This is a genomic window from Xanthomonas sp. NCPPB 2250 (assembly GCF_056725265.1).
Window position 1 is genome coordinate 2,573,667 of sequence record NZ_CM161520.1, and the last position, 57,671, is coordinate 2,631,337.

The 57,671-nt window shown below is 70.0% G+C and carries 5 protein-coding genes (2 of these 5 cut by a window edge); all 5 read right to left on the reverse strand.

The window, feature by feature from the left end:
- Positions 1 to 16,471, reverse strand: partial view of an SDR family NAD(P)-dependent oxidoreductase gene (locus AC1PMG_RS10525; protein WP_481111582.1) — the 5' portion only. The gene continues 125 nt to the left of window position 1, outside the view; the window shows 16,471 of its 16,596 coding nt (coding positions 1-16,471); it begins with the start codon at positions 16,469 to 16,471; the stop codon falls past the left edge of the window.
- Complete coding sequence (locus tag AC1PMG_RS10530) at positions 16,468 to 21,711, reverse strand: SDR family NAD(P)-dependent oxidoreductase (protein WP_481111583.1); 5,244 nt, start codon at positions 21,709 to 21,711, stop codon at positions 16,468 to 16,470. Before AC1PMG_RS10530 ends, AC1PMG_RS10525 begins: the two co-directional genes overlap by 4 nt.
- The gene (locus AC1PMG_RS10535; protein WP_481111584.1) at positions 21,712 to 50,250 is read right to left on the reverse strand and encodes an amino acid adenylation domain-containing protein; all 28,539 of its coding nucleotides are present in this window, start codon (positions 50,248 to 50,250) and stop codon (positions 21,712 to 21,714) included. It lies immediately after the preceding gene.
- Complete coding sequence (locus AC1PMG_RS10540) at positions 50,247 to 53,579, reverse strand: beta-ketoacyl synthase N-terminal-like domain-containing protein (protein WP_481108844.1); 3,333 nt, start codon at positions 53,577 to 53,579, stop codon at positions 50,247 to 50,249. The genes AC1PMG_RS10535 and AC1PMG_RS10540 overlap by 4 nt, the downstream gene beginning before the upstream one ends.
- A 135-nt stretch (positions 53,580 to 53,714) precedes the next feature.
- Positions 53,715 to 57,671, reverse strand: the 3' portion of a protein-coding gene (locus AC1PMG_RS10545) for an amino acid adenylation domain-containing protein (RefSeq protein WP_481108845.1). Its footprint extends 12,333 nt past the window's final position; only the last 3,957 of its 16,290 coding nucleotides appear in the window; its start codon lies off the right edge, out of view; the stop codon is at positions 53,715 to 53,717.

Below are 57,671 nucleotides of genomic sequence, written 5' to 3' on the forward strand. Positions count from 1 at the left end.
GCATGCGCGCGGCATCCGCACCGGTGCCTTGTCGACTGTCTTGCAGGTTCACCCAGTATCTCTCCTTCGCGAACGGATAGGTCGGCAGGCTGACACGGCGTGGTAAAAGTCGCGCATGTGCAGCCGAGCCGGCGTAGAGCCGATGCCAATCGAATGTGAGCCCCCTGGTCCACCCCTCCAGCATTCTGGAGTATTCCGCTTTTTGCAAGCAGCCCTCGAGCGTGTCGTCGTTCTGCGCCCCTGCCGGCGAGCCTGGCCGATGGGTCACGACGTTCGCGACTCCGCCGTGCGCGTGCCCGGCGACGAAGCCGGCGAGGCCATCGGCCAGTTGCTCCATCGAATCGACGACGAAGCCGAGCCGGTGATCCATCGCCTCCCGTCCGACTTGCAGGGTAAAGGCCAGGTCGTGCAGGTCGGGCGCGCCCGACCCGGTTACGGCATTGTGCAGGCGTTGCGCGTACTCGCGGAGGCTGGCCTCGGTCTTCGCCGACAACACCACCAGCGCGGGTAGCCGCACGGGCGCCGGCCGCGGCTCGGCCGCCTCGAAGGATTCGAGTACCACGTGCGCGTTGGAGCCGCCGATGCCGAAGCCGCTGACGCCGGCCCGCCGTGGCAGCGTGTGTCCCGCCGCGTCGACCGGCGGCTCCCACGCGCTGGTTTCGCGGGCCAGGTAGAACGGGCTGTCGTCCAGTTCCAGATAAGGATTGGGCGACTTCAACTGTCCATTGCCCGGTATGCACCCATGGGCGAACATCATCAGCACTTTGACGACGCCGGCAACGCCCGCCGCGGCCTCCAGATGGCCGACATTCGTCTTCACCGACCCCAGTGCGCAATGGCGCCGCACCGTCTCACCGGGGTGGTGCTGGCGATGCAGTTCGTCGAAGGCTGCCTTGAGCGCGTTGACCTCCACCGGGTCGCCGAGGGCCGTGCCGGTGCCGTGCGCCTCGACATATCCCACCGTGCCGGGATCGATACCGCCCTGCCGATAGGCATCCACCAGCAACTGGCGCTGGGCGAGCGGGTTGGGGGCTGTCGGTGACGATGCCCGGCCGCCGTGGTTCTCCGCGCTGGCGACGATCACGCCATAGACGTGGTCGCGGTCGGCCCGGGCTTTCGCCAGCGGCTTGAGCATGAGCACCGCGACCCCTTCGCCACGGCCATAGCCGTTGGCGGACTCGTCGAATGTCTTGCATCGTCCATCGTCGCTGAGCATTCCTGCTTGGTGGGCACGCATCCCGTTGACCGGGTTCACGATGACGTTGACGCCGCCGACGAGGGCGGCCTCGCATTCCGCCGACTGGATCGCCCGAACCGCCCGATGCAGCGCCACCAGCGAGCTCGAGCAGGCGGTATCCACCGGCTCGCTAGGCCCGCGCAGGTCAAGCAGGTAGGACAACCGGTTCGCGATCATGAAGTGGAACGCGGAGTCGCCGCCGAACGGCGAAGACATGCCGGCGAGCTGGCAGAGGTCCTTGTAATCGGAAGTGGATACGCCGACGAAGACGCCGGTCCTGCTGCCGGCCAGGCTCGTCGCGCGATATCCGGCGTCTTCGATGCACGCCCAGGCGTGTTCGATGAACAGCCTCTGCTGGGGATCCATCGCGACCGCCTCGATCGGCGTGATGCCGAAGAACATCGGATCGAAACAGTCGACGGCATCGATGTAACCGGCCAGGCGCACCGCGGCAGGAAGCGCCGACCGGTCTGCGACGAGGCCACCGGTCAGGGCCACGCGTTCCAGCGGCATGTCGTCGATCAGGTCGTCGTTGCGTGACAGGTGGGTCCAGAACTCACCGATGTCGGCCGAGCCGGGAAAACGCCCGCTCATGCCGACGACCGCCACGGCTGTCGACGACGCACCATCGACCTGTGCGGACACCGAAGTCGGTGGCGCGGGAGGCGAGGCCGCGAAGGTGGCCGTCCGCCGCGGCGGACGTGCAGGCGAGAGCGGCGGCGCGCCTTGCGCGTTCGGGAGCGCCGTATGCGCGAACGCCGCGCCGTGGCGCGACAGCAGGTACCGGGCCAGCGCGGCCAGGTCGGGGCATTCGAAGAACACCGTCGGCATCAGCTTGAGGCTGTAGCGGCGATTGAGGTGGTTCGCGTACTCGGTGAGGTAGATCGAGTCGAAGCCATAGTGCGACAGCCCGGTCGAGCCGTCGATGGCGTGGGCGTCCATCTTCAGGACGGCGGCCGCCACTTCGGCCAGTTCGCGCACGAGCGATGCAAGGCGGGAATCGTCCGTCGGCGTGACGGATGCGGTGATTTGTTCTGCATCCGCCGGCGTCGCCGTCGACCCGTCCGCGAACAGCACGGCGCGAAGGGTATCCGCTCGCCCCTGTGCCACCAGGAGGCGTGGGGTGCCCGTAGCTATCGCCCAGGCGAGGCTGGACAGTGCCTCGGCGGTGTCGAGAGGCTCCAGCCCCACCATGTGCCTGGCGTGTTCCTCCGTCTGTGCGTCGACGCGCATGCCGCCTTCGCGCCACAGGGGCCAGTTGATCGAGCAGGTGCGTCCGTGCCGGACACCCGCATCCACCTGCGCGTCGCGATGCAGCGCGAAAGCATCGAGGAACGCGTTGGCGGCCGCGTAGTCGGCTTGGCCTGGATTACCCATGACGGCGGCGAGCGACGAGAACATGACGAAGAACGCCAGCGGCGCGGCGCGCGTGGCCTCGTCGAGCACGAGCGTGCCAGCGATCTTCGGAGCCAGTACCTCCATGGCCTCGGCGGCGGTCTTGCGTGCGAGCCACCCGTCGCGCAGGACCCCGGCGGCATGCAACACGCCACGCAGGCGCCTGTCGCGGAACGGTTCGTCGGCGAGGGCGACCTCGACCTCGTCGGCTCGCGTGACGTCGCAGCGGACGTACCACGCATCGATGCCGTCGGCACGCAGCGCCGACAGCCATGCGTCGTCGACAAGTGTCGTCCTGCCGCTCAACACCACGCGTACGCCCGGTTCCCGTCCGAACCGGGTGGCGAGCAGTCGGCCAATACCCCCCGCGCCTCCGGTGATCCAGACGACGTCGCCGGGTTCGAGCAGCGTCGAAAGCGCGGCATGCGGCGCGGACCGCCCGGCCGCCTCCTCCCAGCGGAGGGCCTGGCGCGCGCTCTCCTGGTAACGGATGGTACTCGCGTCGTCGCCAGCGGCCGCTTCGGCGACAAGCCAGCGACCGAAGCTTTCCGGCTCGTCGTGGAAGGATGCGGGATAGCGCAGCAACCTGCCGCGGACGCGCGGATGTTCGTTGCGCGCCGTGTTGAGGAGACCTTCGATCGCCGAGTGGATATGCCAGGGCTCGTCATCGGGAAGCGGCAGCAGCACCCGCGCATCGCGCCCCTCGCGGACGAGGTCCTGCACCAGCGCCATCGCGCGGAGGACGTTTTCCGCGATGGCCGTCGCCGAGGTCGGCGGATCGAGCCAGACGACGCGCGCCCGAGGAAAGGTGTCGAGGATGCGCCGATGCAGCGACGCCTGGCCATGCGGAACCAGGAAGGCAAGCTCGTGCGCCGCGACGTGCTGCTTGCCGGAGGGCAGCGGCGCGGCGCGCCACGCGGGAACGGCGTGGATCACGTCGGGTCGGCGAGCCGCCACGGGCGGTCGTGCGGTGAATCCCTCCAGGCGCACCAGGCACTCGCCCTCCGCGTCGAGCAGGTCGATGTCGTAACGCCGGATGGCGCCGTCCGCCGTCGAAACCTGTCGTACGTGCGCGTGGCATGTAGAGGGCATGATGCTCGCGTGGATCCACAACGCTTCGAGCGTGAACGGCAGGCGCAGCTGGCGTTCGCCATCCTGGACGAGCGAGAAGCAGACGGCGGAAAGTATCGATCCGTGCATCAGGGACGGGTGCAACACGCCGGCATGCCCTGGGGCGCCGGATACCGGCAGTTCGAGGTGGGCGATCGCCTCGTGCTCGGCGTGCCGGATCGACCGGATGGGGAACATCCGCGGTCCGTGGACCACGCCGAGCACCTCGTGGCATGCGGTGCCGTCGATCGACGTCGTGCAACGCCGGACCACAGCGTCTAGGTCGGCGCGCGGCGGTCGCGGTGGGGCGTCGCCGGCGTCCATCCGCAGGACGCCCTGAGCGCAGGTCGAGCCCGGCAGCGGAGTGGCGGTGGACGATATCGTGAAGTCCAGTCCGGCCGCGCTTCGTGCGATGTGGGTATAGAGGGTGGTTTCGCCGGGTGGCACCGCCATCGGGCTGCGCCAGACGACGTGCGTCATGCCGGTGACCGCGCATCCTTCGCGTTGCTCGGCGGCGGCGCGTGCGACTTCCAGGAAGACCACGCCGGGCACGATGTGCCGATGGTCCTCCAGGAAGAATTCGTCACCGCGAAAGACCGTGGTCACCGGCTCGTCCGCCGGGGTCCCGCCTGCCCCCGGCGATATCAGCGAAAGGCCGCGTATCGCCACGAGAACCTGTCCTTCCGCGTCGCACACGTCGACGTCGATCGTGACCGTCTGCGCCGCGGAGTCGCCCTCGATGTGCTGCGCGGGATGCATGCGCAGGCGAGCCCATGCTTCGGGAGGCATCACGCCCCACACGTCCACGGCGTCGGCCGCGAAGGGAACCGTTCCGGGCGTGGGCGCGCTGGTGTTGCCCTCGCTTCTAGTCGCGTACGACATGCCGATCACGGCCTGCAGCGCACCATCGAGCATGCTGGGGTGCACGATGTAGCGATCGTGAGTATCGGCGACGCAGGATGGCAAGCGCAGATGGGCCAGCACGTAGCGTCCCTCGACGTCGTTGCCTGCGTGGATGGCGGCGATCGTGCGGAAGGCGTCACCGTAGCGAAGCGTACCGTCGCCCTGCCCGGCCGCGTCGGCGTTTCCGTCCCATGCCAGGGCGGCGTTCGCGCGCAGCCCGTCGAGATCGAGGTTGCCTGGGCAGCAAGCGGAGGCGTCCAGTACGATGACGTTGCCCTGTGCCAGCACGGCTTCGTCGCGGGTCGTCCCATCGCATGTGTGAATGTCGAAGGCGATGTCGCCCGACGGTGAGGTGGAGAGCCGCGTGTGCACGTCGGTGGCGACGGTCACCGTTAGCGGACGGATCCATGCGATGTCGCGCAGGCCTATCCCCTGATTCGCGCCGGACTCTTCGGACGAGAGCGTGGCGGCACGGCAGGCCATCTCGATGTGGCAGACGGCGGGCAGCGTGGGCCGGCCGTTCACGACATGGTCGCGGAGGTAGAACTCCCGCCCGTCGAACGTCGAGGTGAATCGCTGCGCCGCCAACGTCGACGTGTTCCGGTGCAGCAGCGGGTGGAGCATCGATGGCGCCGGCTGGCCCATGGATATTGGCGCGTGTCTGTCCACCCAGTGCCGCTCGCGCTCGAAGGGATAACCCGGCAAGGGGATGCGACGCGGGGCGGGCGAACCGAACAGGCGCGACCAGGGCAGCGTGTAGCCCTGGCAATGCAGGTCGGCCAGGGCGTGCAGGATCTCGCGCTCGTCGGCGGCCGGCAGGGGCGCATCGAGGCGGTCGAACAGTGCCTGGGCGTGGCGTTGCTGGGCCGGCTGGCCGACGAACTCGCGCGGCGCCTCGCCCCGGAACACGTCCGCCAGCCGCTCGCCGCCGGCCAGGCGGTCCAGCCGATCCAGGGCGTGCTCGTGGTCGTCCACCACCACCGCGCAGCGGTGCTCGAAGTGATGCCGGCCGCAGGCCAGCGTGTGGCTCATCGCGGTCAGCGCCGCCGCGGTCCAGTCGCCCGCAGCCAGCGTGTCCCGCAGCGCCGTGCAACGCCGCCGCAGCGCCGCGGCGCTGCGCGCGGACAGCAGCAGCGGCACGCTGCGCCGCGCCCGCACCGGCGGATCGGCCAGCAGGGCGTCCTCCAGCAGCACGTGCGCGTTGGTGCCACTCATCCCGAACGCGCTCACCCCGACCCGCCGCGGCCGTCCCGGCACCGCCGGCCATGGCCGCGGCGCCGTGTTCACCGCCAGCCCGCTGTCCTGCCAGGCCACGTAGTCGCTGGGCTGCTCGCCGTTCACGCTGGCCGGGATCTGCTCATGGCGCAGCGCCATCACCGCGCCCACCAGACTCACCAGTCCCGACGCGGCGAAGCTGTGCCCGAAGTTGCCCTTGGTCGAGGTCAGCGCGCAGGGCGCCCGGTCCGCCGGCCGCCCGACGAACACCGTGCGCAGCGCTTCGATCTCCACCGGGTCGCCCAGCCGCGTGCCGGTGCCGTGGGTCACCACGTAGTCGATGTCCGCCGCCGCCACCCCGGCCTGCCGGTACACCTGCGCGATCAGCTGCGCCTGCCGCGCCCCGTTGGGCGCGGTGATTCCGTTGGTCTTGCCGTCGTAGTTGGTCCCGCTGGCCCGGATCACCGCGTACACCGGGTCGCCCTCGGCCTGCGCCCGCTCCAACCGCCGCAGCACCACCGCCACCACCGCTTCCCCCGGCACCATCCCGTTGGCCCGCTGGTCGAACGCGTAGCAGCGCCCGTCCGGCGAGAGCATCCCCGCCTGGCTCATCCCCACGTAGGCCTGCGCGGTCAGCGACAGGCTTGCCGCCGCCGCGATCGCCGTGTCGCATTCCCCCGCGCGCAGGCTCAGGCACGCCTGGTGCAACGCCACCAGACCCGACGAGCACGAAGTGTTCAGCGCCATCGACGGGCCCTGCAGGTTCAGCACGTAGGCCAGCCGCGCCGCCAGGATCGCGTCGTGCGTGCCGGTCAGCGTGCCCTGCGCGCCGACCAGCGACTGGTACTCGCCCTGCTCCACTCCCACGAACGTCCCCACCGACCGCGCGCCCAGTTGCAGCGGACCGTGGCCGGCGTCCTCCAGCGCATTCCACGCCTCCTGCAGCAGCAACCGCTGGCGTGGGTCCATGCCCTGCGCCTCGCGCGGGGAAATCTCGAAGAACGCCGGGTCGAACTCCTCCACCCCCGGCATCGCCCCCAGCCACTTACTCGCTAGCAGCCCCTGGGCGAACCCTTCCCGCCAGTCGAAGCGCTCCAGCGCGATCTCTTCCACCACCTCGCGGCCCTCGGCCAGCACCCGCCACATCGCCGCCACGTCGCGCGCCTGCGGGAAGCGCCCGCTCAGGCCCACGATCGCGATCGCCGCCGGCGCCACCTCGGCCAGCGCGGACGCCGGCGGCGGGGCCGACGCAGTCGCCGGGGAGGTCGCCCCCGTGGCCGCGGGGGCGACCTCCGCCGGTACGGCCACCTCCGCCTCCCCCTCGACGGCCGCGTAGCGTGCTTCCACCGCCGCGCGATGCTCGCGCCACAGATAACCGCCCACCTGTTCCAGCGTGGCGTGGCTGAAGAACAGCGCCGGCGTCAGCGTCACCCCGTAGTGCGACGAGAGTTGCCTTGCCCATTGCGCCAGGCTGATCGAATCGAAACCGAAATCGGCCAGGTTGTCCTGCACCCGGATCTGCTCGCGCGGCAGCTTCAGCAACTCGCTGACCTGCTGCTTGAGCTCCCAGTGCAGGCACCCTTCCACCGTCAGCCCGCGCAGCTCCGGCCGCCGGGCCGACGCCGCACTCCCCGTCGGCGGAGCCGCGGCCCTGCGGCCGGCCCCGCGCCCGCGCAGGATCGCCTCGATCCGCGCCCGCTGGCCGTGCATCAGCAGGTACGCCCCCGATGGCTGGCCCAGCGCCTGCTCGAAGAACGCCAGCCCCGCCGCCACCGGCAACGCCACCTGGCCGCTGCTGCGCAGGTACAACCGCGTGTGCTCGGCCGACCCCGCCTGCATCCCGCCCTCGGCCCACAACGGCCAGTTGATCGCCACCCGCCGCGCCGTCCCCGGGCCCGCCACCTGCTGCGCCCAGGCCATCTGGAAGCGGTTGCCCATCGCGTAATCGCCACCGCCAAAATCCCCCAGCACCGCCGCGCTGGAACTGAAGTAGCACACGAACGCCAGCGGCTGCGCCGCCATCACCGCGTCCAGCACCTCGCTGCCGCGCACCTTCGGGGCCAGCGCCCCGGACAGCGCCGATGCCGACTTCGCCGTCAACGGCGCCGGATCGAGCACCCCCGCCGCGTGCACCACCCCCTCGATCGCCCCCCACCGCGCCACCGCCTCGGCCACCCCGGCGCCCATCGCCGCCGCGTCGGTCACGTCCGCGGCCACGTAGAGCCAGTCGGTCTCGCCCAGCGCCGCCACCAGCGCCGACCGCGTCGCCTCCGCCAGCCCGCGCCGGCCGCTGAGCACCACCTTCGCCGCGTAGCGCTCACGCAGGTAACGCGCCACGTGCAGGCCCAGTCCGCCCGCGCCGCCGGTGATCCAGTACACCCCGCCCTGACGCAACGTCGGTACCGGGGACGCCAGCGCATGGGCCACCACCCGCAAACGCTCGCGCACCGCGCCGGCGCGATGCACCGCCCCGCCGACCGCGCCGTCCAGTTCGGTCCACACCCGTGCCGCCCAGTCGGACCCCGGCTCCGACGCCACGCCCTCACCGACCAGCACCGTCACCGTCCAGCCGGGCACGAGCACGCCCAGCGACCGTTCCAGCCCGATCCACGACTCCGCGTGCGCCCGCGAGGGACCGTCCGCATAGGCCGCGCACAGCACCAGGTGACCCGGCGCGACACCGCCGGCCGCCAACGCCTGCACCGCCGCGTACATCGCCGTCCCCTGCGCCGCATCGGCCACCCCCGTCCAGACCCCGGCGTAGACGATGCCCTCCCATCCCGCCTCGGACCCGATCGCCTCGGCCACGGCATCGCCGCCCACCGACTCGATCCGCGCGTCCGCCCGCGCCGCACCCAGCGCCGCGGCCGCCGCCCTGGCGACCGCCGCGTCCGCCCCGATCACCAGCAGCCGTCGCGGCGTCGCCGCGGCCGGCGGTGCCGCCGCCGGCTCCCAGCGTTCCTGGAAGCTCAGCGCTTCCGGCGCCTCGTCGGCGTCCCCGTCCGATGGCGCCGCGCCCGGCGCTTCCACCCAGTACGGCGTCGGCGCAAACGGGTACGTCGGCAGCGACACGCGTGCATGGGGCTGGGAGGCGAACAGCGGGGCGAAGTCGAGGTCGTAGCCCTGCACGTGCAACTCGGCGATCGCGGCCAGGCGGTCGAGGTAATCGTCCTCCGGCAATGTCGGTTTCAGGTCGTGCAACCACTGCGCGGCGTAGCGATGCAAGGCGGCCGCACCGCCGCGATCGCGTCCCGTGCCCAGCGACACTTCCACGTGTGGGGCCTTGCCCCGTTCCAGCCACTTGCGCAGGGACTGGACGAATTCGTCGCGATGGCGTGCGATGCAGGTGAGGCGATGGTCGAAGTGCTTTCGCCCCATCAGCAAGGTGTAACTGACGTTGCCGCAGTCGATGGCGGGTTCGGCATCGAGGTGGGCGAGCAGGCGTTCGACCTGCTGGCGGAGTTGCGCCTCGCTGCGTGCGGAGAGCGCCCACAGGTAGCCGGGGCGCGGAGCGGTGGTGCGGGCATGCGCGGGGGCTTCCTCGATCACCATGTGCGCGTTGGTGCCGCTGAGCCCGAACGAGCTGACCGCCGCGCGGCGGGTCTGCCCGGGGGCGACCGTCCACGGAGCCAGGGCGGTGGGCAGGTAGAAGGGGCTGTCGGTGAAGTCGATGTGGCGGTTGGCCTGGCCGTAGTGCAGCGACGGGGCGATCTGTGCGTGGCGCAGGCACAGCAGCACCTTGAGCACGCCGGCCACGCCGGAGGCGGCGGTGGTGTGGCCGAGGTTGGTCTTGATCGAGCCGATCGCGCAGTAGCCCTGGCGGGCGCTGTCCTGGCGGAAGGCGCGGGTCAGGGCGTGGAACTCGATCGGGTCGCCGAGCTTGGTGCCGGTGCCGTGCGCCTCGACCAGTTGGATGCCGTCGGCGTCGATGCCGAAGCGGTCGTAGACCTCGCGCTCCAGGCGCTCCTGGGAGACCGCGCTGGGCGCGGTGATGCCGTTGGTCGCGCCGTCCTGGTTGATGCCGCTGCCGCGGATCACCCCATGCAGGTGGTCGCCGTCGGCGAGGGCGTCGTCCAGGCGCTTGAGCACCACCACGCCCACGCCCTCGCCGGGCACGAAGCCGTCGGCGCGGTCGTCGAAGGTGTAGCAGCGGCCGCTGGCCGAGAGCATGCCGGCGCGTTCGCCGCCCAGGTACAGGCCGGGGGTGGACTGGACGAAGACGCCGCCGGCCAGGGCCAGGTCGACCTCGCCGGCGCGCAGCGCCTGGCAGGCCAGGTGCATGGCCACCAGCGAGCTGGAACAGGCGGTGTCGACGGTGATCGCCGGGCCCTGCAGGTCCAGGTGGTAGGCGATGCGCGCGGAGACCAGCGAGGTGGCCTTGCCCCACATCGCCTGGGCGGGCAGCGGGCCGGCCGGCAGGAGGTGGTAGTCGCCGCCGTTGTAGCCGGCGTAGACGCCGCAGCGCTGGCCGGCGATCGAGGCGCCGACGTGGCCGGCCTCCTCCAGCGCCTTCCAGGCCTCCTCCAAGAACAGCCGCTGCTGCGGGTCCATGTGGGTGGCTTCCAGGCCGGAGATGTTGAAGAACAGCGCATCGAAGTGGGCGATGCCGTCGAGGAAGCCGCCGCGCGGGCAGTACGGGGTGTCGCCCAGGATCGCCGGCATGTCCCAGCGGGTGACCGGCTCGGTGAGGTCCTCGCCGGCGGCCAGGTGGGTCCACAGGGTCGCCACGTCGGGCGAGCGCGGGTAGCGCCCGCTCAGGCCGACGATCGCGATCGGGGCGAGCGTGGCGGGCAGCGCGGTCGGCGCGCGCGGCGTTGCCGCTGCCGCTGCCGGTGCCGATATTGGTGCCGTTGTCGTGGCCGGTGCCGCCGCGCCGCTGGCCGCCGGGGCGCCGTCGAGCGCGGCGGCCAGGGTATCGCGGTAGCGCTGGACCAGGTGGGCGGTGAGCTTGTTGACCGTGCTGAAGTCGAACACGCTGGTGCTGGTCAGGGTGGTGCCCAGGGTGGCGTTGATCGCCTCCACCGTGCGTACGCCCAGCAGCGAGTCCAGGCCATACTCGGCGAACGATTCGTCCGGATGGATCGCTGCCATCTCCACCATCAGCGCCTCGGACAGCGTCTCCAGCACCACCTGGCGCACGTGCGCCTGCAGGCGCGCGGTGTTTGCCGGCGCCGTCGTGGTGACCGGCGCCGGGTCCGGGGCGAGGTTCGTGGCGGGCGCCGCGACCGGTATCGCCATCGGCTCGCTCGATGCCGCCGCGTCGGCACGCCGGACCACGCCGTCGCTGACCGCGGCGATCACCTGCGTGCCAGCGTGCAGCTCGGGGGTGAGGAAGCGCACCGGCGCGTAGCCTTCCGCGTGCAGCGCCCGCGCCCAGCGCGCCGGGGCCAGTAGCGGCGAGCCCGGCTCGCGCAGCGCCGCGTCCTCGAACCGCCACCAGCCTTCCAGCAGGCCGAAGGTCAGGTGGCCCAGCACGCTATTGCCGCTGAGTTCGTTGAGCAGCAGGATCCCCTGCCCCTTCAGCACCGCCTTGACGTGGCCCAGCGCCTGGCGGATATCCCGCGTGGCGTGGATCACGTTGGTTGCGATCACCACGTCGTAGCCGTGCTCGTCCACGCCCTGGACCCCGGGCGCCTTCTCCAGGTCGAACACCTGGCCGCGCAGGTACGGCACGTGCGGCGCGTATTGCGCCTGGGCGTGATGCAGGAACGCCTTGGACAGGTCGGTGTAGGCGTACTCCGCCACGTGCGCGGCGTACGCGCCCAGCGCGTCGAAGACCACCGCGCTGGTCCCGCCGGTGCCCGCACCCACCTCCAGCACGCGCAGCCGCGTGGCCGGGTCCTGCGCCAGGCGCGCGCGCAGGTAATGGACCAGCGCCTGCGCCACCACCGCGTTGCAGTGGTCGGTCAACGGGTTGCCCCGGTACATCCCCTCCACCCGCTGCAGCGTCGCCTGCGGGAACACCACCGCCGTCGCCGCCTGCTCGCCGCGCAGGATCGCCGGCAACGCCGCCTGCGTGGCGTCGACCAGCGCCAGGGACGCCGCGTCCTCCCCGCCGGCGGCCACCCATGCCGCCCAGCGCGGCCCCACCGTGGCATCGCCCTCGCCCTGCAACACCGCCAGCACCGCCGCCTCGTCGCCCCAGCGTGCGCGCAGCAGCCGCTCGGTCTGCGCCCACCAGCGCGCATACGCCGGGGCGATCGCCGCGCCCGCCGCCCACGCCGCCAGCGACGCGCACGGCGCCGCCGGGCCCACCTCGCGCAGGCGCTGCACCAGCACCTCCAGCAGCAGGTCGTGCAGGGCCTGCGCCCGCGCCTGCGTGGCCGCCGTCGGCACCGGGCCGGCATACGCCGGCGGCACGAAGTCCGCCAGTACCGAGGCCAGCGGCGGCGCCGAGGCATCCACCGTGACCTGTCCCGCGCCCAGCCACACCCCCTGCAACGCCCCGACGCGTGTCGTGCGCAGGTACGCCACCCGTTCCAGCGGGCTGGCCAGCACTCGCTCCAGCACCGCCAGGCCCTCGGCCGGCGCGATCGTGTCCATCCCCGCCTCGGCCAGCCAGTGGCGGAAGCTGTCCAGCGCCCCGGCCGTGGCCGTGCTCGCCCAGTAGCCCCAGTCGATCACCCTCGCCGCGCAGCCCAGCGTCGCCACCCGCGACGCCACGTAGGCGTCCAGGAACGTGCTGCCGGCCGCGTAGTTGCTCTGCCGGCGCGTCTTCTCCAGCGCCTGGATCGAGGAGAAGAACACCATCACGTCCGTCACGTGCCCGGCGAACGCCTCGACCACGCCCACCGTCGCGGCCACCTTCGCTGACAGCCCGGCCTCGAAGCGCTCCACCCCCATGTGCGCCAGGTCGCTGCCGCCCATCGCCAGCGTCGCGTGAATCACCCCGTGGATCACCCCGTGCCGGGCCAGGATCGCCTCGCGCGCCCGGCCCATCGCCGCCGCGTCGCGCGCGTCCACCGACCGATAGGCCGGCGCCTCGCCCCACCTCGCCAGGCGCTCACGGCGCGCCTGGATCGTCGCGTCCTCGGCCCGCCGGCCCAGCCAGACCACCTGCGCGCCGTAGTGGCGGACCAGGTGCTCGCTGAGCACCTGGCCCAACTCGCCCGCGCCACCGACGATCACGTACACCCCGCCGGTACGGAACGCCGGCGTGGCCGCCGCGGGCAACGCGCACGGCACGCAGACCGGCCGGTACCAGCGCCCGTCCCGCTGCGCCCGGCCGTTGCCGTCGGCATCCGCCGGCCAGGCCAGGCAGGCCTCCAGCGATGTCGGAGCCGCGTCCGCTTCGTCCGCTTCGTCCTCCAGGTCGAACAGGCGCAACCGCCATGCCGGATGCTCCTTCGCCGCGCTGCCCACCAGACCCCACACGCTCGCGTGCGTGGGATCGATCGCCTCGCCGGCCACCACCGGCTGGCTGCGCCGGGTCAGCACCGTCAGCGCCAGCGGCCAGGACGCCGCCGCGAAGGCCTGTAACAGCGCCAGGCCAGTCATCACCCCCGCCGCCTGGCCGGCCACGATCGCCGCCCCGGTCGCCGGCTCCCGCACCGACGGCAGCATCCAAAACCACTGCGCGATCCCGGCCAGCGCCGCCCGCCGTGCCGGCACCTCGGCCGCCGTCAGCACCTCGGCCGCCGGATAACACGCCCGCCAGCGCGCCTGCCGCGCCGGGTCGTCGTCGAGGATCGCCCAGCCCGTGCCGTCGTGCCGCCGGCCCGCCGTCGGCACCGCCGTCGCCGCGATCGGCGCCCAGCCCGGCACCAGGGTCAGCGCGCCGCTCAGCGGGAACGCCGGCGCCGCCTCGTGCATCGTCTCGTCCCTGTCGTCGCCCCCTGTGGCCTCCGTGGGCGGCGCCGGCGCCGGTGCCGGTGCCGAGGGCACCCAGTAGCGCGACCGCGCGAACGAATAGGTCGGCAGCGGCACCCGCGCGTACCCGCCACCGGCGAACAGCCGCCCGTAGTCCAGCGGCTCACCTTGCACGAACAGCTCGGCCAGCCTGTCCAGCCCCTGCCGGTACGCCGCCGCCTCCGCCACCGGCACGGCCGCGCATGCAGCCAGGCAGGTCTCACCTTCGGCGCTGTGCGGCCCGCGCTCGGTCACACCCCGCTCGCGGATCTCGCCCGAGCGCACCGACGTGGCCTCCCCGGCCAGCCAGCCGGTCAGTTGCCGGGCCAGCGCGTCGAGATCCTCGCTCACGCAGCCCAGCCGATGGGCGAAGTGCCGCCGGCCGGTCAGCAGCGTATGGCTCACGTCGCCCAGCGCATACCCCCGCCCCTCCGCCCGCCACGTCGCCAGCCGCTCCAGGAGCCGCTGCGCCTGCGCGCGCAACTGCGCCGCACTGCGCGCGGACAGCACCACCAGCTGCGCCGGCCGCGTCACCGCCGAGCCCCGCCGCTCCGGCGCTTCCTCGATCACCAGGTGCGCGTTGGTGCCGCTCATGCCGAAGGCGCTGATCGCCGCCCGGCGAGGGCGCGCGTAACCGTCCGCACCGGTGGGAGCGTTCCAGTCGCGCAGCGACGTGTTGACGAAGAACGGACTGTCGCCCAGGTCGATGCGCGGATTGCAGGTGCGAAAATGCAGCGAGGGGGGCATCTGCCGGTGCCGCATCGACAGCAGCACCTTGAACAGGCCGGCGATGCCCGAGGCCGCGAGGGCGTGGCCGATGTTGGTCTTGATCGAGCCGATGGCGCAGTATCCACGTCGCGCCGTATGCCGACGGAACGCGCGCGTCAGCGCGCCGACCTCGATCGGGTCGCCCAGCTTCGTGGCGGTGCCATGCGCCTCCACCATGTCGATGCCGTCCGGATCGATGCCGAAGGTGTCGTACACGTGGCGATGCAGGCGTTCCTGCGAGCGCGCGCTCGGTGCCGTGATGCCATTGGTCGTTCCGTCCTGGTTGATGCCCGAACCGCGGATCACGCCATGGATGACATCGCCGTCGCGCAGTGCGTCTTCGAGCCGGCGAAGCAGCACGGCGCCGACGCCCTCGCCCGGGACGAATCCGTCGGCGCGATCGTCGAAGGTGTAACAACGACCGCTGGCCGAAAGCATGCCAGCCGCTCCGGGACCGCCGTAGGCTGCCGGTGCGCAGCCGATCGCCACGCCACCGGCGATGGCCAGGTCGAGTTCACCGTTCCACAGGGCCTGGCACGCGAGATGGACCGCCACGAGGGCGCTCGAGCAGGCGGTATCGACCGCGATCGCGGCTCCCTGCAGGTCGAGGTGATAAGCGATGCGCGACGCGAGGATCGACGAGGCATTGCCCCACATGGCTTGCGCCGGCGCACTGGCATCGAACAACTGGGTGTAATCGCCCGGCTCGCAGCCGACGTACACGCCGCAGAGCTTCTCCTGGATATCGGTACCCGCGTAGCCGCCGTCCTCCAGCGCCCGCCAGCACTCCTGCATGAAGAGGCGTTGCTTCGGGTCCATGTAGCGGGCTTCGACGCCCGAGATGTTGAAGAACAACGCATCGAATTCGTCGATGCCGTCGAGAAAGCTGCCCTGGGCGGCCGGCGCGACGGAGGCATCGCCCCAGCGCGAGGACGTTTCCACCAGGTCGTCGCCGGCGGCCAGGTGCCGCCAGAGTGCGTCGAGGTCGTCCGAATGCGCGAACCGTCCCGACATGCCCACGATGGCGATCGGTCCCTTGCGTGCCACCACCGTCACGTCGCCGGACGACGGCATCGGGATCGATCGGATCGAGCTTTCGGAGTCCGGCGCGGCGGATGCGCCCGCTTCCGGGATACTTGCCAGGAGATGTCCGGTCAACTGGTTCACCGAGCTGTGGTCGAAGATGACCGTGGCTTCGAGGGTGAGCGACAAAGCGGCGTTGATCGCGTCGACGAACTCGACGCCGACGATTGAATCCAACCCGTAGTCGGCGAACGCGGCGCCGAGGTCGACCTCATCGGCATCGAGATGAAGCACCTTGCACAGGGCACCGAGTACCGCGCGCGCAATACGCACGCGGCGAACCTCGATGGTGTCGCCGCCAAGCGCGAACGCGGCGTCCGCGCCTGCGGCCATGCCGGACGACGGGACGGCGTCGCGACGTCGTCCATCGCGGCGTGGCGTGGTGAACACCACGCCGTCGCTTCGCGCCACTACGACGCCTTCGCCGACGGGGTTGCCGTCGTCGGCGGCGACGAACACGTCGCGGAAACCCTCGCCTGCGAGTCTCCGCGACCACCCGTCGCCCGCGTGATACCCATGCAGCACGAGCAGGCCGTTGCGCCGAAGCAACGCTTTCCACGGGCACGGCGCAGGCATGGCATCCGGCCCGGTATCCGGCTTGAGGTGGACGATGACGAGGTCGTAGGGATCCGTCGGCGTCGTGTCGGCGTGCCCGAAGGACGCGTAGGGCGCCCGGACCGTGGACGCCACCGCATCGGAGGCGTCGGTCAGGTGGTAGGCGGCGATATGGGGCGCATGAGGTTGCAGCCGTTCCAGAAGTGCGGCGGTCGCCTCGCCATCGCGGGCATGGGTCTCGAGTATCCGGACCGGTTCGTGGATCGCGCCTGGCGCTACGTCGTCTCGTTGTTCCACGTAGGCCACGACGATCTCGGCGATCGCCGCGTTCAGGTGCCCGGATACCGCAGACCTCATGTCGCGCTCCTTCGTGCCGCGTCGTCATTCTCCACGGGGACCGGACGGCCCACCCGCTCCCGCAGACGTGCCATGTCCGGCATGGCCGCGCCGGCCTGGACCGTGATCTCGCCCTGCGCGCTCACGCCCTCGACCAGCACCGGCTTCTCCGTCTTGACAATACCCATCTGGTCGAGCGGGCCGTCCATCAGATGTTGCAGCGCATCCATCGCCTCGGCGGCACCGATGAGTCCGATCCCCATCCTCGCCATAGGCGCGAAACCGTCGAGTTCGACGTTTTCCACCCTGTCCCAGAATCCCCAATTCATGGTTTTTAACACAGGTGCCGACGCGCCGGTTCGTTGCCGGAGCCAGTGCGCATAGGCGTCGGAGAACGTGCAGGCCGCCGCGTAGCCGGCGTGCAGCGGCGTGCGGATGAAAGCGATCATCGAGGAAAAGAACACGACCTCGCGGAGCGGCTCGCCGCCGAATACGTCCATCGCATGGATGGCGACGTCGACCTTGGCGCGAAGCGCCGCGCGTACATGCCCCTCCTCGGTGTCGGCCAGCGCACGCGGATCCAGCAGAAGGGTCGACAGCACCAGGCCGTCGATGCATTCATGGTCGTCTCGGATCCGCGCACGCGCGCGTTCGAGGGATGCCGGATCCGTCGCGTCGGCGCTGACGTAGGTGGGCGCGGGCCCCAGCGTCGCCAGGCGGTCGATGTCCGCCTGGATGCGCTCGTCGAGCGGGCGACGGCCGATCCAGAAGACCTTCGCCCGCTCGCGACGGATCATGTGTTCGGTCCACGCCTTGCCGATGTGCCCCGCTCCGCCGATCACGACGTAGACCTGCCCTTCCTCCCGCGCGGGCGCAATCTCGTGCCGGGAGCGGATGCGCACCAGGTGCCGTCTGAACCAGGCGCCGTCGCGCCACGCCCAGGGGTGGGCACGGGCATCGGCCGGAACGGAAGACCAATCGCGAGCCGCCCACGACGCGTCGTCCGCGCAATCCAGCAATCGCAGCGACCAATGGGGAAATTCCTTCGCCATCGACCCGGCGAGTCCGTGCACACCCGCATGCGCCGGTGCGATCGCGTCACCCTCATGCACGTGCAGTGCCTGGAACGTGACGATCGTCCAGGCCAGCGGACGCGTGCCGTGGTCGAGCGCAAGCAACGCCTTGAGGAGCCGAAAGACGTGGAGGACACCGTCCTCCTGCAGACCGATCAGTTCCCTGTCGGGCGCGGGCCGGGACGGCGGCGCGATCCAGATGACGTGGTCGAAGCCGTCCACGTCGGCGAGCTTGCGGGCGAGGCTGGCGATGTCGTCGCGCGCGTCGACGTCGGCGAAGCACGCCGACGGGTAATGGCCGCGTATGGCGTCACCCGTGACATCGTCGGCGCCGATGACCAATGGACGAAGGCTCGGACAGGTGAATGCGTTCGCCGGATCGTCGGCGAGGAGGCTGGACGCGATCGGCTCCCAGTGCGGCAGCACGTATTGCACGCCGACCGACATCGACGACGCCGGGGCGGTGGCGGGAACGGGTGCGGCCACCAGTTCGGCATCGTCCTGCGCCACGTCGTCGAGCCAGTAGCGCTGGCGGCTGAACGGATACGCGGGAAGTCGCATTCGCCGCGGTGTTCGCGCACCGGCTGGCTCCGTCCAGGCCACATCGTATCCCTGGCAGTAGAGGTCGCCCAGCGTCGCCAGCGACTCGCGATAGGCCGCCTTGTCGGATGCCTGAGACACCAGCGTGGCAGCTACGGTGGCTGCGTACGAGCGCAGCGAGGAACGCTCGACGAAATCGCCGGGTACCCGTCCCCTGGCCACCGCGTGCGAACGCGACCCCGACTGCGCGGCTTCGATGAGCGACAGCGCCTGCGTCGGGTCTTCCGCCACGATCGCGCAGCGATGGGCGAAATGCCGGCGGTGCCGCAGGAGGGTGTGGCTGAGCGCGTCGAGCCGTGCGGCGTTCCATGACGAATCGCGCAACATGGCGGCGAGATCGCCGAGGCGATGCGACAGTGCAGACTCCGTCGCCGCGGACACGGCCAGCAGGAAAGCCGGGGCACGGGCCGGCACGGCGTCGCCTTCCGCATCGCCCTCCTGGACCAGCATGTGCGCATTGGTGCCGCTCATCCCGAACGCGCTGACGGCGCCGAGTCTGCGCCGGTCCGCGCGCCTTGGCCAGGGCGTGTTTTCGCGATTGACCCGGAATGCGCTGCGCGACCAGTCGATGTAGTCGCTCGGCTCTTCGCAGTGCACGCTCGCCGGGATCGTTTCATGACGCATCGCCAGCACCAGGCTCACCAGGCTCACCAGGCCCGACGCCGCGAAGCTGTGACCGAGGTTGCTCTTGGTCGAGGTCAACGCGCAGTGGCCCGGCGGCGCGCGTCCGTCACTGAACACCTCGTCGAGTGCGGCGACCTCCACCGGATCGCCCAGTCGCGTGCCGGTGCCGTGCGTCACCACGTAGTCCACGTCCAACGGAGCGGCGCCCGCGCGGGCGAGGGTCTGGCGGATGAGCGCCGCCTGCGCGTTGCCGTTAGGCGCCGTGATGCCTTGCGTCTTGCCGTCGTAGTTGATGCCGCTCGCGACGATGATCGCGTGCACGACATCGTCCGTCGCGCGTGCATCCGATAGCCGCTTGAAAACGAGGGCAACCACTGCTTCGGCTGGGACCATGCCGTTGGCGCGACGATCGAACGCGAAACAGCGGCCATCCGTCGACAGCATGCCGGCGGCGCTCATGCCGATATATGGGTGAGGCGTCAGCACGATGTTCACGGCCGCCGCGATGGCGGCATCGCAGTCGCCGGCGCGCAGGCTCACGCATGCCTGGTGCGCGGCGACGAGGCCGGAAGAGCACGACGCGTTGATCGCCATTGCCGGCCCGCGTAGGTCGAGCGCGTAGGAAAGCCGCGACGCCAGGATGCCGTCGTGATTGCCGGTGAGGCTGCCTTTGGCGCCGGCGAGCAACTGGTAGTCGCCCTGCTCGACGCCGACGAACATGCCGATCCGGTCCCGCGCGAACTGGGCGTCGCCATAGCCGGCGTCTTCCAGCGCGTGCCACGCCTCCTGCAGCAACAGGCGCTGCCGAGGGTCCATCGCCGCAGCGTCGCGCGGCGATATCTCGAAGAACAGGGGGTCGAACTCGTCGATGCCCGGCATGGCCCCGAGCCATTTGCTCGCCATGGCCGGCAAGCCCTCGCGACGCCCTTCGCCGAAGTGCCCGCGCCAGTCGAAACGGTCGAGCGGGATCTCCGTGACCACGTCTCGGCCTTCCACGAGGATGCGCCAGAGTTCGTCGACGTTGCGCGCCTGGGGAAACCGCCCGCTCATGCCGACGATCGCGATGGGCTCTTCCATCGCTGCGCGTTCCGGCGGAACGGCCGTCGTCGGTGCCGGGGCGATCGGGATCGGGGCCGCCGGGGGCTCCATCGGCGGCGGCTGGTCGCGGTCGCCGTAAACCTCGCGCAGGTGCGCTTCGTAGTGCTTCAGCAGATAGACCGCCACGTGCTGGATGGTCGGCTGACTGAAGAAGATCGCGGGTGATAGATCGATGGCGTAATGGGTCGATATGCGACGGGCCAGCCGCGCCAGCGTCATCGAATCGAAGCCGAACTCCGTGAGGTTGCGATTCGGCGCGATCCGTTCGCGAGCCAGTTCGAGCAGCCCGGCGACGTGGCCGGTCAGTTCCCATGCCACGCATTGTTCGAGGGTGAATCCACGCAACGCGCCGTGTGCTGCCGGCGACGGACTGTCCCCGACGGATGCCGCGGCGCCCCGTCCGACCGCCGCCTCCGAGCGTGCACGCAGGCGCGCATTGTCGCCGTACAGTACCGTGGCGGCGCCCCGCGCCATTGCGAGGCGATCAAAGGTGGCCATGCCTGGCACGTCGCCGAGCGCGCGCATGCCCGCACCTTCCAGGTAGAGGCGTGTGCGTTGCGGATCGTCGTCGCTGCCCATCCCCTCGCCGTTCCAGAAGGGCCAGCCGATCGACGACAAACGCCGATCGGACACGCCCAGGTGCTCCGCGTACGCCATCTGGAAGCGATTGGCCACGGCATAGTCAAAGCTGCCGAAGTCGCCGAGCGTCGCCGCCGCCGAGGCGAAGCAGCACAGGAAAGCCTTTTCATCGCCATCGCGCAGGACCTCGTCGAGCACGAGCGTTCCCTGGACCTTCGGCCGCATCACCTCGCGCGCCTGTGCGGCCGACCGGTCGAAGAGCGTGCCGCGCGCCTCGATGCCGGCCGCATGGATGACGCCGTGCAGGCCGCCGAAGCGCGCGCGGATGTGTCGCACGCACTGCTCCACCTGTACCGTGTCGGCCACGTCCATGGACAGATAGTCCACACAGTGGCCCGTGCGTTGCAGTGCTGCCAGCCGTGCCGCGACATCGGCCGCATGGGGACGACGGCCGGCGAGCACGACGTGCTCCGCGCCCGCGCGCGACAGGTGCGCGGCGAAGCGCATCCCGAGCGCGCCGAGTCCGCCGGTGATGAGGAATGTGCGCCCACGAGCGTCGAATACGTCCTTCGAAGATGCATCGACCTCGGCCACGCTGGACACGTAGCGGACATCGCCGAAATGACAGGTGTTTCGCAGTTCGGACGCGAAGAGTGCGCCGATCATCGCGGGAAACGCGGTCTTCCAGGCCTGGTGGCCCTTCGCCCCCGCGTCCGAGACCATCACCGCGCAGGCCATGTCGGGCTGGATCACGCGCAGCGTGCGCTCGATGCCGATCCACGATTCAGCATGGCAACGACCGATCGCGTCGGCATACGTCGCGCACAGCAGCAACCGTGGGCAGCGAAGGCGCAATGCGTGCAGGGCGCGCAGCAAGTCGAGCGGTCCGTGCACGGCTTCGGCATCGACCGGCTCCAGCGGGTGCCCGAGATACACCAGCGCATCCACCTGGCCCGCCAGATCCGACCACGCTACCGTCAATCCGGCAGAGAGGTCGTCGATCGTGACGAAACGTACCTCGACGTGCGGTGACGCGTCGGCGAAGGCTGCCCGCGCACCGTCATGAAATCCTGCGGCGACGACGCAGACGATTCGCCACAGGTCCGCCGGCGTGGCTTCGATCGCCCGCGCGGGCACCCACACTTCCCGCAGGATAAGCAGATCGGGCGCGGCCCGCTGCGTCGGCATGCTGCCCTTGGAAACCTGCTTCAGGCGTTCGAGCGCCGCGTCCCTGGACAGTCGCCCCGCCTTGAGTTCACCCAGGATGTATTCGATGGAGTCGCTCACTCAGGTCACCTCGTCCTCGACCGCCCGGTCGTCCCGATCCGTGCCGGACACGTGCCGCACACGCGCCGCGGCGCTGTCGACGTCCAGCGTCCCGCGCATCACCGCGTCGACGATGTCATCCAGCGGCGCGGCGACGGTGGGCGTCTGCAACCAGTACGTCTCGCGGGCGAAGGGGTAAGTCGGCAGCGGGATACGGCGGCATGCGTCCACCACGAATAGTGCCGCGTAGTCGAGCCGGCGTCCCGCGACGTACAAGCTGGCGATCGTCGCCAGGTCATCGAGGTAATCCTTCGGCGTAGGCACATGTGCGGCTCGCGCGATGCATGCGGTGCCCCGCTCGAGGGACGTCTCGTCGGTGGCCGGGCTTTCGACGGTGCCCACGACGATGCCCTCCGTCGCGCCGTCGACCGCCCATGCCCGCAGTCTCGCGCCGAGTTCGTGCACGTTGGCCGCCACGAACGCGAGGCGGTGGCCGAAATGCTTGCGCCCCTTCATGAGGGTATAGGCGACATCGGCGAGTTCGACCTCGTGCGTTTCCAGGTGGACGGCCAGACGATGAGCCTGTTCCTTCAACTGCGCGGGCGTTCTCGCCGACAGCACCACCAGATGGGCCGGCCGCTCGACTGGCCGGACGTCCACGGGTGGCGCCTGCTCGATCACGCAATGCGCGTTGGTACCGCTGAAGCCGAACGAATTCACCGCCGCCGTGCGCGGCACGCCCGGTGGCGTCTCCCAGTCGCGCAGTTGCGTGTTCACGTAGAACGGCGTGCCGTGCAGTTCGATGTGTTCGTTCAATCGGTTGAAGTGCAGCGTGGGCGGCAGCTTGCGGTGCCGCATGGCGAGCAGCACCTTGATCACGCTGGCCACGGCCGCCGCCGTGAGCGCGTGGCCGATGTTGCTCTTCACCGAGCCCAGGGCGCAGTAAGGCGTTTCGCAGGGCTCCTTCGGATGTGCGGCCCGGAATGCGTGCACGAGCGCTTCCAACTCGATGGGGTCGCCCAGTTTCGTGCCGGTGCCGTGGGCCTCCACGAGGGTGATCGTGCGCGGGTCGATGCCGAAGCGCTCGTGCACCTCGCGCTCGAGCGCGATCTGTGATTTCACGCTTGGCGCGGTGATGCCGTTGGTCTTTCCGTCCTGGTTCACGCCCCATCCGCGAAGCACGCCGAGGATATTGTCGCGATCGCGCCGGGCGTCTTCCAACCGCTTGAGCAGGACCACACCGACGCCTTCGGCGGGAACGAAGCCATCGGCCGTCTGGTCGAACGCGGCGCAACGGCCCGAATGCGAGAGCATGCCCGCGTGCGACGTGGTGAGATGGATCGCCGGTCCGCAGAGGACGCAGACGCCACCGGCGAGCGCGAGGTCAGCCTGGCCGAGCAACAGGCTGTCGCAGGCGCTCGCGATGGCGACAAGCGACGATGAGCAGGCCGTGTCGATGGCCAGGCACGGGCCTTTCAGGTCGAGAAAATACGAGATGCGCGCGGCAAGGATCGACGAGCTGCCGCCGATCAGTCCCTGTGCCGATGCGGCGTCGCCACCCATGCCGTAATCGCCCGCGCCGCAGCCCGCGAACACGGCGGTACGGCTACCGGAAAGTGTCGAGGGATCCACCGCGGCATCCTCGATGCACTCCCAGCAGGCTTGCAGGAACACGCGCTGCTGCGGGTCCATGATCTTCGCCTCGGCCGGCGCGATGCCGAAGAACTGCGGATCGAATTGCGCCACGTCGTCGATGTAGCCCATCGCGCGGCAGTAGGTCGTGCCGACCTCTTCGCCGAAGGGCGCGAAGAAATCGTCGACCCGCCAGCGCTCCGCGGGGACATCCCCCACGCAGTCGCGCCCCGACGCGATGTTGTCCCAGAACGCCTCCGCAGTGGCCCCGCGAGGGAATCGGCCCGACATGCCGATGATCGCGATGCCTTGCCGCATCGAGTTCGCATGGCCCGCGCCCTCGGAACTGTCCGCGCTTGACGACGCGACGGCCGAGGCGTTCGGTGCGTCGAGCGTGCGCGACGAGGGCGCGGGCGGCACCGGGTCGGGGTCGGGGTCGCGATCGAGGGACGGCGGCGACGGCGGAAGGTCGATGGCGGTTTCCTCCATCGACACGCCGCGTTCGCACAGCGAATCGCGCAGGTAGGCGGTCAGCTCGGCGATCGTCGGGTAGTCGTAGAGACGGGTGGCGGGCAGAGCCAGGCCGAAGTGACGGTTGATCACGTGGGTCCATTCCACGCCGATGATCGAGTCCAGGCCGAGTTCGACGAACACGTCGTCGCGACCGATGTTCGCCTCTTCGATGAAAAGCGCCTTCGCCAGCGTCTCCGTCAGCACGGCGGCGATAGCATCGGGTGAAGGCAGATCGGTCGAGGGTGACGCCGGCGGCGGCGCGACGATTTTTACGGTCTTTTCCGCAGGTGCCGTGGCCGTGATCGCGGGCTCCGGCAAGGCCGCCTTCACCTTCGCCGCGCCACCCGCGATGCCGGACAGCGTCCGCAACGCCACGGCCGGTTTCCCGGAAGATGTCTTGCGCACGGGCGCGAACGTGTCCTTCGCATCGCGGCCGGCGTCGGCGGCAGGGGGAACGGCCGTCGCGGCGTGCATGCCGGTCGGGTCCTCGATGGTGCCGAACCAGTGCCGCTCTCGCGCGAAGGGATAGGTGGGCAACGGGCGGATGCACGGGGGGGTACCGTTGTGCAGTTCGCGCCAGTCGACGGCCAGGCCCTTGGCCCACAGCTCCAGGACCTTGGCGTACTTGCCGCGCGCGAGCCACTTGGCCACCGCCTCGCCCAGTTCCTCGTCGGCGGTGAAGATCGCCAGCGCGTCCTTGTGCGCCTTGACCTCGCCGCGGTGCAGCGCCTCGCCGTCCGCCGTGGATTCGGCCTCTCCGGCCAGGAAGCGTTCCAGCGTCGCGCGCAGCGCGGCCATCGAGGCGGCGGTGAAGCCCAGTCGGTGCTCCATCGCCTCGCGGCCGACCTGCAGGGTGTAGGCCACATCGGCCAGGTCCGCGTCCGTCCACCCCTCGCGCTCGCCCGCCGCCAGCAACTGCGCCGCCCGCTCGCGCAGCGCCTGGTCGGTGCGTGCCGACAGCACCACCACCGCCGGCCGCGACGGCGTCACCGTCACCGGGGCGACCTCCGCCGCCACGTATTCCTCCACGATCACGTGCGCGTTCGCGCCCCCGGCGCCGAACGAGGAGATTCCCGCCAGCCGCGGGAACGTCCGCTCCTGCCCGTCCACCGTCAGCCGCGGACGCGGCCACTCGGCCAGCGTGCGCTGCACCCGGAACGGCGTGGCTGCGAAGTCGATGTTCGGGTTCGTCGTCGCCGCATGCAGGCTCGCCACCCACTGTCCGTGGCGCATCTGCAACAGCACCTTGGTCAGCCCGGCGATCCCCGCCGCGCTCTCGCAGTGGCCGATGTTCGACTTGGCCGAACCGATCGCGCAGAACTGCCGGTCGTCCGTGGCGAAGGCCTGGGTCAGACCGGTGATCTCGATCGGGTCGCCCAGTTGCGTGCCGGTGCCGTGCGCCTCCACGTAGCTCACCGCCCGCGCCGGCACCCCGGCCCGGGCCAGCGCCGTGGCGATCAGGTCGCGCTGGGCCAGTGGGTTGGGCACCGTGTAGCCGTTGGTCTTGCCGTCGTGGTTGATCGCCGTGGCGCGGATCACCCCATGGATCACGTCGCCGTCGGCCTCGGCCCGCGCCAGCGGCTTGAGCAGCGCCACGCCCACGCCCTCGCCCGGGACGAACCCGTCGCCGTCGGCGCCGAAGCTGTGGCAGCGGCCGCTCGCCGAGAGCATGCGGCTGCTGCACATCATCGCGTAGTTGGCCGGATGCAGGTACAGGTTCACCCCACCGGCGAAGGCCATCTCGCAGTCATCGCGCAACAGGTGCTCGCAGGCCTCGTGGATCGCGGTCAGCGACGAGGAGCACATCGTGTCGACCGGCATGCTCGGACCCTGCAGGTCCAGCGCGTAGGACACCCGGTTGGCCAGCGAGCCGAACGAGGTCCATGGCGCCACCGTCTCGCCGCGCTGCCACAGCGCCGGACCGTACAGGTCGAAGCCGGTCTTGGTGATCCCGGCGAACACGCCGACCCGGCGCCCGTGGGCGCGGGCGAAGCGCTCGCGCGTGTAGCCGGCGTGTTCCATCGCCGCCCAGCAGGCCTGCAGGAAGATCCGCTCCTGCGGGTCGAGGTTCATCGCCTCGCGCGGGGAGATGTTGAAGAACCGCGCGTCGAACTCGGCGAAGCCGTCGAGGAAGCCGCCCCATTTGCTGTAGCTGCGGCCGGTGGCGATCGCCCGCTCCCTGTCCGGTTCGTGGAACCCTTCCAGCGACCAGCGCTCGGCGGGGATTTCGGTGATGCTGTCACGGCCGGCGGCCAGGTTGTCCCAGAACGCGTCCAGGTCCGCCGCCCCCGCGTAGCGTCCGCTCAGGCCGACGACGGCGATCGCCCGTTCGGCGGGCGCGGTACGCGGCGCGGATGGCGCCGACGCAACCGACGGCGCGGCGCTGGGACGTTCGGACCCGACGGCAGGAGCGACCGACGTCGCGTCGCCGGTCCAGCGTGCGCACGCCGCCGGGGCGCTTTCGACCAAGTGTGCGGCCACCCCTGCCAGCGTCGGGTATTCGTAGAACAGTGTCTTGGACACTTCGCCGAACACGTTCCCCAGGCGCGCATTCAACTGCATGATCATGATCGAATCGATGCCGTAACTCTCCAGCGGCTCGTTCACGTCGATCCGCGACGGGCTCAGCTTGGTCACCGTGGCCAACAGCGCCTGCATTCGCGCGAGCACACGCGGACCCAGCGCCGCCGACGGTATCGCCGGCGTGATCGGAGCCGCGGCCGGCGTCCCCGGTGCGGCCGCCGGGTGCGCGCTGCCGTGCAGCACCTGCACCTGCGCCTGCCCGCTCGCGTACGCCTGCGCGAACGCCGCCATCGCCGCCGCCGTCGGCATGGCCTCGATCCCCGACGCGCGCAGTTCCTCGCCACGCAACGCGTCCACGCGCATCCCGCCCTCCTCCCACAGCGGCCAGCCCACCGACAGCGTGTGCCCGTGCGCCTCGCCCCGCGCCACCGCCGCCGACCGCTCCTGCGCGTACGCGTCCATGAACGCATTGGCCAGCGCGTAATCGCCCTGCCCCACGTTGCCGTACGCCCCCGTCGCCGAGGAGAACAGCACGAAGCAATCCAGCGGCAGCTCGCGCGTGGCCCGGTCCAGCAACACCGTGCCGCGCACCTTCGGCGCCAGGACCGCCGCGTAGTCGGCCTGGCGCTTCTTCAGCAGGAACCCGTCGGCCAGTACGCCCGCCGCGTGCAGCACCCCGTCCAGCCGGCCGTGGCGCGCACGGATCCTGGCCACCAGTTGCCCTACGCTTGCCTCGTCGGTCACGTCGGCGCGCTCGTAGGCCACCTGCAGGCCCGCCGCGCGCAGCGACGACAGCGTCGCCTCCACCGCCGCCGACGGCGCCGAGCGCCCGCTCAGCACCACCGTCGCCCCCGCCGCCCGCGCACCGATCTCCCGGGCGAACAGCCGTCCCACGCCGCCGGCCCCGCCGGTGATCAGGTACACCCCGTCGGCCTTCCACGGACCATCGCCGGCGAACGCGCCGGCCAACGGCTGGTAGATCCGCGCCTGCGCCACCTCGCCGTCGAAGCGCAGCTCCGCCGCCTCGCCCCGCGTCGCCATCGCCAGGCACGCCGCCACGTGCGAAGCGTCGTCCAGCGAGGCCACGCCCAGCACTTGCCCGCGCAGGCGCGGCTGCTCCAGGCGCGCCGTCTTCAACAAGCCGCTCAACGCCTGGAACACCGGTGCCGCCGCCGGCACCACCACCTGCACGTGCAGCCCTGTGCCCGGCGTCGTGCGCAACCACGCCTGCACCCGCTCCAGCAGCCGCCAGCCCGCCTGCGCCACGCGCGCGTCGAGCGCGTCGTCGTCCGTCTCCAGCACCTCGATCCGCGCCGTCGGCAACCGCGCCGCCAGCGCCGTCGCCGACGTGCCCACCGGCCAGCCGGCCAGCAACACCCAGCGCTCGCCCTCGGCCTGCGCCGCCGACGTGTCCGACTCGAACGACACCCAGCGCGGCGTCAGCAGCAACGTGCGCGCCGACGTGCTGGCGTCCGTCGGTGGGGGGGCGATGGGCTGTAGCGGATCGACCGATCCGCCCACCCAGTGGCGCTCGGGTGCGAACGGATAGCCCGGCAGCGATAGCCGGGGCGGCGCGGCTTCGCTGCGCATGCCGGCCCAATCCACTACCAGCCCCTTCACCCAAAGGTCGAGCAGCTTGTCGTACTTGCCCTTGGCGATCCACGCATCGACCGCGCCGTGCAGGTCATCGTCGGCGGTGAAGGCTGCCAATGCCTCGCGATGGCGCCGGATCTCGCCCTGATGCAGGCCGTCGACATGGCGCTCGCCCGCGACGAATACGCGCAACGTGGCACGCAACGCGTTCACGCTTTCGAATGCGCACGCGATCCGATGTTCCATCGCCTCGCGGCCCACCTGCAGCGTGTACGTGAACGCCTCCACGTCCAGCGTCTCGTGGGCGTCCATCCAGGCGAGCACGCGACCGGCCTGCGCGCGCAGGCGTTCCCCGGTGCGCGCGGACAGCACGAACAGCGAGGATGCCCCGCGCGGCACCTGACCGTGCATCGCCGGGCGACGCGCATCGACGTATTCCTCGATCACCAGATGCGCGTTGGTGCCGCTGTAGCCGAACGAACTGACCGCCGCGCGCCGCGGCGCGCCGTCGACGCGCGCCCACGGTTCCCGCGCGGTACCCACCCGGAACGGCGACGTGGCGAAATCGAAATGCTCGTTAGGCGTCGCAAAGTGCAGGCTCGGCACCCGTTCCCCGTGACGCAGGCACAGCAATACCTTGTGTACCCCCGCCACCCCGGCCGCCGCCGAGGTGTGGCCGATGTTGCTCTTGACCGAGCCCAGCACGCACCGCTGCCGACCCACGCCGGCCGCTTCGTACACGCTGCGCAACGCTTCCAGTTCGATCGGGTCGCCCAGCTTGGTTCCCGTGCCGTGCATCTCCACGTAGCCGATCGTCGCCGGATCGATCCCGTGGCGCGCATACACCTCCCGCTGCAGTTCCGCCTGCCGCACCGCGCTCGGCGCGGTGATGCCGTTGGTCTTGCCGTCCTGGTTGATTCCCGAACCCAGGATCACCCCGTGGATCGGATCCCCCGCCGCTTCCGCGTCCGACAGCCGCTTGAGCACCAGCGCGCCTACGCCTTCGCCAGGCACGAAGCCGTTCGCCCCGTCGTCCATCGTCTTGCAGCGACCGTCGCTGGACAGCATGCCCGCCGCGCACATCCCCAGGTACGGGCCCGGCGTCAGGTACAGCGTCACCCCGCCGACCAGGGCCAGTTCAATCTCCTCGTTGCGCAGTGCCTGGCAGGCCAGGTGCGTCGCCACCAGCGACGACGAGCACGCCGTGTCGATCGAGATCGCCGGTCCCTTCAGGTCCAGCAGGTAGGAAATCCGCGACGCCGCAATGGCCGCGCTATTGCCCGTGCTGTCGCTGGGCTGACCGCTCTCGTGCAGCAACGTGGCGTAGTCGTTGCTCATGATGCCCAGGTACACGCCGCAGCGGCTGTCGCCCAGCGCACGCGGATTGCAGCCGGCATCCTCGAAGGCACGATAGGCTTCCTGCACGAACAGACGTTGCTGCGGATCCATCAGTTCCGCTTCGGCCGGCGAGATGCTGAAGAACAGCGAATCAAAGCAATCCACCTCGTCCAGCGCGCCCAGCCATTTGCAGTTGACCCGTCCCGGCCGCGGGGTGCCGGCCTCGTAGTAGCGGTTCACGTCCCACCGCCACGCCGGCACCTCGGTCACCGCGTCGTGGCCTTCGGCCAACCGCCGCCAGAACATCTCCAGGTCCGCCGCGCCCGGATAGCGGCCGGACATGCCCACGATCGCGATCGGCTCGCCGCCCGTGCGCGGCGTACGCGCCGGCGCCGGCGACGCGACGGCGGCGCGCTCGATGGGGGCTGCGGGAACCGGAGGCGCGACGTTCGTTTCCGCCGACGGAGTGGCCTGCGCGGGCGTTTCCGCGCGCCGGGCATTCAGTTCGCCGACGAGATAGCGGGACAACTGGTGCACGTCCGGGAAATCGTAGATGCGCGCCGCGGGTATCTGCAGCCCATAGCGCTGGTTGATCGTGCGCACCCATTCCACCCCGATGATCGAATCCAGTCCCATCTCGGCGAACGGGCGATGCGGGTCCACTTCGGCCACGTCCATGTACAAGGCATCGGCGAGCGTGCGGATGAGTTCACGCTCCATCCGCGCGGGATCCGCCCCGGGCCCGACAGCCGGTGTGGCCGGCGGTGGCGTGGGCGCATCCACCGGCATCGGCGGCCTGTCGACCGGCGGACGTGTCGCGACTGGCGACGTCACCAACGGTCGATCGGACGACAGGCGCGCCAGGACGATGCCAGCGGGCTTGTCCACGACGCTTGCCTGCGTCTCGCGCGCGAGCGCGGCGGGTGCCGCAAGCGTACGGCGAACCGGCGACTTCGGCTCCGCGGGCGCCGCTGCGACCCAATACATGTCTCGGGCGAAAGGATAGCCAGGCAACGCGATGCGTCGCGGCGTCGCCGCTCCGAACAACGCGGCCCACGGTAATGCGTAGCCCTGGCAGAACAGATCCGCCAGCGCGTAGAGCGCGTCGTCCACGCCACCCTGAGCGGACGATGCGCCACCGGCCAGACGGTCGATGAGCGCCTGCCCCTGTTCATGCAGCGCTTCTTGTCCGGCGAAATCGCGCGGCACGGTCGCGCGGAACACACGGTCGGGCCGCTCCCCTTTGGCGGCGCGTTCGAGCAGACCGATCGCATCGTCCGCGTCCTGTGCGACCACCACGCAGCGGTGGGCGAACGGTTGCCGACCGCACAGCAGCGTGTAGCCCAACGAACGCAACGCCGCCGCGCTCCACGTGCGTTCCCGCAGAGCCCTCGCCAGGGCCGCCAGCCGCTCGCGCAGGGCCTCCTCGCTTTTCGCCGACACCGCCAGCAGCCAGTAGGCCGGACCGCCCTCGTCCGCCAACGCCGGCGTCTCGTATTCGCGTACCAGCATGTGCGCGTTCGTGCCGCTCATCCCGAACGCGCTTACCGCCGCCACGCGCGGCGTCGCCGATACCCACTCCCGCCGTTCGCGATTGACCTCGAACGCGCTACGCGACCAGTCGATGTAATCGCTGCGCTCCTCGCAATACAGGCTCGGCGGGATCGTCCGCTGCGTCAGCGCCTGCACCGCGCACACCAGGTTCACCAGACCCGCCGCCGCGAACGCGTGGCCCACCGCGCCCTTCACCGAGGTGAGTGCGCAGAAGCCCGCCGCCTGCGCCGTCGCGCCGAACACCTCGTCCAGTGCATTGATCTCCACCGGGTCGCCCAGCCGCGTGCCCGTGCCGTGCGTCACCACGTAACCGATCTGGTGCGGATCGACCTTCGCCCGTGCCTGCACCTCGCCGATCAGTTCGGCCTGCGCCGCCCCATTCGGCGCCGTGATGCCGTTGGTCCGGCCGTCGTAGTTGATCCCACTGCCCACGATCACCGCTTGGATCGGGTCGCCGTCGGCCTGGGCCCGCGACAACCGCTTGAGTACCACGGCCACCACCGCCTCGCCCGGCACCAGGCCGTTCGCCCGCCGGTCGAACGCGCGGCAGCGGCCATCCTCCGACAGCATCCCCGCCTGGCTCATGCCCCACCACGCGTGCGGGGTCAGCATCAGGTTCACCGCCGCGGCGATCGCCGTGTCGCAGTCGCCCGCGCGCAGGCTCTGGCACGCCTGGTGCGCCGCCACGAGGCCCGACGAGCACGACGTGTTGATCGCCATCGCCGGCCCGCGCAGATTGAGGAAATACGACAGGCGCGAAGCGAGGATCGCATCGTGATTGCTCGTCAGCGTGCCTTGGCTTCCCGCGATCTGCTGGTATTCGCCCTGCTCCACACCGACGAACACGCCTGTTCTCGAATGCTCCCGCTGGCGATCGCCATAAGCCGCGTTCTCCAGCGCGTTCCATGCTTCCTGCATGAGCAGGCGCTGCCGCGGGTCCATGCCCAGCGCTTCGCGCGGCGAGATGTCGAAGAACGCAGCATCGAATTCGCCGATGCCCGGACAGGCTCCCATCCATCGTCCGGTCATGCGTCGACCCGCCGGCGCGTCCTCGCCGACATAAGCCGTCCAGTCGAAGCGATCGCGCGGAATCTCCGTCACGGCATCGCGTCCCTCGACGAGGGTTTCCCAGAAGGTGGCGATGTCGCGCGCCTGTGGAAAGCGGCCGCTCATGCCGATGATCGCGATGGGCTCCGGCACCGGCGGGGATATCGCTGCGTCGTCGCGCGTCTCGACGATCCGTGCCCGGCGCGGTGACTCGGAAGGCGTGGAGGCGCCGGGCGTCGTCGCGCGCGTGGCAGATACCGTGTTTTCGTAGGCGGCTCCGATCGCCGCGGCGTAGCTTGCGAGCAGGTGGTCGCCCACCTGGCCGAGCGTCGGATGGCTGAAGAATACCGCCGGGGTCAGGGCAATGGCGTAGCGTTCGGAGATCCGGCTCGCCCAGCGGGTCAGCAGGATCGAGTCGAAGCCGTAGTCGGCAAGGTTCTCGCTCGGCGAAACGTCGGCCACCGGAAGCTTGAGCAGTTCGCTCACCTGTTGCCGCAGGTCGCTGCGAAGGCGTTGTTCCAGGGTGAGGCCGCCCTGCGCGGGATTTACACGCGAAGGCGGCGCCGACACCGTGACCGGCGCGACCGGCGCGGCTGAGGCCTCGGCTTCTGCGGTCAGTCCGAGATAGCGCTCGATCCTGGGACGGTCGCCCACCATGACCAGGTAATGGCCCGAAGGCTGGCCGAGCGCGCGCTCGAACACGTCCAGCCCCGCTGCACTGTCCAGCGCGTGCTGGCCGGTGGCGCGGAGGTACAGCCTCGTGGCCTGTTCGTCCCCCACGCGCATGCCGCCGTCTGCCCAGGCCGGCCAGTCGATGGCGATGCGGCGGGTGGTTCCGTTGCCGCTGACATGGTCGGCGTATGCCATCTGGAATCGGTTGGCCACGGCGTAATCGCCCGCACCAAAATCCCCCAGTACCGCAGATGTCGAAGCGAAGTAGCAGATGAAGCGCGGCGACTGCGTCGCCAGCGCCGCGTCGAGCGCCAGGATACCGCTCACCTTCGGCGCCAGGACGCGGGCGAACGCGTCTGGCGACTTGTCCATCACCGACGTGCGATCGAGCGTACCCGCCGCGTGCACGACACCTTCGATGGGTCCGAAGCGCTCCACCGCCCGGGCAACGCAGGCACGCATCGCCGCTTCGTCGGTGACGTCGGCCGTGACATAGAGCCACTCGCCAGCACGCGTGTCCCAGCCGGACAGTTCGCGGCGCAGCGCGTCGTCGAGTACGCGGCGGCCGCTGACGATCACCTTCGCGCCGTATCGGGACATGAGGTGGCGGGCAACGAGTCCGCCGAGCCCACCGGTCCCCCCGGTGACCCAGTACACGCCGCCGTTGCGCAGTACGCCCGGTCGCGAGTCGAGGCGGGGTTCGCGCACTTGCGACACGAAGCGGTCGCCCTGCGCGTGCAGCACGCTGCGCGCGAACGGTGACGCGAGCTCGCCGACGATGCGGCGCACCCATTCGGCCGCCGCGTCGGCGCGCTCCGCCAGCCCTTCCTGAATGACCACGGAGGTCGCGAAGCCAGGTGCCAGGACGTGCAACGAACGCTCCAGCCCGATCCACGATTCGGCATGGGCGCGGGACAGCGCATCGTCGTAAGCCGAGCAGAGCAACAGGCGGCGGCAACGGACCCCGTCCGCCGCGGGAAGGTTGCGCACGGTGCACAACACGTCCGCCCAATCGGAGCCGGTCGCGGGCGCATGTAAGGTCGCGCCGAAGACCAGCGCATCGAGCGTGCCGTGCGCGGAGATAATCGACGCCATGGCGGACGCATAGTCCGTCATGGTGCCGCGCCTTGCCACGTGGGGGTGTCCTTCACCGCCATCGACCACCAGCCATACGGGGACGATTCCCGGTGCGATGTCGCGCAGCACGCGGGCGACGGGTTCCACCATCGTCTCGCCGACGACAAAGCACACCGTGCCTGAGGGCGCGGCATCCGTCGTTGCGATGGGCGAGCACTCCCATCGTTCCTGAAAGATCATCGGCTCGCTCGTCGCGTCCGTGTCGGGATGGCGCGTGTGTTCGTCGCGCCCCAGCCGGAGGCCTTCGAAGGCCACCATGACCTCGCCGTCGTCGTCGCACAGGTAGATGTCCAACGTGGTGGTGTCGTCGCCGGCCGCTTTCTCGACTATGGCGTGACCGGTGCGGACCGGGAGCGCATGGATCGTCACGCGGTCGGCGTGGTCGACGCGCAGCTCGGCTCGACCGGCCAGTCCCAGCCAGGACTGCGCGGCGTCGAGAAGTTGCACGAAGGCGTCGGTGTCGACGAGCGCCGACGGCTCGAACGCATCCGTCGCGACGTTCCAGGGCCTGAGTAACCTTTCGGTATCGGCGGAGCCGACGATATCGATCGGCGATGGGCGTCCAGACGAACGCGACGCCGAGCCGGTGACGTGCGTCCGACGCGGTTCCGTCGCGTCGTCGCCGAACACCTCGTAGCGCACCGGGCCGTCACTGGTGCCGGACAGCGCGACGTGCAGGCGCAGATCGACGTCGTCACGGGTCGCCGGTTCGTTCCAGTCGATGTCGTACAGCACGATGCCGCCGTCGTCGACCGTCCAGCCCGTGGCGAGTTCGACCGCGACGCGCGCCATGTCTAGCAAGGTCACGCCATGGCATTCGTGGCCGCGATCGACGAATCCAGCCTCCGTCCCCGTGAAGTCACTGCTGAAGCGCTGTTCGTCCAGTACCGAGGTATTGCGTTGCACCCGCGGGTGAAGGAACGGCACGCGTGGCGCATCGGCGGATGCCGCAGCCTTTGCCACCCAGTGGCGTTCGCGCGCGAAGGGATAGGTCGGCAGGGCGACGCGCGAAAGCTCGCGCGCATGGAGTCGCCGCCAGTCGATGGCGAGGCCCTTCACCCACAGGTCTAGCAACTTGTGGTGCTTGCCGCGACGGAGCCATTTGACGATGAGCTCGTGCGTGTCCTCGTCGGCGGCGAACGCGTCCAGCATGCCCTTGCCCTGTCGCGCCTCGCCGACGTGACAGTCGTCGATACGCGTGTCGCCGTCGACGACGCGTCGCAAGCGGTCCGCCAGGCGCGACAGCGAGGTCGCCTTGATCGCGAGGCGATGGCGCATCGCCTCGCGCCCCACTTGCAACGTGTATGCGATGGCCGCTGCCGCGCGCGCATCGAGGCGTTCGTCGTCGATCGCCGCCAGCAGGTCGGCCGCACGTTGCCGCAACTGATCAGCCGTCCGGGCCGACAGGACGAATATCTGGCCCAGCGCGGACGGTTCGGCGTCATCCGCTGCCGCGGAAGCTGCGCGGACGTATTCCTCGATCACCAGATGTGCATTGGTGCCGCTGTAGCCGAACGAACTGACCGCCGCGCGCCGCGGCGCGCCGTCGACGCGCGCCCACGGTTCCCGCGCGGTACCCACCCGGAACGGCGACGTGGCGAAATCGAAATGCTCGTTAGGCGTCGCAAAGTGCAGGCTCGGCACCCGTTCCCCGTGACGCAGGCACAGCAATACCTTGTGTACCCCCGCCACCCCGGCCGCCGCCGAGGTGTGGCCGATGTTGCTCTTGACCGAGCCCAGCACGCACCGCTGCCGACCCACGCCGGCCGCTTCGTATACGCTGCGCAACGCTTCCAGTTCGATCGGGTCGCCCAGCTTGGTTCCCGTGCCGTGCATCTCCACGTAGCCGATCGTCGCCGGATCGATCCCGTGGCGCGCATACACCTCCCGCTGCAGTTCCGCCTGCCGCACCGCGCTCGGCGCGGTGATGCCGTTGGTCTTGCCGTCCTGGTTGATTCCCGAACCCAGGATCACCCCGTGGATCGGATCCCCCGCCGCTTCCGCGTCCGACAGCCGCTTGAGCACCAGCGCGCCTACGCCTTCGCCAGGCACGAAGCCGTTCGCCCCGTCGTCCATCGTCTTGCAGCGACCGTCGCTGGACAGCATGCCCGCCGCGCACATCCCCAGGTACGGGCCCGGCGTCAGGTACAGCGTCACCCCGCCGACCAGGGCCAGTTCAATCTCCTCGTTGCGCAGTGCCTGGCAGGCCAGGTGCGTCGCCACCAGCGACGACGAGCACGCCGTGTCGATCGAGATCGCCGGTCCCTTCAGGTCCAGCAGGTAGGAAATCCGCGACGCCGCAATGGCCGCGCTATTGCCCGTGCTGTCGCTGGGCTGACCGCTCTCGTGCAGCAACGTGGCGTAGTCGTTGCTCATGATGCCCAGGTACACGCCGCAGCGGCTGTCGCCCAGCGCACGCGGATTGCAGCCGGCATCCTCGAAGGCACGATAGGCTTCCTGCACGAACAGACGTTGCTGCGGATCCATCAGTTCCGCTTCGGCCGGCGAGATGCTGAAGAACAGCGAATCAAAGCAATCCACCTCGTCCAGCGCGCCCAGCCATTTGCAGTTGACCCGTCCCGGCCGCGGGGTGCCGGCCTCGTAGTAGCGGTTCACGTCCCACCGCCACGCCGGCACCTCGGTCACCGCGTCGTGGCCTTCGGCCAACCGCCGCCAGAACATCTCCAGGTCCGCCGCGCCCGGATAGCGGCCGGACATGCCCACGATCGCGATCGGCTCGCCGCCCGTGCGCGGCGTACGCGCCGGCGCCGGCGACGCGACGGCGGCGCGCTCGATGGGGGCTGCGGGAACCGGAGGCGCGACGGGCGCGCGTGGCGCCTCGCGCGGATGCCGAGCGAGGAGGGTCGCCACGTATGCGGCCAGTCGGTCGAGGTCGGGATGGTCGTAGATCTTCGCCGTGGGCATCTGCAACCCGTAGCGCTGATTGATCGCGCGCACCCACTCCACGCCGATGATCGAATCCAGTCCCATCTCGGCGAACGGGCGATGCGGGTCCACCTCGGCCACGTCCATGTACAGCGCGTCCGCCAGGCTATGGGCCAGGTCGTCGCGCAACTTGTCGGGGTCCATGTGCGACGCGGGTGCGACCACGTCCGACGGCGCGGCCGTCACCGGCTCACTGCGCACGGCATGGGCGTCGGCGGCACGCGCCGGTACGCTCCTCGCGACGGGAGCCGATGAGGCCAACCGCTTGAGTGCGATGCCGACCGGCTTTTCGCGGGCGCGTGAAGCATCCGGATCGGTCGGCGTCGAATCGCCCGGGGTGGAAGGGTCCATGCGTTGTACCTTGGAGGTGTCTTGCGGTGAAGAGGGGCCTGCCCAATGGATGTCCCGCGCGAAGGGATAGGTGGGCAAGGCCAGGCGCCGTGGCGGCGACGTGCCGAAGAGCATCGACCAGGGCAGTGCGTATCCCTCGCAATACAGCCCCGCCAGCGCGCGCAGCGCTTCCGGGTCGGCGCGACCGAGCAGTGCGCGTCCTTCCCCGGCGACGGATTCCGTCTCTCGGAATCCACGGTCCACCGTGCCTTCGAAAACGCCCTCCGGGCGTTCGCCCGCGGCGGCGCGTTCGAGCAGGCGACCGGCTTGCGCGGCGTCGTGCGCGACCACCACGCAGCGATGGGCGAAATGAAGCCGGCCGCACAGCAGCGTGTAACCGAGCGAGCGAGCGTCGGATGCACTCCAGTCGCGTGCCCGCACGACCTGCGCGAGGTCGGCGAGGCGCCGCGAAAGCGCGGCCGTCGTCTTCGCCGACACCGCGAGCAGCCAGGGCGCGGAAAGTTCGTCCGCGGACGAGGCCACGGCTACGTCGTGGTCCTCCAGCAGCACGTGCGCGTTCGTGCCGCTCATGCCGAACGCACTCACGCCTACCCTTCGCCGACGCGATGCGTCGGCCGGCCATGGACGCGGCTGGCGATTGACGTAGAGCGCACTGTCGTCCCAGCGGATGTAGTCGCTGGGATCGTCGCAATGCAGGCTGGCCGGTATGCATTCGTGGCGAAGGGCTTCGACCGCACCGACCAGGCTGACCAAGCCGGATGCGGCGAAACTGTGGCCGAGATTGCTCTTTGTCGACGTCAGCGCGCAGTGCGGCGCATCGCCCGGCGCCATGTCGCCGAAAACCTCCTGCAATGCCGTTACTTCCACCGGGTCGCCCAGCCGCGTGGCGGTACCATGGGTGACGATGTAATCGACGTCGCGCGGCGTTACCCGCGCACGGCGGTGCACCTCGCGGATCAGCTCCGCCTGCGCCGCGCCATTGGGTGCCGTGATGCCGTTGGTCCGTCCGTCGTAGTTGGTACCGCTCGCGCGGATGACGGCATGGATGGGATCGCCCTCCGCCTGCGCGCGCGACAGCCGCTTGAGCACGATGGCGACGACTGCGTCCGCCGGCACGAGCCCGTCGGCACGCCGGTCGAAAGCATGGCACCGGCCGGTGCGCGAGAGCATGCCGGCCTGGCTCATGCCCGCGTACACCGCCGCGCTCAACGAAAGGTTCACCGCCGCGACCACGGCCGCGTCGCATTCGCCCGCACGAATGCTCAGGCACGCCGTGTGTGCGGCGACCAGTCCCGACGAGCACGTGGTGTTGATCGCCATTGCCGTGCCGCGCAGGTTGAGGAAGAAGGACAGCCGCGAGGCGAGGATTCCGTCGTGGTTCGCCGTGAGCGCGCCCTCCACGCCCGGCAGGGTCTGATATTCGCCCTGCTCCACGCCGACGAACATGCCGATCGTCTGGCGCAGGTGCTCCTCGCCGTAGCCAGCATCCTCGAGCGCGCACCATCCTTCTTGCAGCAGCAGCCGCTGCCGGGGATCCATGCTCATCGCCTCGCGCGGCGAGATATCGAAGAACGACGCATCGAACTCCGCGATCCCGGGCATCGCGCCGAGCCACTTTCCGCTGATGTCCCCTCGGTCGTAGGCCTCGCGCCAGGCGAAGCGTTCGTCAGGAATCTCACCGATGGCATGCGTTCCGTCGCGAAGGATCCGCCATAGTTCGTCCACGCTGCGGGCCTGCGGGAAGCGGCCGCTCATGCCGATGATGGCGATCGGTTCGTCCGCATCGGCGACGGCCGGCGCGGGAGCCGGGTTCATCGGCGCGCCGATAGCCGGCGTGGCGGTGGGTCTGGGCGCTTCCGCACGTTCGGCGACGGACGTGGCGGCGGCATGGAAACGCCCGACGGCATCGGCGTGTTTGTCCAGCAAGTAATCGCGCACCCTCTCTAGGGTCGGATGGCTGAAGAAAATGGCCGGCGTGAAGGCGATGCCATAAACCTGGGATATGCGCCGCGCCCACTCGCCCATGGTCAGCGAATCGAAACCGTAGTCGGCGAGGTTGGCTTTCGCGTCGATGCGTTCGCTGGCGAGCTTGAGCAGGTCGCTCGCCTGCCGGGTGAGTTCGCGTTCGATGCGCCGTTCCAGGCTCATGCCTGCAGGCACCGTCTCGGCATTCGCGCGAGACATGGGCGCGGGCGCTTCGGCACGGGCAGGCGGAGTCGCCGATGTCGTCCAGCCGAGGTGGCGCGCGATGCGTTCGCGGTCGCCTGCCAGCGGCATGATCGTCCCCGACGGCAGCGCCAGCGCGCGCTCAAGGATGTCCAGACCGATCTCGTCCGACAGCCCCCGTTGCCCGCTCGAACGCAGGTACATGCGCGTGGCCTCGTCGTCGTCGTTGCGCATGCCGCCCCCGGTCCACAGGGGCCACTCGATCGCGATGCGCCGGATGCCGTCCGACGCGGCCACGCAACGAGCCCAGGCGCTCTGGAAGCGGTTGCCAATGGCGTAGTCGCCGCCACCGAAGTCGCCCAGCACGGCGGACGTCGAACTGAAGTAACAGATGAACGCCGGCGCGTGCTCGCGCAGCACCCCGTCGAGCACCTCGGTGCCACGCATCTTCGGCGCCAGTACCCGCGCGAACGCCTGCGCCGTTTTCTCCAGGATCGAACCCTCGCCGATCACGCCCGCCACGTGGAATACGCCGTCGATCGGTCCGAAACGTTCGACTGCCGTCGCCGCGCAGGCGCGCATCGCCGTCTCGTCGGTGACGTCTGCCGCCACGTAGATCAAGCGGCCTTCGCTGCCTTCGAGCAGCCCCGCCCGCTGCGCGTCGTCCAGCGCGCGCCGGCCGCTGAGCACCACCCGTGCCGCGCGGCGTTCGATGAGGTGCCGCGCCACCCGCGCGCCCAATCCACCCGCGCCGCCCGTGATCCAGTACACCCCACCCCGCCGGATGACCGACGGGCCGGTCGGCAGCGACCGTTCCTCGATCCGTAGCTCGTGCCGTCCGTCACGCGCGTGACGCACGCTGCGCAGCGTCGCCGTGCCCAGTTCCGCACGCACCCGCCCGACCCACGACCGGACCGACGCCTCGTCCCCGAGGTGTCCTTCATTCAACATCACACCCAGCGAACGCTCCGGTGCCAGCACCCGAAGCGAACGCTCCAGGCCGATCCACGACTCGGCATGTGCCTGCGAGCGCGCATCGTCGTACGCCACGCACAGCAAAAGGTGATCGCAGGCAATGCCGCTGGTGGCGAGTCCCTGCACGAAATGGACGAGGTCGCCCGACTGAGCCCCGTTTGCCGGCACGTCCATGCAGCCGGCATGAACGATGGCATCGGGAACGCCGTGTCGGTCCGACAGATGGACGAGTGCCCGCCGCCAGCTCTCCGCGCTGTCACGCTCGATCGCTTGGGGAGCGTCGTCGTCGCCAGAGGCGAACCATGCCGTCACGAGCCGGGCATCGTGGACCACGTCGTGCCACGCGTCGGCGCAGCGCGTGGCCGAACGTTCGTCGGGGGCGACGAGCAACACGAGACCGGGCGTGCGTGACGGAGCCGCGGCAGGCTGCGGCGTCCAACGTTCTGTGGCGATGACCAGCCCGTCGTCGCCCGGCGGCGATGCGGGCGAAGCGAACAGGGCAGAGCCCACCGACCGGCGCAGTTCACGGTCGATCCAGTAGCGCTCCTGCGCGAAGGGATAGGTGGGCAGCGACACGCGCCGCGGCCGCGTCGCGCGATGGAGGCGTTCCCAGGGAACCACCAGACCGTTGACCCAGAGCGATGCCAACGGCGCGAGCTGGCCTCGCTCAAGCCACAGGTCGACGGCGCCGCCGAGACCTCCTTCCACGGCGAGCCCGCCGAGCGCTTCGCCACCCGGCCGTACCTCGCCTTGCCAGACGCCTTCCTGCGCGCCGGCATTCCGCAACCATGTTGCGATACGCGCGGAAAGTTCCGCGGCCGTCGAGGCCAGGCACGCCAGCCGGCACGCCATGGGTTCGCGTCCCACCTGTAAGGTATAGGCGATGTCGGGCAGCGCAGTGGCAGTTCCGGTACCGCCCAGCCAGGTCAGGAGCTGTTCCGCCCGGGCGCGCAGTTGCCCGGGCGTGCGCGCGGAAAGCACTGCGAGACAGGGCCCGCCGGACGCATCGACCTGCGGCGTTCCCGTGTCGTCGGCGAGGTACTCCTGCACGATGAGGTGGGCGTTCGCGCCGCCGGCGCCAAATGACGAGATGCCGGCGATGCGCGGATAGTCGCGTCGCTCGCCGTCGATGTCCACGCGCGGTCGATGCCATTCGCCCAGCTGTCGCTGGACCGCGAACGGCGTGTTTCGCGCGCGGATCTCGGGATTGGGTTCATCGGCATGCAGACTGGGTGCGAGCTTGCCGTGGCGCATCTGCAGCAACACCTTGGCCAGCGCCGCGAATCCGGCGGCGCTCTCCGTGTGGCCGATGTTCGATTTCACCGAACCGATTGCGCACCATGGCTCGTCGGCGGAAGGCACGCCGAATGCCTTGACGAGCGCCGCGAACTCGATCGGATCGCCCAGCGACGTGCCAGTGCCATGCGCTTCGATGTAGCTCACCATGCGCGGATGCACCTTCGCCAGGCGCAGGGCCTCGCCGACCAGGTCGGCCTGCGCGGTCAGGCTTGGCACGGTATAGCCGTGCGTGCGGCCGCCGGCGTTGAGGGTGCTCGCCTTGATGACTCCGTAGATCGGATCGCCGCTGGCCATGGCGGAGACCAGCGGTTTCAGCAGCGCGCAACCGACGGCCTCGCCGTCGACGAAGCCGTCGGCACCCGCGCCGAATGGCCGGGTCAATCCATCGCTGGACAGCATGCCCTTCGAGGACAGCGTGATGTACTGGAGCGGATCGACGATCAGGTTGACGCCGCCGGCCAGCGCGGCATCGCACGACCCTGCTCGTAGGCTATCGATGGCCAGGTGGATGGCAGTGAGCGACGATGAGCAGGCGGTGTCGACTGCCAGGCTCGGGCCGACGAAATCCAGCGTATAGGACACGCGGTTCGCGATCGACCAATGGCTGGGCTGCTGCGCGTAAGTACTGTTCATGATGCCGACGAAGACGCCGACCCGACGGCGTGGCGACAGGCTCGCCGGCGTATGGCCAGCGTCTTCGATGCACGCGTAGGCTTCCTGCAGGAAGAGCCGTTCCTGCGGGTCCATGCCTTCGGCTTCGCGCGGCGATATTCGGAAAAACAGCGGATCGAACAGATCGATGCCTTCCATGAAGGCGCCCCACCGGCTGTACGTCGTGCCGAAGCGGCTGCGATCCTCGTCGAAATAGGCACGCCAGTCCCAACGCTCTGTCGGGATCTCGGTGAAGGCATGCACACCGTCGCGCAGATTGGCCCAGAACGCCTCGATGCTGGCCGCCTTGGGGAAGCGTCCGCTCAGGCCGACGATGGCGATGTCCTGGACGTCGCTCTGCGGCATGTCCGTCGCGACCGGCGTGGATGCGGCGAAAGTTGCCCGCGCGGCAGCGGGGACGCGGCTCGGGCTCGTCGGAATCCCATGCGTGGCGGCCAGTGCCGCCGCCCGCTCCGGATAATCCGCAACCAGGCGGTCGGCGAGTGAAGCGATGCTGCGGTGTTCGAAGAACAGCGTGCTCGAGATGTCCGGGAAGGTCTCGCGCAGCGCACTGCCCAGTTGAACGACGAGGATCGAATCGATGCCGAAGGTTTCGAAGGGCTCGTTTTCGCCGATACGTTGCGGCGGCATGCGCAGCATCCGGCCGACCGTCTGGCGTACCGCGTCGCGTACGCCACGACGCAACGCGTCCGAATCGAGCGGCCTGTCCTGTTCGCTGATAACGTCCACGATGTCTCCCGCCCCATCGGAGGCGATGCGTTCGTCGATGGCCGGATCGCGCATTTCCGGCGCGAGGCTTTCCTTCCCGACCTTGTGTACCGCCAGCTGAATCGCGGTGCCGACGAGGAGGCCGTCCAGCGCGTTCAGTCCCTCCGGCGGTTCGATGGAACCGACGCCGGCGCGCGCCATGCGCTGCCGGTATGCCTCGGCGGATGCGACGCCGACGCTGCCCCAGTAGCCCCAATTCATGACCTTCACCGGATAGCCCGCGTGGACCGACACCACGTGGGCATAGGCGTCCTGGAACGTGCAGCCCGCGGCGTAGTTGCTCTGTCCAGGCACCTTCGCGAAGCTCTGCAAGGAGGAGAAGAACACCAGGAAATCGAGCGACTCCCCGGCGATGGCCTGGCACAGGCGCACGCTGCCGGCGACCTTCGCGGCGAGACCGTCGCGAAAACGCGTCTCGTCCATGCCCGCCAGGCTCTTGTCGAACAGCGCCACCGCCGAGTGGATGACACCGTTGACGCGCGAATGCCATGCCTTGATCTGGGCCCAGGCCGCTTCGAGCGAGGCGCGGTCGGTCACGTCGGTCTGAATGTAACGGGGTGCCGGACCGTGGATGGCGAGTGCTTGCTGGCGTCGGGCGATGGTGTCGTCATGCGGCCGTCGGCCAAGCCAGATCACGTGCGCGGCATGCTCGCGCACCAGCCGTTCGCTTAGCGCATTTCCGATGCCGCCAGCGCCGCCGACGATCACGTAGACCCCGCCGCGGCGCCAGGGCGAATGACTCGGCGTGACCGGATCATGAGGAACCAGGACCTGGCCGAACCATTCGCCGTTGCGCAAGGCCACGACGTTGCCCGAAGAGCTTGCTGGTCGCCGAAGGATGGCATTCAGGGGCCAGGGTCCCTGTGCCGGCACGTCCACGGATCGCACGCGCCATTGCGGGTATTCGGCCTGGACGGCAGCGGCAAAACCGTGCACCGCCGCGTGCGTGGGCATGACCGGCTCGCCGACGGTCACCGGCACCGCCTGGCGGGTGACCCAGGTCATGCCGAGCGGCCGGCTTTCATAGCCCAGGGCAAGCAGCCGCCGGATCAGCGCCAGGCCGTCGAGCACGCCACCGTCCTGGCCGCTGACGATGGCGTCGGAAAGCATGTCGTACGCGTCGGCCGGTGCATCGGGCGCCAACCAGAACACGTGGTCGATCTTTCCGTAGGCCGCGAGGTCCGAGTCGAAACTGGTGGTCGTCGATGGCAGCAGGCAGGCATCCGGATACCGTTCGCGCAACGCGTGCCGCTGTTCCTCGCCGCCGCCGATCACCAGCACGCGTGCGTCTGTGCCAGGCCAGGCGTCCGTCGTTTCGGCTGACGGGCTCCAGCGCGGATGCATCGTGATCAACGGGCCATCGGTGGCCGGTTCGTCGTGCGTTTCGGCCCGGGCCGCCGGCAGGGGCCTGCTCGCCAGGCCGCGCAGGCGCACGCATAGCCGGCCTTCGGGATCGCACACGTCGATGTCGAGTTTCTGAAGGTCGCCCTCCCCCGCGCGTGGCAGCACTCGCAGGCGCGCGACGCCGTGGATGGGGCTTGGCGCGAGAACGTCGATGGCGTCGAGCGCGAACGGAAGGCGTGCGCGCGTCGCGCCGGAGGCGTCGACGATGCCAACGCAGGACTGCAGTGCCGCATCCATGATGCTGGGGTGCAAGACGTAGTCCCGGGAGGTGGAAGCCACGCCTTCGGGCAGTCGCACTTCCGCGACCGCAAACGCCCGTCCTGGCGGATCGCCCGCGACGCCCGCGCGGATCGACGCGATGCCGCGCAGCGATGGACCGTAGTCCAGTCCCATCGAGGCGAACGCCGCATAGCAGGACGCGCCGTCGACGCGCAGTTCATCGACGGCATGGAACGCGGTCGCGTCCACCGGACCGGCCTGCGCCGTGTCGAGCAGGACCGCCCGCCCTTGTGCATGCAACGTCGTGCCGTCGGTGAGGATCTCGAACGCGAGACCCTCGCCCTCCGCACGCAGCACGATGTCGATCCGCATGGAACCTTCCACGACGAGCGGGCGGAACCAGACGATGTCGCGCAGTCCCGTCAGGCGCTCCGTGGCCGTGCCGGGATCGAAAGAGAACCCCGCGGCGGCGCGGGCCATCTCCAGATAAGCCACCGCAGGCAGCACACGCTTGCCGTTCACGACGTGGTCTTCGAGGAAGAACTCGGTGCCGTTGACGTCGGTGGTGAAATGCTGTCGTGCCAGGGTCGACCGGTTGTGATGGACCAGCGGGTGCAGCATCGCGCCGGCGGCCCGCGCGCCGCGATCGTCGCGACGCGGCAACGCGATCCAGTGACGATCGCGCGCGAACGGATACGTCGGCAGGGAGAGCCTGCGTGGCGTCCTGTGCCGGTGGAACGCACGCCAGTCGAGCATGCCGCCCCTGGCCCAGTGATCGAGCAGAGGACCCGCGTCGCCCGTGTCGATCCATCGGGCCACCTCCCCAGCATCCGCGAATGCGCCGTCGGCCTCGGGGTCGATCGTATGAAAGACCCTCCCGTCGCCGCCGAGCCCGCCGTCGAGGAAGCGTGCCCAGTGCGCCCTGAGCGAAGCCACGGAATCCGCGGCGACGATCAGGCGGACATTCATCGGCTCGCGCCCGACTTGCAGGGTAAACGCGAGGTCGTCGAGCGAGATCGACGGGGCCGTCGCCAAGGCATCGAGCATCGCATGCACCTGGCGCCGCAGGGCCGCCTCGTCGCGTGCCGACAAGGGAACCAGGCGCACCTCGCCCAACGGCCCAGAGGCGGAATCGCGCTCGCCATCGACGGGAGCTGCCAGGCATTCCTCGAAGATGGCATGCGCGTTGGTACCGCCGATGCCGAATGAGCTCAACGCCGCGCGCCGGGGTTCACCCTCGCGCGGCCAAGGGCGAGCGGCGTCGGCGATGTAGAAAGGCGAATTGGCGAGGTCCAGCGCGGGATTGGGCGTGGCGTAGTTCAAGGTGGGCACGATCTGGGCATGCCGCAGGCACAACGCCAACTTGATGCAGCCCGCCATGCCGGCGGCCGCGTCGAGGTGGCCGATGCCGCTCTTGACCGAGCCCAGCCCGCAGAACCCGCGACGTGACGTCAGCTTGCCGTAGACCTGCGTCAACGCCGCGAACTCGATAGGGTCGCCCAGTCGCGTACCGGTGCCATGGGCCTCGACGTAGCCGATGGTATCGACGCTTACGCCGGTCGCGCGCAACGCGGCGTCGATCACCCGGGCCTGGCCGCCGACGCTTGGCGCGTAGAAGCCGGCCTTGTCCGCGCCGTCGTTGTTGAGCGCCACGCCGCGGATCAGCGCGTAGACGTGGTCGCCGTCGCGCACCGCGTCGCTGGCTTTCTTGAGCAACAGCGTGCCGACGCCTTCGCCGGCTACCATGCCGTCCGCACGGGCATCGAAGGCGCGCACGTGTCCATCGCTGGAGAAGTTCAGGCCGGCACTGTGCACGTAGCCGAGGTTGTCGTGCGCCATGAGCATCGCGGCGCCCACCAGGGCATAGCTCGCTTCGCCGGCCATGATGCTCCGGTAAGCATTGGCGATGCCGACGAGCGACGACGAACAATTGGATTGCACGAAGAAGCTCGGCCCCCGCAGGCCAAGCTTGTGGGAGATGATGGTCGGCATCGTGCCGGCCTGGGCGAGCAGCCACGACACGTACCCGTCGGCACCGCGCGCGCCGCCTTCGCCCGCGCCGCGCGCGATGTCGCTGAATACCGCCGTTTGGTAGAGGCTGTTGCTCGCGGACACGAAAACCGCCGTCTCCGGAATGTCCGAGGCGCGATAACCGGCATCCTCGACGGCGCGCCAACTGTGTTCCAGGAGCATGCGCAACTGCGGGTCCATGAACTGCGCGTCGCGTGCGGGAAGGCGGAAGAAGGCCGCATCGAAACGGTCCTTGTCGTCGATGGTCGCCCGCGCGCCGACGAAACGGCCGTCTGCGAGAAGCGTCGCGTCGAGGCCGGCCTCGCGTAGCCGATCGGGGGATAGCAGCTCGATGCTTTCCCTTCCCTCCAGGAGATTCGTCCAGAACGCCGCCGTGTCGGCAGCGCCTGGGAAGCGGCTCGACATGCCGATGATGGCCACGCTCGTGTCGTAGTAGTCGGGCATGGCGCGACCGTCCGCGGCCCGCGAAGGCGCCGCATCGCGGATAGCGTCCGCGCCGTCGGCGTTGCCCTTTCGGCTGGCCAGGAACGCTGCGATGCGGCGGATGCTGGCGTGTTCGAACAATGCGGTGGCATCGAACTCCCGATCGAAGTCGTCCTGGATACGCCTGACCAGCGACACCGCCTGGATCGAGTCGCCGCCGACGTCGAAGAAGCCTGCGTCGATGTCGATATCGTGGACATCGAGCACCTCACGCCAGAGGACGAGAAGCAGCCGCTCGATGGCGGATGCGGCCGCACCGGACGAGGCAGGCGCCCTGGCCGCGGTGAGCGGGCGTTCCGCCAGCGCCTTGCGGTCGGCCTTGCCGTTGGGCGTCAGCGGCAAGGCGTCGACCTCGACGAACACCGACGGCACCATGTGCGCGGGAAGCATGCCCTTGAGCCGGTCGCGAAGCGCTTCGACCGACGCACCGCGCACCGCTCCCGACCTTACGTAGTAGGCGGCGAGCCTGGGGGCGTCCGCCGAACCCGCTACCACCACCGCGCATTGCGCGATGGAAGGCTCGGACGTCATCGCCGCCTCGATCTCGCCGGGTTCGATGCGGAAGCCGCGCAGCTTCACTTGGGCATCGATGCGGCCCAGGTACTGCACGCGGCCGTCGGCCAGGTACCGCACCAGGTCGCCGGTGCGATACATCCGCGTGCCCGCCGCGCCGAACGGATCGGGCACGAAGCGTTCCGCGCTCAGCCCCGGACGCCCCAGGTAGCCCTGCGCCAGGCCGTCGCCGGCGATGTACAGCTCGCCGCGCAGGCCACGGGCCACCGGAGCCAACGCCGCGTCCAGCACGTACAGCCGCGTGTTCGCGATCGGCCGGCCGATGCTCACCGCACGGTCCCCGTCCAGCGCCTCCACCGTCGACCACACCGTCGTCTCCGTCGGGCCGAACAGGTTCCACACCGGCCCACCCAGCGCGCACAGCGCGTCTTTCAGCCGCTCCCCCAGCGCCTCGCCCCCGCACAGCACCCGCATCCCTGTCCGGTTGCGCCACCCCGACTGCAGCAGCATCTGCCAGGTCGCCGGCGTCGCCTGCATCGCCGACGCCCCGCTCGACGCGATCAGCGCACCCAACCGCTGCGCGTCCCGCGCCTGCGCCGAGGTCGCGATCACGCTGCATCCGCCCACCACCAGCGGCAGGTACAGCTCCAGCCCGGCGATGTCGAAGCTGTACGTCGTCACCGCCAGCAGCCGTTCGCCCTCGGACAGCCCCGGCTGCCGCGCCATCGACTGCAGGAACTGGCCCAGCGCGCCGTGGCCGATCATCACGCCCTTGGGCTGTCCCGTGCTGCCGGAGGTATAGATCACGTACGCCAGGTCGTCCGCGCGCGTCTCCGGCGCCGCCGGCACCCCGCCTTCGCGCAACGGCCACGGCGCGTCCAGCGCCAGGGCCGGCACCTCGCCCAGCCATGCCTGCGCCGCCGCCTGCCCGCGCGACTGCGTCAGCACACAGGCCACCGCGCTGTCGCGCACCATGTACCCCAACCGCGCCGCCGGGTACTCCGGCGCCAACGGCACGTACGCCGCCCCCGCCTTCCATACCCCCAGCAGCGCCACCACCAGGTCCACCGAGCGCTCCATGCACACGCCCACCCGCGCACCCCGGCCGATGCCGCCGGCCCGCAGGTACGCCCCCAGCGCATCGCTGCGCGCCACCAGTTGCGCGTAGTCCAGCGTTTCGCCCTCGCACGCCACCGCCGTCGCCTCCGGCCGCCGCGCTGCCTGCGCGTCGATCAACGCATGCACCCCGCCGTTCGCGTACGCCACCGCCGTCGCGTTCCACGTGCCCAGCACCCGCTCCCGCTCGGCCGCGTCCATCAGCGGCACCGCCCCCAGCGGTCGATCCGGATCGGCCACCAGACCCGCCAGCACCTGCCGGTAATGGCCCAGCAGGTCCTCCATCCCCGCCGCGTCGTACAGCCGCTCGTCGTACTTCACCTTCAGCACGTACGCCCCGGCCACCTCCACCACCTCCAGCACGATCTCGTACTCGCCCTCCTGGTGCACCTGCCCCATGAACGAGCCGCCCAGCACCGCCGCCAGCCGGTCGGCCACGTCCGCGTGGCGCAGCACCGTGGCGTTCTGAAACTCGAACGCGGCCTGGAACACCGGCGTGCGACCCGGCGTCCGCGTCGCCCCCAACTCGCGCAGCAGCCGCGCGAACGGATACGCCGCGTGATCCAGCGCGTCCACCAGCCGCTCCTGCACTCCCGCCAGCCATGCCGCCACCGGCCGTGCCGCCACCGGCCGGCTGCGCAACGCCACCATGTTGACGAAATACCCCACCAGCCCGGCGAACCGCTCGTCCCACCGGCCTCGCGTGGATACCCCCACCACCACCTCGTCCTGCCCGGCCGTGCGCGTGAGCAGCCACTCATACGCCCCCAGGAACAGCGCCGCCGCATTCACCCCCTGCGCCGCGCAGAACGCGCGTAACCGCTCGCCCTGCGCCGCCGGCACCGTCGCCTGCACCGTGCGCCCGCGCACCGGCCCCGACGCCGGCCGCGGCCGGTCCGTCGGCAACTCCAGCACCGGCAGCGGACCGGCCAGCACCTCGCGCCAGTACGCCAGGTCCGCCGCCGCCGACCCGCCGGCCAGGTACACCCGCTCGGCCCGCACCACCTCCGCGTCCGTCGCCGGCAACGCCGGCGGCGTCCATCGCCGACCCGCCCGGTGCGCGTCGTAGGCCGCCAGCCAACGCTCCAGCAACAACGGTACCGACGCCCCGTCGAATACCAGGTGATGGATCACCAGCAGCAACAGCTCGCCCTCGGCCGACCCGGTCAGCCAGTACAGCGTCGCCAGCGGGCCCTGCGCCAGATCGATCGGCGCCTTCGCATAACCGCGCATCGCCTCATCCAGCGCCTCGGCCGACCAGTCCCGTGCGTCCACCACGACCGGCGCCGCCACCGCCTCGCCCGGCCGCCAGCGCGGCTCGCCCTCCACCACGGCCACCACCGCACAAAGCCGCGGCGTCGAGGCCACCACCGCCGCCCAGGACGCCGACAATGCCTCCTCGTCCACCGCGCCCGCCAAACGGATCGCCAACGGCACGTTGTACGCCGACGATGCCGGATGCAGTTGCTGGTGTGTCCACAGGCCGAGCTGGTTTTCCCCGAGCGCGTCATCGGCCTCCGATGTCCCCAGCGCGACGAGGCGTTCAACGGCCTCGTCTTCCGATAGCCGTCCCTGCCTGTAGCGCTCGAGGAGGTCGTCCAATGTCACGCTGCCGTGCTCCGTTCCAGTCGTGCCTTCAACTGATCGCGGGTTAGCCGGCCTGCCTTGAATTCGCGCAATGCGCCTCGCATCCCGTCTCCCTCGGGCAGCGCGGCGGGATGTTGTCGACGCAGTGCGTCGACATGATCCGCCAGGCGTTCGATCGTCGGATGATCGAACAGGACGCGCCCGCCGAGCCGCGTGGCAAACCGGTCATTGAGGGCGCGGACCAGTCCGAGGCCCACCACCGAATCCACGCCGTATTCGCGGAAGACGCGCGTGTCGTCCAGCGTGCCTGCCGGTACGCGCAGCGCGTGTTCGAGACATGCGCGAACGACGGTTCGCGTATCGTCCGAATCGATCAGGCGCGTCTCCGCAGCTTTCTCCCCGGGCAGCCAGCAACGCCGGCGTTCGAACGGATACGTGGGCAGGGCCAGGCGCCGGAACGGGCCGGTGCCGCGCGAGGCCGACCAGTCCACCGGCCGGTGCCGCACCCAGGCCCAGGCCAGACGCTCGGCCGCGTCGCCCTCGCCCGGCGCCGCACCCGTCGACGATGCCGTTTGCAGATCGCCCTCGTGCCACGCCACCGCGCCGTCGTCGGCCGACGCCAGGTAACGGCGCAACATCCCCACCAGTCCCGTCATGTCGCTCGCCACCATCGCCAGCCGCCAGTCCATCGCTTCGCGATGCTCCTGCAGCGTGTACGCCAGGTCGACCAGGTCGGTCCCCGCATCGGTCTGCAGCCAGTCGGCCAGCCCCGCCGCCACCGCACGCCGGCCCGACGCGGTGCGGCCGGACAGCACGATCACCTGCCGGCCCGGCACCCCCTCGCGACGCGACGGCGCCACCGCCGCCGCCCGATATTCCTCCACCAGAAGGCTCGCGTTGGAGCCGCCGGCACCGAACGAATTGATCAGGGCAAGGCGCGGCATCTCGCGCCCTTGCCGGCGCGTGCGCGTCCACGCCTCGCGATGCCGCTGCAGATGCAGCCCCGTGCCGTCCAGTGACAGGTTCGGATTCGGCGGCTCGCTGCCGATCGTCGGCACCCGTTCGCCGTGCCTGAGCTGCAACAGCACCTTCGCCAGTTGCGAGAAACCCGAGGCCGCCTCCGCGTGACCCATGTTCGACTTCACCGATCCGATCGCGCAGGGCTGGCCATCGAACACCTGGGCGATGGCCCCCCATTCGATCGCATCGCCGATCGCTGCTCCCGTGGCCGCCGCTTCCACGTAACCAATCGCCCCAGCCTCGACGTTCGCGCGGCGCAGCACGTCACGCATGACACCGATCTGCGCCTGTCCGTTCGGCACGCTATAGGCCTGCCCGTTCCCCGCATGGTTGACGGCCGTGGCGCGAACGACGCCCCAGATGGCGTCGCCGTCGCGTTCGGCCGCCCACAAGGGCTTCAACAGCACCGCGCCGACCGTTTCGGAAGGAAAGTAGCCGTCGCCGTCGGCAAAGGAGCGCGCATCGAAACGGCTGGCGAGCAGGAGAGCCTGGCTCAAGGCCACGAACTTGCGCGCATCGAGCGACAGGTTCACCGCGCCGGCGATGGCCATCGCCACGTCGCCACGGCGCAGGTCGGCGCAGGCCTGGTGTAGCGCCACCGCGAACGACGAGCACATCGTGTCCACCGCCACGCTCGGCCCGTTCAAGCCGAAGTAATGCGACACCCGGTTGGCGATGGCGCTCTGGAACGACTGCAGCACGGTCGGCGACGACGGTGACAGATGGTCGTACTGGCTGTACATCGATCCCACATAGACGCCCACGCTGCCGCCGAACGTGCTGCGCAGGCGTTCGCGCGTGTATCCGCATTCTTCGAGCAGATTCCAGACTGTTTCCAGGAACAGGCGCTGCTGCGGATCGGTCAGCTCCGCCTCGCGCGGCGACATGCCGAAAAACAGCGGATCGAACGCGTCCACACCCTCGATGAAACCGCCCCACTTGCCGTAGGTCTTGCCAGACTCACCTTTGCGCGGATCGAAATACCGCGCGACGTCCCAGCGTTCGGCCGGCACCATGCCGATACAGTCCGCGCCGGCGCGCAGTTTCTCCCAGAACCGTTCGACGTTCCCCGCCTGCGGGAAGCGGCCACAAAGGCCGACGACGGCGATGTCGTCGTCGCGCCGTTCGTCGGTCGGCGTGACGGCTGGCGTTGCCGACGGCTTCGGCCCGGCGACGACGATGGCGGACGCCGTGGTCTCGACAAGATACGCGACCACCTCGTCGATGGTCGAGAACTGGAACAGAAGAGTCGGCGGCAATTTGCGGTGGAGGTGCGCCTGGATGGCATGCGCAAGCTCGAGCAGCCCGGTGGAATCGATGCCCAGCTCGTAGAAATCGATATCGCTGCGAATGGCGGCGGCATCGATGCGAAGCCGTCGCGCGATCGCGTCACGGACGAACGTCGCCAGCAACGATGCGTCGAGCGTCGGCGCGGCCTCCGTTTTGCTGGGGGACGGCGGCCCGGCTGCGACATCCCCGGCACCGCCATCGTCATCGTCGTGGGCGAGCTTGCGCGATGGTGGCAACCGCTTGCTCGCGAAGTCACGCAGTTCGGCAATTTGCCGGCCTTCCAGGTCGAAGAAATCCATCGAAAGCCAGGTAAGCCCGTTTTCGCGTCGCACGCCGTCGCGCATCACGCGCGCCATGCATGCCCCGCCCAGCGGACGGGACGCGGCGAAGCGACCGTAGGACAGCGGCAGCGCGGCTTCGTATCCGCTCGGATCGAGGGTGCTCAGCACCGCCGTGGCGCCCACCACACAGGCATCGACGAGGGCCGGATGGAACAGTACGTCGTCGGCATCGGCACGGGCATCGGCGCCGAGCTGGCAATCGACATAGATCGCCTCGTCGGTCGTGTAGACCAGTCCGTCCGCCTTCATGTAATCGCCGTGCAGTAACCCTACGAGCGCGGAGGCGGCATAGATCTCCTGCATGGAAAGCGGTTCGGCTGAGGTCGACTGGACGGTGTTCCAGTCGAGGTTCTGTCCGAATACGTGCATCGCCAGCCGGCGCCGTGCCATGGTCGCGACGGCATACCGGCGCGCCTTCGCCGGGTCGTGGCCATCGACGTGCCCGTCGACGTGGACGAGCCATTCGTCGCCTTCTCCGGAGGCATCGATGCGCAGCCGTACCACCTCGTCGGGCGCTACCACCAGCGCGCGATGGATCGCGAGGTCACGAAGTTCGAGCTCGTCCACCGGCATTCCGCTGGCCGTGAACGCCTGGAAGAGGATGTCGATGTAGGCCAGACCAGGTAGCAGGTACCGGTCATCGAAGCGATGCGCCCTAACGACGGGGTTCCGGACGGAGACCGGAATCTCGTGCCTCACCTGTGACATCCATCCCCCTTTCATTATGGAACGGTGCTTCCCTCACTCCCCGAGCATGAAGGATGCGTCGTGCATGTGGCAAGGGTGCGCATCGCGTGTGCACGCCCGACAATTCCCAGGCAAAGGCGTGACGATTCAGCCGTAGCGCTCCCAGAATCCCGGCACCGTGGCTTGCGATGGCGATGGCGATGGCGCCGCCGGCGCGTCGTCGATGGGCGCCATGCGCCGCGCCGTGTCCAGCGGCGGCAGCGCCACTCTGCGGAACACCGGCGGATCCAGCGGCATGCGCGCGGTGTCGTCGGCCGGCGCGGCCTCCACCAGCACGTGCGCGTTCGTACCGCCGTCAGCGAACGCGTTGATCGCCGCCACCCGAGGTGCGTCGTCCCACGCCCGCGCCTGACGCGTGAAGCGGAACGGCGATTGGGCGAAGTCGTAGTGTTCCATCGCCTCCTGCGCCGACAGGAACGGCACCCGTTCGCCGTGATGCAACATTAGCACCACCTTGATCAGGCTCGCTATCCCCTCCGCGCACAACGGGTGCCCGATGTTCGGCTTCATCGATCCCAACTCACACCACCCCTCGCCCTTCGGACGGTACACCGACTCGATCGCCCGCAGCTCCAGCAGGTCCGTCACCTCCGATCCCGAGCCGTTCACCTCCACGTGGCTCACCTGCCCCGCCGACAGGCCCGCGCGCTCCAGCGCGCGGCGCATCACCGCCTTCTGCGCCTGCACGTTCGGCGCCGTCGGACCCGCCGTGCGGCCGTCGTTGTTCACCGCCACCGCGCGGATCAGCCCGTAGATCCGGTCACCGTCCGCCCGCGCCTGCGCCTGCGTCTTCACCACCACCATCCCCACCCCTTCGCCCAGGATCGCCCCCTGCGCGCGGCGGTCGAACAGGTGGAAATGGCCGCGCTGCAGAATCCCCCGCCGCTCGAACATCCGCAGCGCCTCCGGCCCGCCCAGCAGGCTTACCCCGCCCACCAGCGCCGCCGTGATCTCGCCTGCGTGCAACGCCTGCGACGCCATCTGCAACGCCACCAGCGCCGACGAGCACGCCGTATCCACCACCAGGCTCGGACCGCGCAGGTCGAAAAACCGCGACACGTTCGACGCCAGGTAGTTCTGCCCCGTCGCCAGGATCGGGTTCGGCGCCTCCGCCAACCGCGCCGCGTCCGCCTGCACCTGCCCCCGCGCGCCCAGGTACACCCCCGTCGCCGTGCCCTTCAACTGCGCCGCCTCGTAGCCGGCGTGGTGCCACGCCTTCACGCTCTCCTCCAGCACCATCAGCCCCTGCCGGTCCATCGCCCGCGCATCCGCCGGCAACAGGTGGAAATACCCCGGGTCGAAATGCTCCACGTCCCCCAGCAGCCCCGCCCAATCGTCCTCCCGCGCCTGCGACCAGCGCGAGCTCGGCACCGGCGCGATCGCGCTGCGACCCTCCCGCAGCAACCGCCAGTAACCGTCCAGATCCTCCGCACCGGCGAATCGGCACGCCATCCCCACCACCGCCAGCAGCGCCGACCGATCGGCCGACGGCTCGACCGAGGCCACGGCCGGTACCTCGGCCGAAGCCACGGCCGGCACCTCGACTGGCACCTCTACCAGCGTCGCCGACAGCGCCGCCCCGTGATGCGCCACCAGCCACCCCGCGAACGCCTCGATCGTCGTGTGCTCGAACAGCAGCGACGGATCCAGCGTTGCGCCCACCCGACGGCCTATCGTCGCCATCGCCTGCATCAGCAACACCGAATCCACGCCGTAATCGGTCAGCGGTACGTCGATATCGAGGCGCCGCACGTCCATCTGCAACTGTTCGGCGAACAGCTCGCGCAACCAGTCGCGCACGTTCGTGGAGGCGTACTCGGTGGAAGACGCGCTTTTCGCCGCTTTCGTGTCGGTGCCGCTTCGCGTGGCCGGCGCGGGCTCGGGCCGCGGACGGGACATCAAGATGTCCGCGTCGAACCGCGCATCGTCCACCCGCAACGGCGCGACGACGCCACGCACGTCCGCCGCGATCAGCCGATCGAGCATCGCCAGCCCCTGCGCATCGTCGTGACTGAGCAGCCCCAGCTCGCCGTATGCGCGGCTGCGTACTTCGCCCATGCCGCTTTCCTTCCAACTGCCCCACTGCACGCTCAACAACGGCACCCCTGCCACCTGACCATCCTCCGCCACCGCGTCCATGTACGCGTTCGCCATCGCGTAATCCAACTGCCCGGCCGCCAGCGCCGGGGCGAGCGCGCTGATCGAGGAGAACGCCACGACGAATCGCACTCCCCGATGGTCGCGCAGGCACCGCAGCAGCGTATCCATGCCGGCCACCTTGGGCGCGAACACCGCGTCGAGGATCTTCCGCTGCTTATGGATGAAGGCGGGGGTCTCGGCATCGGCGAACCCGGCGCAGTGCACCACGCCCCCAATGGGGCCCATCGCGGCGCACAGTCGATGCATTGCTTCGCCCAACGCTGCGACATCCGAGAGGTCGACCGTTTCCACCGCGACCTCGGCACCAAGCGCCTCCAGCCGCCGGATCGCGCGAATTTTCCGACCGATCGCGGTCGGCGCCGAGGCGTGCGATTCCCAGTCGGACCGATCCGGGAACGCTTCGCGTCCGGTGAGCACCAGCCGCCGGACACCATGAGCACGCACGAAGTGTTGTGCGCAGGCGTAGCCGATCCCACGTACGCCACCGGTGATCCACAGCGCGTGCCCCGGCGACCAGTCCAACGGCGTCGGCGCGCCGACCTCCATGCCCGTAAGGCGCGCGACATGACGCGCGCCATCCAGGTAGCACACGTCCATGTCGGCACCGGCATCGGCGAGCTCGCGCACGCAACGTTCGATCCATGTCTGTTCCCCGTCACGTCGCAGCATGACGTGGGAAGCCTGGATACGGCGGTACTCGCCCGACAGCGTGCGAAAAAGCCCCGCAGGCAGGGTCGCGCCACGCGACACGGCGGCGTGGCCCTTGACTAGCGTGACGCCGAGCGCGCGGCCACCCGGGGCCATGCGCGCCGCCATCCACGCCTGCACGCAGGCGATCCATTCCGTGCCGGAACGCGGCGTGGCGTCGGCGACGAGGTGCACCAGGCTCTCGAAGTCACCCCATCGCACGTCGGCGACGGATACCTCGCGCACTAGGACCACCTCGGCTCGCCCGAGACTTGCCGCGAGCGCGGTCGCATCGTCGACGGTGTCCTCTTCGGCGAGAACGACGATGCGACCGTCCCGCACGTCGTTCGCCGACGACGGCGCGGGAACCCACTGCTTCCGCAGCACTCGCCACATCCCCTCCGCCGGCGACGCCGCACGCGGCTGATCGAGTCCGATCTCGCGGGCGCCGATCCAGTACCGTTCCTTCGCGAAGGGGTAGCCTGGTAGGCCCATCCGCCGCGGCGGAACGCCCGTGCCGGTGTAAAGGCCCTCCCAGTCCACCGTCAGTCCCTTGACCCAGTATCCGAGCAAGGCATCGAACTTTCGCTTGCCGATCCATGCCGCCACCGTGTCCCGCACATCGTCGTCGGCCAGGAGCGCCGCCAGAGCGTTCTTGCCCCGCCTGACCTCGTCGCGGTGGATGCCCGGCACGGTTTCCGCGCCGCCCCCACAGGCATGCAGACGGTCGCGCAGCATGGCCATGTCGTCGGCAACGAACGCGAGCCGGAACGCCATCGCTTCGCGTCCCACCTGGAGCGTGTACGCGACATCGGCGAGGAACTCGTCGTCGAGGTCGCGGACGGCCTCGCGCAACCGCACCACGCACAGGTCGAGCGCCTCGGCGGTCTGCGCCGACAGCACGATAGCGAACGGACCGCGCGCGGTCGAACGGGCGACGTCGGCGACGTATTCCTCGACGATCAGGTGTGCGTTCGATCCGCCCGCGCCGAACGAGGAAATGCCTGCACGGCGGGGGGACTCGACGCCCGCCTCATCGACCTGGCGGGGCCATGGCGCGCGCGCGCGCTGCACGACGAACGGCGTCGTGGCGAAATCGATGAAGGGATTAAGGCTTTCCGAGTGGAGGCTGGGCACCCGTTCGCCGTGCCGCATCTGCAGCAGCACCTTCGCCAACGCAGCCATGCCGGCGGCGCT